The organism is Flavobacterium sp. NPDC079362 (assembly GCF_050267765.1).
Classification (GTDB): Bacteria; Bacteroidota; Bacteroidia; order Flavobacteriales; family Flavobacteriaceae; genus Flavobacterium; species Flavobacterium azizsancarii.
Window position 1 is genome coordinate 1 of sequence record NZ_JBNNFM010000040.1, and the last position, 40,889, is coordinate 40,889.

General features: G+C 33.8%; 36 protein-coding genes. 9 read left to right on the forward strand and 27 right to left on the reverse strand.

The features are described 5' to 3' along the window. Positions 1 to 129: 129 nt before the first annotated feature. The 3 genes from ACQKCJ_RS21720 to ACQKCJ_RS21730 all read right to left on the reverse strand — a co-directional run bounded on the left by ACQKCJ_RS21720 (position 130) and on the right by ACQKCJ_RS21730 (position 4,237). Entirely contained in the window at positions 130 to 1,152 is a 1,023-nt protein-coding gene (locus tag ACQKCJ_RS21720) for an LLM class flavin-dependent oxidoreductase (RefSeq protein WP_271337307.1), read from the reverse strand. Between the two features lie 58 nt (positions 1,153 to 1,210). Next, positions 1,211 to 2,098, reverse strand: a complete 888-nt coding sequence (locus tag ACQKCJ_RS21725; protein ID WP_271337308.1) for an AraC family transcriptional regulator — start codon at positions 2,096 to 2,098, stop codon at positions 1,211 to 1,213. 201 nt (positions 2,099 to 2,299) lie between these two features. Then, complete coding sequence (locus ACQKCJ_RS21730) at positions 2,300 to 4,237, reverse strand: oleate hydratase (RefSeq protein ID WP_427402904.1); 1,938 nt, start codon at positions 4,235 to 4,237, stop codon at positions 2,300 to 2,302. A gap of 362 nt (positions 4,238 to 4,599) precedes the next feature. Here ACQKCJ_RS21730 and ACQKCJ_RS21735 point away from each other — a divergent pair, with 362 nt between their 5' ends. Further along, positions 4,600 to 5,376, forward strand: a complete 777-nt coding sequence (locus ACQKCJ_RS21735; protein WP_427402905.1) for a ThuA domain-containing protein — start codon at positions 4,600 to 4,602, stop codon at positions 5,374 to 5,376. Between the two features lie 50 nt (positions 5,377 to 5,426). Here the strand turns inward: ACQKCJ_RS21735 and ACQKCJ_RS21740 are convergent, their stop codons facing one another. After that, positions 5,427 to 6,677, reverse strand: coding sequence for a sensor histidine kinase (locus ACQKCJ_RS21740; protein ID WP_427402906.1), 1,251 nt, complete (start codon positions 6,675 to 6,677; stop codon positions 5,427 to 5,429). A gap of 299 nt (positions 6,678 to 6,976) precedes the next feature. Here ACQKCJ_RS21740 and ACQKCJ_RS21745 point away from each other — a divergent pair, with 299 nt between their 5' ends. After that, the gene (locus ACQKCJ_RS21745) at positions 6,977 to 7,708 is read left to right on the forward strand and encodes a tyrosine-protein phosphatase (protein WP_427402907.1); all 732 of its coding nucleotides are present in this window, start codon (positions 6,977 to 6,979) and stop codon (positions 7,706 to 7,708) included. A 206-nt stretch (positions 7,709 to 7,914) separates the two neighbouring features. Here ACQKCJ_RS21745 and ACQKCJ_RS21750 read toward each other — a convergent pair whose 3' ends face one another. From ACQKCJ_RS21750 to ACQKCJ_RS21845, 20 genes are all read right to left on the reverse strand, one after another. Beyond that, on the reverse strand, positions 7,915 to 9,639 hold the full coding sequence (locus ACQKCJ_RS21750; protein ID WP_427402908.1) for a phospho-sugar mutase: 1,725 nt from the start codon (positions 9,637 to 9,639) through the stop codon (positions 7,915 to 7,917). A gap of 15 nt (positions 9,640 to 9,654) precedes the next feature. Continuing rightward, the gene (locus ACQKCJ_RS21755) at positions 9,655 to 12,018 is read right to left on the reverse strand and encodes a GumC family protein (RefSeq protein ID WP_427402909.1); all 2,364 of its coding nucleotides are present in this window, start codon (positions 12,016 to 12,018) and stop codon (positions 9,655 to 9,657) included. 7 nt (positions 12,019 to 12,025) lie between these two features. Further along, positions 12,026 to 12,790, reverse strand: a complete 765-nt coding sequence (locus tag ACQKCJ_RS21760; protein WP_271337315.1) for a polysaccharide biosynthesis/export family protein — start codon at positions 12,788 to 12,790, stop codon at positions 12,026 to 12,028. Positions 12,791 to 12,885: 95 nt separating this feature from the next. Continuing rightward, positions 12,886 to 13,074, reverse strand: coding sequence for a hypothetical protein (locus tag ACQKCJ_RS21765; RefSeq protein ID WP_271337316.1), 189 nt, complete (start codon positions 13,072 to 13,074; stop codon positions 12,886 to 12,888). 16 nt (positions 13,075 to 13,090) lie between these two features. Then, on the reverse strand, positions 13,091 to 14,491 hold the full coding sequence (locus ACQKCJ_RS21770; protein ID WP_271337317.1) for an exopolysaccharide biosynthesis polyprenyl glycosylphosphotransferase: 1,401 nt from the start codon (positions 14,489 to 14,491) through the stop codon (positions 13,091 to 13,093). After that, positions 14,484 to 14,921, reverse strand: a complete 438-nt coding sequence (locus tag ACQKCJ_RS21775) for a VanZ family protein (protein ID WP_271337318.1) — start codon at positions 14,919 to 14,921, stop codon at positions 14,484 to 14,486. The genes ACQKCJ_RS21770 and ACQKCJ_RS21775 overlap by 8 nt, the downstream gene beginning before the upstream one ends. Before the next feature lie 26 nt (positions 14,922 to 14,947). Then, the gene (locus tag ACQKCJ_RS21780; protein ID WP_427402910.1) at positions 14,948 to 15,691 is read right to left on the reverse strand and encodes a glycosyltransferase family 2 protein; all 744 of its coding nucleotides are present in this window, start codon (positions 15,689 to 15,691) and stop codon (positions 14,948 to 14,950) included. Positions 15,692 to 15,767: 76 nt separating this feature from the next. Continuing rightward, positions 15,768 to 16,733: an NAD-dependent epimerase/dehydratase family protein gene (locus ACQKCJ_RS21785; RefSeq protein ID WP_427402911.1), complete on the reverse strand. Its 966-nt coding sequence runs from the start codon at positions 16,731 to 16,733 to the stop codon at positions 15,768 to 15,770. Positions 16,734 to 16,743: 10 nt separating this feature from the next. Next, a complete protein-coding gene (locus ACQKCJ_RS21790; RefSeq protein ID WP_427402912.1) occupies positions 16,744 to 17,289 on the reverse strand; it encodes a WcaF family extracellular polysaccharide biosynthesis acetyltransferase in 546 nt (181 codons plus the stop codon). Next, a complete protein-coding gene (locus ACQKCJ_RS21795; RefSeq protein WP_427402913.1) occupies positions 17,290 to 18,462 on the reverse strand; it encodes a glycosyltransferase in 1,173 nt (390 codons plus the stop codon). It lies immediately after the preceding gene. A gap of 96 nt (positions 18,463 to 18,558) precedes the next feature. Then, complete coding sequence (locus ACQKCJ_RS21800) at positions 18,559 to 19,719, reverse strand: glycosyltransferase (protein WP_427402914.1); 1,161 nt, start codon at positions 19,717 to 19,719, stop codon at positions 18,559 to 18,561. Positions 19,720 to 20,008: 289 nt separating this feature from the next. Continuing rightward, the gene (locus ACQKCJ_RS21805; protein WP_427402915.1) at positions 20,009 to 21,607 is read right to left on the reverse strand and encodes a hypothetical protein; all 1,599 of its coding nucleotides are present in this window, start codon (positions 21,605 to 21,607) and stop codon (positions 20,009 to 20,011) included. Continuing rightward, a complete protein-coding gene (locus tag ACQKCJ_RS21810; protein ID WP_427402916.1) occupies positions 21,600 to 22,640 on the reverse strand; it encodes a CgeB family protein in 1,041 nt (346 codons plus the stop codon). The genes ACQKCJ_RS21805 and ACQKCJ_RS21810 overlap by 8 nt, the downstream gene beginning before the upstream one ends. A 53-nt stretch (positions 22,641 to 22,693) precedes the next feature. Continuing rightward, the gene (locus ACQKCJ_RS21815; protein ID WP_427402917.1) at positions 22,694 to 23,614 is read right to left on the reverse strand and encodes a polysaccharide pyruvyl transferase family protein; all 921 of its coding nucleotides are present in this window, start codon (positions 23,612 to 23,614) and stop codon (positions 22,694 to 22,696) included. Between the two features lie 36 nt (positions 23,615 to 23,650). After that, positions 23,651 to 25,018, reverse strand: a complete 1,368-nt coding sequence (locus ACQKCJ_RS21820; RefSeq protein ID WP_427402918.1) for a lipopolysaccharide biosynthesis protein — start codon at positions 25,016 to 25,018, stop codon at positions 23,651 to 23,653. A gap of 351 nt (positions 25,019 to 25,369) precedes the next feature. Further along, the gene (locus ACQKCJ_RS21825) at positions 25,370 to 25,729 is read right to left on the reverse strand and encodes a hypothetical protein (protein ID WP_271337328.1); all 360 of its coding nucleotides are present in this window, start codon (positions 25,727 to 25,729) and stop codon (positions 25,370 to 25,372) included. A 129-nt stretch (positions 25,730 to 25,858) separates the two neighbouring features. After that, positions 25,859 to 26,815 (reverse strand): GDP-L-fucose synthase family protein, encoded by a 957-nt coding sequence (locus ACQKCJ_RS21830; RefSeq protein WP_427402919.1) that lies wholly within the window; start codon positions 26,813 to 26,815, stop codon positions 25,859 to 25,861. 2 nt (positions 26,816 to 26,817) lie between these two features. Then, positions 26,818 to 27,933 carry a GDP-mannose 4,6-dehydratase gene (gmd, locus tag ACQKCJ_RS21835; RefSeq protein WP_427402920.1) on the reverse strand — a complete coding sequence of 372 codons (1,116 nt, stop codon included), beginning with the start codon at positions 27,931 to 27,933 and terminating at the stop codon, positions 26,818 to 26,820. A gap of 105 nt (positions 27,934 to 28,038) precedes the next feature. Further along, positions 28,039 to 29,043, reverse strand: coding sequence for a mannose-1-phosphate guanylyltransferase (locus ACQKCJ_RS21840; RefSeq protein WP_427402921.1), 1,005 nt, complete (start codon positions 29,041 to 29,043; stop codon positions 28,039 to 28,041). Further along, positions 29,040 to 29,468: an adenylyltransferase/cytidyltransferase family protein gene (locus ACQKCJ_RS21845; protein ID WP_271337332.1), complete on the reverse strand. Its 429-nt coding sequence runs from the start codon at positions 29,466 to 29,468 to the stop codon at positions 29,040 to 29,042. The genes ACQKCJ_RS21840 and ACQKCJ_RS21845 overlap by 4 nt, the downstream gene beginning before the upstream one ends. A gap of 532 nt (positions 29,469 to 30,000) precedes the next feature. On the opposite strand from ACQKCJ_RS21845, the gene ACQKCJ_RS21850 reads away from it, so the two are divergent. The 3 genes from ACQKCJ_RS21850 to ACQKCJ_RS21860 all read left to right on the forward strand — a co-directional run bounded on the left by ACQKCJ_RS21850 (position 30,001) and on the right by ACQKCJ_RS21860 (position 32,661). After that, positions 30,001 to 31,398 (forward strand): UDP-glucose 6-dehydrogenase, encoded by a 1,398-nt coding sequence (locus tag ACQKCJ_RS21850; protein WP_427402922.1) that lies wholly within the window; start codon positions 30,001 to 30,003, stop codon positions 31,396 to 31,398. 249 nt (positions 31,399 to 31,647) lie between these two features. Next, entirely contained in the window at positions 31,648 to 32,118 is a 471-nt protein-coding gene (locus ACQKCJ_RS21855) for a UpxY family transcription antiterminator (protein ID WP_271337334.1), read from the forward strand. Between the two features lie 27 nt (positions 32,119 to 32,145). Beyond that, positions 32,146 to 32,661: a phosphoheptose isomerase gene (locus tag ACQKCJ_RS21860; RefSeq protein ID WP_271337335.1), complete on the forward strand. Its 516-nt coding sequence runs from the start codon at positions 32,146 to 32,148 to the stop codon at positions 32,659 to 32,661. Between the two features lie 116 nt (positions 32,662 to 32,777). Here the strand turns inward: ACQKCJ_RS21860 and ACQKCJ_RS21865 are convergent, their stop codons facing one another. Further along, on the reverse strand, positions 32,778 to 33,878 hold the full coding sequence (locus ACQKCJ_RS21865) for a helix-turn-helix domain-containing protein (protein WP_427402923.1): 1,101 nt from the start codon (positions 33,876 to 33,878) through the stop codon (positions 32,778 to 32,780). 522 nt (positions 33,879 to 34,400) lie between these two features. Here ACQKCJ_RS21865 and ACQKCJ_RS21870 point away from each other — a divergent pair. Next, a complete protein-coding gene (locus ACQKCJ_RS21870; RefSeq protein WP_271337337.1) occupies positions 34,401 to 34,652 on the forward strand; it encodes a helix-turn-helix transcriptional regulator in 252 nt (83 codons plus the stop codon). A 193-nt stretch (positions 34,653 to 34,845) separates the two neighbouring features. On the opposite strand, the gene ACQKCJ_RS21875 is transcribed toward ACQKCJ_RS21870, so the two are convergent. Next, a complete protein-coding gene (locus ACQKCJ_RS21875) occupies positions 34,846 to 35,775 on the reverse strand; it encodes a helix-turn-helix domain-containing protein (RefSeq protein WP_271337338.1) in 930 nt (309 codons plus the stop codon). A gap of 634 nt (positions 35,776 to 36,409) precedes the next feature. On the opposite strand from ACQKCJ_RS21875, the gene ACQKCJ_RS21880 reads away from it, so the two are divergent. Beyond that, positions 36,410 to 36,610, forward strand: coding sequence for a helix-turn-helix domain-containing protein (locus ACQKCJ_RS21880; protein WP_427402924.1), 201 nt, complete (start codon positions 36,410 to 36,412; stop codon positions 36,608 to 36,610). Between the two features lie 482 nt (positions 36,611 to 37,092). Beyond that, positions 37,093 to 38,121: a hypothetical protein gene (locus ACQKCJ_RS21885; protein ID WP_427402925.1), complete on the forward strand. Its 1,029-nt coding sequence runs from the start codon at positions 37,093 to 37,095 to the stop codon at positions 38,119 to 38,121. 469 nt (positions 38,122 to 38,590) lie between these two features. Here the strand turns inward: ACQKCJ_RS21885 and ACQKCJ_RS21890 are convergent, their stop codons facing one another. Further along, entirely contained in the window at positions 38,591 to 38,764 is a 174-nt protein-coding gene (locus tag ACQKCJ_RS21890) for a hypothetical protein (protein ID WP_271337341.1), read from the reverse strand. A 310-nt stretch (positions 38,765 to 39,074) separates the two neighbouring features. Here ACQKCJ_RS21890 and ACQKCJ_RS21895 point away from each other — a divergent pair, with 310 nt between their 5' ends. Beyond that, the gene (locus ACQKCJ_RS21895) at positions 39,075 to 40,796 is read left to right on the forward strand and encodes a tetratricopeptide repeat protein (RefSeq protein WP_271337342.1); all 1,722 of its coding nucleotides are present in this window, start codon (positions 39,075 to 39,077) and stop codon (positions 40,794 to 40,796) included. Positions 40,797 to 40,889: the final 93 nt, after the last annotated feature.

Here is a 40,889-nt window from a genome sequence, read left to right on the forward strand (position 1 = left end):
TTTTAGCCCAAATTTACATTTTTCAAGAAACACTCTGTAAATCTACTAGTATAATAAAAGAAAGAGGTCGTCTTTTCAGACAACCTCTTTTTTTAATGTCATGGCTTTAAGTATTTATTTTGAAAAAAATTAACGCCAGCCCAACTCTGGTGCAATATATTTTAGTATGGTCGATAGTATATGAACATTGTACTCAACGCCTAATGTGTTGGGTATTGTAAGCAACAATGTATCCGCTTCCTGAATAGCTTCATCCTGAGCCAGCTCAGCAATTAGTTTATCCGGCTCAGCTGCATAACTCTTTCCGAAGATTGCGCGTTTATCACTTTCTATATTACCAAAACTATCAGACCCTTTTCCTTGATTTCCAAAGTAGTATTTGTCCTGATCGTTGACAAGTGCAAAAATCGAACGGCTTACTGAAACTCGAGGTTCATGTTTATGTCCTGCTTTTTTCCAGGCTTCTTTATATATCCTGATCTGTTCTGCTTGTTGAATATGGAAAGGTTTCCCGTTTTCGTCATACTTTAGGGTAGAACTTTGCAGGTGCATCCCGTTTTCGGCAGCCCAGATAGCCGTAGCATTAGATGCGGCTCCCCACCAGATACGATCTCTTAATCCTTCTGAGTGCGGTTCAAGACGCAATAAACCGGGCGGATTGGGAAACATTGGATTAGGATTTGGCTGTGCAAATCCTACACCGTTAAGTTTGTCTAAAAACTCTAAAGCTTTTTTTCGCCCCATATCGGCATCTGTTTCGCCTTCATCAGGTTGGTAACCAAAAGCACGCCATCCATCAACAACCTGCTCCGGTGATCCCCTGCTAATTCCTAATTGCAAACGTCCTCCTGAAATTAAGTCAGCAGCACCGGCATCCTCAACCATATACAGAGGGTTTTCATACCGCATATCGATAACGCCTGTACCAATTTCTATTTTACTTGTCTTAGCGCCGATAGCCGAAAGTAAAGGAAAAGGTGATGCTAATTGTTTTGCAAAATGATGTACCCTGAAATAAGCACCATCCACACCAATTTCTTCTGCGGCAACAGCTAAATCTATAGACTGAAGCAGTGTATCACTTGCCGTACGGGCTTTATAGGAAGGATGATCTGCCCAATGCCCAAACGATAAAAATCCTATTTTCTTCATAGATAGCATGATTATTATTTACTAATTCAAATATACGCATCATTATTGAGTTTTGTAACTAGTGCGACAGATTTTGCAGTCGTCGGTAATCTGTAGGCGAGATAGAAGAATGTTTCTTGAAAAAGCGTCCAAAGGCAGAAACGGAGTTAAAACGCAATCGATAAGCAATATCACTGATATTAATTGCAGGATTACCTAGTAAAACGACTGCTTCTTTTAGCAAATGGGCATCAATAATTTGATGAGGCGTTTTATCAACAGCCTTTTTTACAATATGAATAAGGTATTTATTTGAGATATGCAGTTTTTGTGCATAATAATTTACGCCTTTATGCTGGCTAATATTATTCATAACGAGATCAAGAAACTGAAAATAAATTTCCTTTGGATTGTTTAAAACCAAAACGTTATCCTCTTTTTCCTCAGGTAAAAATTCAGCTGTTTCTAATAGCAGGTTGAATATTATAGTCCTGATGATTTCATCCTTGAATTTGAGCGTTGCTTTAATTTTGTTTTCAAGATATTTCATCAGCTTAAACAGCCTTTTAGCTTCTTGTTCCCTGAGGCACATTATCTCATATGACTTATCCTTAAAAAAAGTAAGTCTTTCGATGATAAACGGATCTGATAAATTTTTAAGAAGAAACTCTTTTTCAAAAAAGAGCAATTTCATTCGAAAGTCTTCACTATTATTTTGAAAAGCAATAATGGTTGCCGGTCTCGCAAGTAATAAACTAAATTGACGAATATAATGCTGTTGCCCGTCAATTACAATCGTAATATCACCTTCGAGACAAAGACATAATGAGTAATAATCCATCCGAAAAGGTTTCTGAGGATATTCTAATTGCTTTTTACCGGAAGAGACATAATAAGGCAAACAGTTGTCGACCTCAAAGTAAGCCAGTGTGTCGCTTATTTTATCGTAAAGTTTATCTTCCTGCATAAATGTTGCTTCAAATTGTTTTGGAAAACTAATTTTAGCATAAAAATAAGCAATTATGGGTTATGACGCTCTATAAATTACCATCAATTTTAAATCAGATTACAGTTTAAATAATATAAAAATGACACCAAAACAAAGAGTTGAGGTGTCATTTTTTTTAGAATATTATCCTGTAAAAAGTAGATGGGTCCTGTTTAGATTTTAGTCTCTAATTCCACCTATCCAATGTTTCAATTTATTAAGTTGTTCTGTAAAGAAAGACTCATGATCCTGCGAATCTTCGTTTTCGACAAGCAGATGTTCGTAGTACGTTCCTTTTAGAAATTTTCTTAAAAGCCCCTCTCCTACTATTGGCTCATAATCGTTTAGTGATTGTGCTGCTTTAAGTAAGTGGCGAATATCATATTGTAACGGATTAATATCGGGTACCTGTTTGTTTAAATTCAACAACTCATAAACCGCTATTCTGGCAGTTCGTACTGAACTTTCCATCGTAAATACAATATCATTATTGGTTTCTACAAATTGTCCCACTAAACCTAGATTTTTACAGCCTTCAGGAACAACTTGCGGACGATCGCCTTTTGCTCTTGGCATAAACATAGAAGTGATATAGGGCATAAAGGAACTGCGGACGATTGTATTTTCTACAATATTATCGAGTTGGTCAATAATCCCTAAATGATGTGCCAATTCTGCCAAAAGCTCATTACCTGTACATTCCGGCATTGTTTTTTTGACATAATCACCTTCTTTATCCATAAAAAGGGCATAAATCCAAATCACTAAAATATCATCCGGCTGATCCGGGAAATGTGGTTGTCTGTTACAGGTAAAGCTCATTAACCAGTTTGAATCACTAATCGTAACAATTCCTCCTGTTGCAGTCTTGCCTGAGTAAGGATCGTTTACACATAACTCTTTTACTTTCTCTGTAAAAGCTGAAGGTTTGCAGGTAAGTGTAGCAGATTCCCAGGAAGATTTTTCGATATTGCCACAGAATTTTTCAGGTTTTCCAAAAACAGGTGATTTAGCAGCCAGGTTTTTCCACAGTTTCCATCCGGCACTTTGTCCGCTATTATTTTTATCTAATTTAATAGCCGGTGCAGTTACATTATCACCATAAAAAGTATCCTCCGTCATTGAGCCTGTTGTAGCAATTACGTAATTTTCTTTGCCTACAGGAATTCTTTCTTCTTTACCGTCTCTTTCTATAATGATAGCTTCGACAACTTTGCCATTGACATCACTATGAATATCTAAATCTTTTACGAGCGTATTAAGGTCAATTTGTACCCCTTTGCTTTGTAAAAACTTTCTAAGAGGCGTAACAAATGTATCGTATTGATTGTATTTAGGGAAAACCAGACACGAAAGGTCTTTCATTCCATCTATAGCATGTAGGAAACGGTGCATATATAATTTACATTCTAATAAACTGTGCCAGTTTTCGAAGGCAAACATCGTACGCCAGAAAAACCAAAAGTTACTTTCAAGAAAAGATTTGCTAAAATAGTCTTCGATAGTAATATCATCAAGATCTTCTTTCTTTTTAAGCAAAAGCTTAATGATAGCAAGCTGATCTTTTTTATCCAGTCCAAATTTACTAAAATCCTTAATCTCACCTTTCTTATGAATTAGTCTGGCTTTTGAGTAATTAGGATCATTATCATTTACCAGACGATATTCGTCTAATACGCTATAAGGAGCCGGCAGTTCCAGAGCGGGAATATCCTGAAATATATCCCAAAGATTTTCATATGTCATATCCATCTCACGGCCACCACGAATAATGTAACCATCGGTCGTATTTCCGGCACCGTCCAGGGATCCGCCATCAACGTGCAGCTGATCCAGAAAAATAATATTCTCGCCCGGAACATGAGCGTCACGAATAAAATAATAGGCTGCAGCCATTCCTGCGATACCACTGCCTACAATATAAATTTTGCTGTCTTTGTACGATTTTGTTGGAATCGCTTTATTGCGCTGATAATTCCCTATTTGATCTGAAAAAGGCATTGTTTTTTCAGGTGTATTAATTTGAATCTCTTTACTGGAGTCAGGTTGATGGTTCACATTTCCATACTCTTTTGAAGCCTTTAATATTTTTTCGAATTTTGAAGTGGTAGAACTCATAACTAATCTATTTTTTGATTTACTCAAAGTTAAGAGTACCTGTAGGATAATCTGCATCCCTAAATTCATTATTGCTATCCCTAAATTCCGTTTTTCTTGCGCGTATAAATAACTGTAACTTCAGAGTATGTGTGTTTTGAAGAAGCGAAATGCCATATTCCTAACTTAAAAAAACTACCCGATAAATGTTGATTTGGCTAAAGCCTTATTATTCCAATTATTAAATACCTCGAACTAAAGCAGGAGGCTGGTCAATACTAAAAACTTGACAACTTTAGGCAATTGTTTTTATCGTAATAACTATTTACTTTTCGTAATTTGCCCTTATAAAAAATTGCAGTTATTCTAATAGAAGATAATACATGAAAAACATATTTATAGTAGTCAATTTAGTACTGGTGGGTTTTTTATTTCAAACGTCTTGTATGGCTCAGACATCAAAAAAGTCAAGATTCAAAGCCTTGGTTTTGTATGAGAACGGCGGACATCATTTGCCTTTTACAACCGCTGCGAAACCGTGGCTCAATAAACTGGCAATTGACAGCAGTTTTACCATTGATTATATCGAGAATACTAAAACAATTAATGAGGCTCTTTTAAAAAAATATCAGGTTTTTATACAATTAGATTACCCGCCATATACCTGGAGCGAGGAATCTATGAAGGCTTTTCAGAAATATATGAATGATGGTAAAGGCGGATGGATTGGGCTGCACCACGCGACTTTACTTGGTGAGTTTGACGGATATCCAATGTGGCAATGGTTCTCTGATTTTATGGGCGGGATACAATTTAAGGATTACATTCCGGCTTTTGCCAATGCCAAAGTAAATATTGAAGACACGTCGCATCCTATAATGAAAGGTGTTCCTGCCAGTTTTTTTGTAAAAAAGGAAGAATGGTATACTTATAATAAAAGTCCCAGACAAAATGTTCATGTAATGGCTTCAGTAGATGAAGCTACTTATGAACCTGCTTCAGAAATAAAAATGGGCGATCATCCCGTGATTTGGACCAATCCTCATTTTGCTGCCCGAAATGTATATATTTTTATGGGGCATGCTCCGGAGTTATTCGATAATGAAGCATATACTACATTACTTAGAAACTCTATTTTTTGGGCAGCGCAAAAAAAATAAAATATCCTGTCTTCCGGCTTGGGTATTTGGTTTGAAATTATACTGTCTTTTTAATTTCTAAATGCTTCTAGTGGTACCGAAAATTTAAAGGTACTTCCCTTTCCCGGTTCACTTTCTGCCCAGATTTTACCGTGATGTCTGTTTATAAGTTCACTGCAAAGCAGTAATCCCATTCCGTTTCCCATTTCGTTGTCCGTGTCTCGTTGAATCACTTTTCCGTTAATCTTAAATAATTTTTCTTTTATCAGGTCCGGGATTCCAATGCCGTTATCTGTAATTGATATTTCTGCGTTCTGCTGTTTCCTTTGTACCCTGACTGCGATTTTACCATTTGTATCCGTAAATTTAATCGCATTGTTCAATAAGTTACGTACAATGGTATCAATCATTTTTTTGTCTGCCTCGACTTCTATTTGTTCAGTTGATTCGAACAAAAGATCAATGTTTTTGTTGAGTGCTGCATTCTGATTGAGTTCTATATTTTCATTAATCAATTTGTTCAGTGTGATTTTTTCAGGACTGTATTCCATCATTCCTGTTTGTGCCCCGGACCAGCCTAAGAGATTGTCCAGTAATTTATACGTGTTTTCGTTTGACTGATGCAGTACTTTTGCAATTTCCCTGATTTCTCCGTGGTTACCTTCTTTAATATCTTCAATCAATAGTTTCGAAAGCGCTACTGATGATCCCAATGGTCCTCTTAAATCATGGGCGATTATAGAAAAAAATATATTTTTATCGTCTAACAGCTTCTGAATTTTAAGATCTTGTTTCTTCTTTATCAATAATAAAAATCCAATCGTACCTGTGAAAGCCAACAAAAACGAGCTTATATTGTACAAACCCTCTAATGTGGGATTGAAAAAAAATACATTTTTAGGATTAAAAAAGATATAAAGTATGCGTATCAATAGCAGAATTTCAAATCCGGCGTAACAAAGCGGATAAAAATTTCGGGAAAAATTATGCTTGTTTTGATTGAAATGACTGATTGTTATCGGTAAATAAACAGCAAATATTCCCATTAAAATAATTAGGATGCGCGTATTAATTGTAGCTTCAAGTAGTACTGCAACATTGAATATAACGGATGCAATACTGGTTATCGCTATTTGTAATTGATAACTTTTCTTTGGTTTTACATTCCAAAATGACAACATTGCAGTCGTTTCGTAACAACAGGCTATAAAAATGATTGTAACGGCAATATTGACTGAAATAAAATCTGAGATAACGTTCCTTAAAAGAATCAGCACCCAGCCTACAGTTAATAATAATTTTGAAATGCCTAAACCGTTCAAAATTTTCCTGCTCTTACTTGTCTCATACGAAAATGAATAACTGAAAATAAGGATACTTATAAATAAATTTCCAAAAAAATATAATATATAAATGCTATTTGAATCTAATGGTAAAAGTTGGAACATTATAGGTTTGAGATATTAAAAGAACGGATAATTTCAGGCTGTAAATGTCACTATACAAACAGGAAAATAATTAATCAGGAAAGATTTAAATGTCCTGATTAAGACTTTATTGTCCTTGATTGGCAATTGTTTTAAGGCGGTGCCTAAATAATTTTGAAGCAAAAATCAATTTTATGTTTTCAATATTCAAATCAAAATTTTATCTAAAAGAAATACTACCTGATGGCTATATTGATATTCATAACCACATATTGGCAGGAATTGATGATGGTGCCAAAACACCGGAAGAAACAAATTATCTGATAGCGCAAATGAAAGCGTTAAATATTAAGGCCGCTTTTGCTACACCGCACACTTTTAACGGGCTCTGGAATAATACTTCTGAAAGTATAAGACAGGCTTACGAAATAGCGCTAAAAAACGATGACAATAGAATGTTTTTAAAAGGGTATGCAAGCGAATATATGCTGGACAATACTTTAATAGAAAAAAGCAGGGAAGAAAAATTGCTGGGATTATCGAAGAATTTTATTCTGATAGAATTCAATTTGTTTAATAATCCTTTGAACCTGTATGAAATGCTGTTTGAGTTAAAAACAAAAAATTATAAAGTCATTATAGCGCATCCTGAACGGTATCTTTATTTTCATAATTCTATTGGTAAATATCAGAAACTAAAAGAATACGGCGTCTTTTTTCAATTGAACTTATTATCGCTAACGGGGTATTATGGCAAAAGCATTCAAAGACAGGCAATAGAATTGTTTAAAAATGATTTATATGATTTTACGGGATCAGACATTCATAGTGCAACTGAAATTACTCAATTTAAAACCGTACCTCTTCAGATTCCGGACAAAAAGAAAATGGATCGTTTACTGGAAAACAATACAATTTTTCTCTAGCTCCTACAGCAAAATATAAAAGTCTTAATAGTCCTGAAAAATTAATAAAAAAGCCGGAATACAAAAAAAGCTGTTCGATCGAACAGCTTTTTACTAACAATAATTAAATCGCATTTCAATTTTGACCAACAATCTGCAACTTTAAATATCAAACTAACTCTTGAATTAATAAATTTGTTGAGCTTTTTTTAGAATCAGTTTGTTTTTTATAATTGCATTGAAGTACTGATATTTTTTATTCTTTCATTCAGTATGTCTTCAATGCCCTTAAAATTTTCTATTGTATCTAATTCTTCATTTACGCTGATGTAGAATTTAATTTTTGGTTCAGTTCCGCTTGGTCTGGCGCAAATTACAGAACCATCTTCTGTATAATAAATCAGGACATCGGCTTTGGGCATGTTTATAATTTCTGATTCGTTGTTCAGTAAATTAAGTGATAACGATGATTTATAATCCTCAAGCTTCACTACTTTTTGATTGTTAATCTCCCTTAAAGGATTTTCTCTTAAATTCACCATCATCGCATTAATTTCAGCCAATCCGTCGATTCCTTTTTTTGTAATAGAGATCAAATGTTCTTTATAAAAACCAAAATCTACATAATGCTGCAATAAGGCCTGGTAAACAGAACTATTATTTGCTTTAGCCTGGGCAGCCACTTCGCAAATTAATAAACTTGCTGCAACTGCGTCTTTATCGCGAACGCTGTCTCCTACCATATACCCAAAGCTCTCTTCTCCTCCGCCAATAAATTCGAGTTCAGGAAAATCTTTGATCATCTTGGCAATCCATTTAAAACCTGTCAAACCACTTTTGTATGCAACGTCATAAGCGTTTGCCAGTTTCATAATCATAGGAGTCGAAACAATAGTGGAGCCAATAAATTGTTTGCCGTTTATTTTTCCTGCTTTTTTCCATTGTTCCAACAAAAAGGCAGTCATTAAAATCATGGATTGATTTCCGTTTAGTAAAACCATTTTTCCTTGATTATCACGAACCGCTACTCCTAAACGATCACAATCAGGATCGGTGCCAATAACAATGTCGGCGTTGGTTTTTTCTGCTAATGCCAAAGCCATTGTTAAGGCTTCTGGTTCTTCCGGATTTGGAGATTTTACTGTGGGGAAATCTCCATTTGGTACTCTTTGCTCTTCGACAATATGTACGTTTTTATATCCCGCCAACGCTAATGTATCGGGTACAACCGTAATCGAAGTCCCGTGCAATGACGTAAAAACAATATTCAGATCATCTTTGGCCTCTTTAGAGATATTAAAACTCGCATTTTGAACCGATGATTTCACAAAAGCTTGATCAATTTCAGTATCGATATATTCAATTAAATCTTCATTCGCTTCAAACTTAATTTGGTCGTATTTTAAATCTTCAATAGCTTTAATAATTTCAGCATCCTGAGGAGGGACAATTTGACCGCCATCTTCCCAATACACTTTATACCCATTGTATTCCGGCGGATTGTGAGATGCTGTTAGTACAATCCCACATTGACAGTTGAGGTATTTTAAAGCAAAAGACAATTCTGGTGTAGGTCTAAGACTCGAAAATAAATAGACCTGAATGCCATTTGCTGAGAAAACATCAGCGACGGTTTTTGCCAGTGTATCACTATTATGGCGGCAATCATAGGCGATAACTGCTTTAAGTTTTTGATCCGGAAATACCTTATACAAATAATTCGACAATCCCTGAGTACTTTTTCCTAACGTATATTTGTTGATACGATTGTTTCCAACTCCCATTACGCCGCGCATTCCGCCTGTACCAAATTCAAGATTTTTATAAAAACTTTCTTTTAATTCTTTCGGAGATGAAGCCATCATTTCACTTACTTTATCCTGTGTTTCTTTATCAAAAACAGGCGTTAACCATTCTTGTGCTTCTTTTAAAATACCTATTGCTAAATTCATTTGGATTACGTTCAATTATTTATTTCTTTTCCATTTTTGAAACCATGATTTCTTCACTACTTCTTTTCCGTAACCATAGCCATAACCGTAGTTGTATCCGTAACCATAACTTGAAGTAAAATCAATATCATTGAGTACATATCCCATATTAATGATTTTTTTATCCTTGAATAGTTTTTTAGAATACGAAATCAGGTTCTTTTCTGTTACAGCGGAACGCAGTACAAATAAGCTCGTATCAGCATACTTAGAAATCATAAGGGTATCACTAACCAATAAGGTTGGCGGTGTATCGAATATAATAATGTCATACTCTTCTTTTACTTCATTAATAAACTTTTCAAAACGCTGATTGGATAATAACAGGGTTGGATTTGGAGGTATAATTCCGGATAAGAAAAGATCAAATGGAAATTCCTTGTCGTCGTTACTGTGCAATAAGTCTCTCCATTGCAGTGTACCATCGTGCAAATAATTACTAAATCCTTTGGTGTCTTTACTTACATTATCCAAATGCCTGTGCAATTGCGGATTTCTAAAATCGGCGCCTATAACAATGACCTTTTTGTCAAGATGTGAATAGGCAGTAGCCAAATTATAAGAAACGAAAGTTTTTCCTTCTCCCTTTATAGAAGAAGTCACAAATATTACTTTGCCTTTCTGATCTTCAGTATAAGGGGTAATAAAATTAGTATTGTGCGCTAAAGTTCGAAAGGCTTCTAAATTTTGAATATAAGAATCCTTGTCTTCTTTTAGCGACGGCAGCTCTACTAAAATAGGTACATTTCCTGCTATATTTTCAACATCTGTTGCCGTGTATATTTTATTATCTAATTTAAAAATGATAAATAAAATTGTAAACGGAATGACCATTCCTAAAAATAAAGCGATCAGAACAATCTTGCTTCTTTGAGGAGAAACCGGATAAATATCTGTTATAGCATAATCTATAATTTTAGTATTGGCTACGGTAACGGCTAAATTGATAGAGGCTTCTTCTCGTTTTTGAAGCAACAACAGGTACAAACTTTCTTTTAGGTTTTGCTGACGTTCGATACTTCGCAATACTTTTTCTTTTTCAGGAATGGAGGCAAAACTACCATCAGCTGCTTTTTGGGCTGATTCGCTCTGAACGAGGGTTGTTTTTAATTGTTGCCTGAACCCTTTTACAGAATTGATAATATTGTTTTTTAAACTTACCAGTGTGCTTACCAAAAGCTGAATAGAAGGATTGTTGCTTCCTGCACTGGTCTGCAGTTTCTGATAAGATAAAACGGCTGTATTATAATCTGCTACTAATTGATTGATCGTAGGATTTTGTATGCCTATATCTGCCGGTAAAAGCTCAAATGCTTTCTGGGATTCGATACTTTTTTTAAGCAAATCTGCTAATAACAATTGAGATTCTATATCAAATGAGGCTTGTTCTTTTGCTGTTTTCTGTACAATACTTGAACCGGCGTCTTCCTGAATAAAACTCAGATTATTGCTTCTTTTGTATTCTTTTTTAGAACTTTCTATAGAATCCAGTTCTTTTCTTAAGTAGACAAATCGATCGTCGACAAAATTAATTGTTCGGCGCGAAACCTCTTGTTTATCCGTAATACCATCGGCCTCAAAAACATGAATCAAGTTATTGATAATCGCTTCTGACTGAGGACCATTAGTTCCTTCTAATGAGATAGAAAGAATGTCACTGTCTTTTCCCTCGGCATCGACTTCAAATGCATTACTAAGTTCCAGTGCAGTTTTATTAAGTGGTTTTAGCACCACATTATAGCTCAGGTCTATACTTTTTGTAATTATTGCTCCTAAAGCAGGTTTTATATTTATAGGTAAATTAGGGATTTTTTTGGTTGAAGTATATCCTTTTATATCAAACTTTTGTCCGGATAAAACATCTAAAATAGTATATCCCGTTGGGGTTACTTTGATGGTATATTGTATGGCGTCTTTTAGCTTTGTTATATTATCATTGTAGCTGACAACAAACGGCGCATTGAATATTTGTTTGGATTTTACGGTAGAATTATAATAATATTCTACATTCAGTTTTAAATTTTTAACCACTTGTTCTGATAAGTGAACGGATTTGAACAAAGCGATTTCATTTTCTAAATTAATGTTTGATTTATTAAATAATTTCGTCACATCTAATGTAAAATTCGAACTTTCCTTATCCAGCAATAATTTTACTTTTGCTTCTGATCTGTAGATAACGTCAGCATATCTCAAATACGCGAAAACGGTAAAAAGTGCTATTAAAATCGTGATTAAAAACCAGGGCCAATACCTTAAATATCTATTCATCATTTGTTTTAACTGAATAGAATTTTCTTCTTCCATTGAGTCAAAATATTCATTTTTATCTGTGTGCATAAGCTTTTTATCTGGTTAATAATATAATAGAACTTAATATCAAAGACGCAATTGTAAGTACGGTTCCTGTACTGCCTATATATCCTGCTGTCTTTACTTTTGCGTCATTCGGGTTCACAACTAATACATCATTCTGGCGAATCTGATATTGCGGATTATTCATCCAGTCTGCAGTTGTCAAATCAACATTCATCATTATTCTCTTACCACCCGACTCCCTAATCAATAAAATATCATTTCGCCTGGCACTTATTGTTAAATCTCCTGCATATCCTAAAGCTTGCGGAACAGAGAGTGATTGCTCTAAAAAGGTATAAGTACCCGGTGATTTTACTTCGCCCAGAACTGTTACTTTAGCATTCAGAATTCGAATCGCAACAGTAGGATTTACTAAATGTCCTCCCTTTTCGAGTTCTAGTTTTATTTTTGTTTCTAAATCAGTTACAGATAATCCTGCTGTGCTTACAGATCCTAAAATAGGCAATACCACTGTTTCGTCAGGAGTAATCAGGTATCCCTGAACTTTTAGCAGGTCTAATGTAGAATTGGTTGCTGTGTTTCCTGTTTGTATGTTATACGGTAAAGCAGTTTCAGGTACAAGAGCACCAATTCGAATGCTCAAAATATCATTTGGCTGTACTAAAACACTCTTTACAGAGGTCGCAACCGAAGCGTAATTATTAGCGTCCTGAAAATAGATAATATCTTTTCTCGTGGCACAGGAAGAAAACAGAATAACGATAAGAAATAAAATGTGGGGTAAACGATTCATATTTTAAATTATGGGGTTAAAAAAGACAGAACTAGTATCGCGGTTTCACAATACTTAGATAAGCATAGAATCAATTGATTAGAATAAACTAATCTCTAATTGGATTCTAACTGGAATTTTTGTTTCGCTTTCATGTTATCATTCAATTTAGACAATCGATGCAGCTGTTTTTTCTGCACTTTGTCTTTTACATAAAAGCGATATAATTCTTTGCCAATAAAGAAACCGGCAATAGAAACGCCGGAAATAAAACCGGCTAAATAAGAGGTAATGGTAATATTCATAACATTTTTTTTAAGTTTAAAAAGCATTTTCATCCCCTTTCAGGGTTACAATCACGGTTAATACACAAATCTTAATGTCTTTTATGAGGCTCCAATTTTGCAAATAATCGATATCAGCCTTTACTCTTCGCTGCATATCTGAGACCTTTTTGGTTTCGCCTCTATAACCTGAAACCTGGGCCAAACCGGTAATTCCGGGTTTTACAAAATGGCGCACCATAAAATTGTTAATCTGTTCGTTGTAGTCCTGTGTATGCTTGAGCATATGAGGACGAGGTCCTACTACACTCATGTTTCCTAATAAAACATTAAAAAACTGAGGCAGTTCATCAATACTAGTCCGTCTAATAAATTTTCCTATGGGAGTAACTCTTGCGTCTTCTTTTTGTGCCTGCAAACTATCACTTTGAGTATTGACAGTCATGCTTCTGAATTTGTAACACCAAAAAGCTTCATTCTTTTTTCCTGTTCGAAGCTGCTTGAATAAAACGGGGCCTTTGCTTTGCTTTTTGATTATGATCGCCATTAACGGATACAGCCACGACAATATAAAAACCAGTACTGAGAAACTAAAAACGATATCGAATATACGTTTGACTAATCGATTGTATGCGTTTTGCAAGGGTTCGTGTCGGGGACGTATAACATGAAAGTTTTCGAAATTAGAACTGCTAAAAGAGGACTTTGAAATCGTAGACAGATCAGGAACAAATTTCAATCGCAGACAATATCTGTCTGCCAATTCAAAATAGCTGTTCAGGTCATTTATAAATTGTGGTTTTACTACAATATACAACTCCTGAATACCGTTTCCTGAAGCTCGCAGAATAGCATTTGAAAGCGCTTCTCCAAAAGTTGATTTATCTGTAAAACTCTCTTCGTTGATGTCATTGATAATTCCGGGAAAATCATAAAAATAAGCGTTGCTCTCCAGTTTTGAGGCTAATTGTATACTTGTGGTATTAAACCCCCAAATGGCTACTATAAAAGGCTTTTTTATGAACTTTTTAATGTTATTTAAAACCAGCGTAAAAATAATTCTTGACACTAAAAGATAAAGAAGTAAATAGCTGAATTGTAATAAATTGGCACCTATTGCCAATCGATACTCACTGGCGCCCTGAAAAACAAGAAGATAAACCTGCCATAAGATACACTGACTTAGAAATACACGCCAGCTGTTGCGATAAAAAGTAGTCAGGCTAAAAATAGTATCGAGCCGGTACAAATTAAAATACAACGCTGCTAATAACCAGCCCACTATAGCAAAAAGATAGCTGTTTTCAACAACAAAAAGATTCCACTGTACAGAAGCTTCTTCTGTAAAATTGAAAAAGAGAAAGATCCCTCCGATTATCGCAAAAAAATCAGATAGGATACTGCAAAAAATAAAAGTAAATTTATGTCTGTTACGCATTTTTACTAAATAATAAGTTGATTTTTTGAATTAAATGATACACGAAGCAACCCAAAATACCTCCTGAAATTCCAAAGAAAACATCCATGAAATCAGGTTGGCGCGTTGCTATAAAAAATTGCCCACCCTCTGCCAGACAAACCACCAGAGTAATTATTATTAAGGTTTTCAATCGAAAAGGAGATCTGTTTACAGAACCGGAAACAGTAGAAAGTCTTTGCCATACTTCTAATAAAAAGCCCAGGACTACAAAAGGAACCGCTGTTCGCAAATTATAGTACTCATTGCTCCATTTCCTGATCCAGAGCGGTAAATACGTTTCGGTTTCCAAGCCCGGATTATGAATCCATGAGTAATAAAAAATACTACCAATACATCCCAGCAAAAAAATAATAATGGTACTTTTTTTCCATCCATTTTTTGTTTTCATTCTATGTTAATCGGGTAATTGAAAAATTAGTTGATATACTGTTTAAGGGCTAATAATTTCTTTAGAAAAACAGCTCTGAATGCTGATAAACCATGATGTTTATAGATTCTATAATCTTCATGCAATACCTCGAAAGCTCTTTTATAAGAAGTGCTTAATCCGCCCATTCTCATTTTTACAACATAAGTTCTGAGGTAGTCTAATTTGATCTTGTTTACAAACAAATAGCGAAGCAGAAATTCTGTATCTGAAGCTATTTTAAAGTTTAGATCGTAGCTTCCTAATTTATCGATCACAGATTTCCTGAAATACACCGTTGGGTGCAAAGGCAGCCAGCCTGTTTTTAGTTTTTCAAAATCGTACTCTCCTCCTATCCTGTTACGGACCACTTTTTCCTCAGCATCGTTACTAACGTATATACCGTCTCCATAAACTCCTTCAATTTGTGCATTACTCTCAAAAGCATCTACAATTTTATTCACCACAACAGTATCATAAAACTCATCATCAGAGTGCATTAAGCCTATAATATCTCCTGTAGCCATTTTCAAACCTTTATTGATAGCGTCATACATACCTTTATCCGGTTCTGAAATATATTGACTGATTTTATCCGAATATGCCTGAATAATACCTTTTGTACCATCAGTCGAATTTCCGTCGATTAGGATGTACTCGATATTAGTATAGTTCTGATTCAGAACACTTTCTATACATTGGGCAATAGTTTTTTTTCTATTGTAGCAAATCGTGATTATAGAAACTTTCATAAATTATATTATTATTAATGTGTTGGTTGCTATTAGTATAGCACATGATCAGAAATAAATTAAGCAATAAAAACAGTTACAGACTATTACTCTCAACCATCCAGTCTACTGTTATCTTAGTGCCTTTACTTCTGGATACTGGCAAATGAGGAGCTAACTTTTTAATCTCAGATAAGTCAAAAAAATTATCTGTTGTCATGTTTTTCAATCGAAAGCTGGTCATGGGAAATTTAATCCTGATTAATTTCAGGCAATCACCAAACAAAGCGGTCATTACAAAAACGGAATAGGGCACATTATGGATTTTTATACTTTTAGTAGCCGCAATTTCATCTGCCCAGGACGTAATATCATACGGTTCATAATCGCCTAGATAAAATATTTTCTGGTCTACTTGATCTTTCTCTGAAGTAATAATTGACAGTAATTGATAAATAAAATTATCGATATAACCATATGTTTTTTTGCACGCTTTACTGCCCATATGAAAGTACTTTCCGGAAAGCACTATTTTAAAAAACAGATTGTAAGGCTCGTCAAAATAACGACCCCAAATAGAAGTTGGCCTTACAATAGTCCAGGTATATTCAGGATTCCAGTTGGTTATGGTTTTCTCCGTCAGCACTTTACTTTCTCCGTAAATCGTATGAGGGGCAAAATCATTAAAGTCCTGAGGTACATATCCCGGTCGGCAAACATACATAGACGAAGCAAAGATTACTTTTTTTAGATTTTTTAATTTATCTAAAACATAAAGCAGGTTTTCTACACCACCAATATTAGCATCATAATCTTCTAATGTTTTACCGTTTAGATCTGTTCTGGCTCCTAAATGAATTACATACGCCGGATCATAGGAAAGTATGACACTTTCTAACTCTTCCCTATTGCATAAATTTACCTTTTGATAAATCTTATTATGTTCCTTCAGCTTAGGTTCTTTACTATCAATACTTACTACCTGATGATTATCGTTCAGTAATTTAGTAATCAAATTCGTCCCTATAAATCCTGATCCTCCGGTAATTAAAAATTTGGCCATTTTTATATTTTTATATTCTGTCTTTTATCGCAATAGCAGGGGTTCCTACACAAATTTTACCACCAGGCATACTTTTTAATACTGAACTTCGGGCGGCAATTATAGATCCTTTGCCTATGGTTACGCCCGGAGCAACATAAACATCGTTGGTAAGCCAGCATTCGTCTTCGATGACTACCGGTTCTGAAAAAATATCAAAAGAAACTTTATCATATTCGTGTCCTCCTGTATTGATATAGACTTTATGTGCTAAGGCAACATGACTTCCTATTTTTATTTTGCCTAGACTGTACAAAACATTATCCTCGCCTATCCAACTATAATCTCCAATCTCAATATTCCACGGATACGTAACCTTAACAGTAGCTCTTAGTAATACCCCTTTTCCTATTTTTGCGCCAAACATCCGAAGAAGAAAACGGCGCCATCCGTAAAAAAACTGAGGAGATAATGCAAACAATGTTCCTTGTACAATCCACCATAATTGTACTGTAATTTTAGATTTTCCGCGAAATGTTTTGGGTACTGAAAATTCTTTTAAATCCTGATAAATCATTTAAATAAGTGATTTTAAAACTTGGTTTAATCTTTGGGCAGTGCTTTTTACATCAAAATATTTTTGATAGAGTAAAAATGCATTTTTGCCCATTTCTGTTTTTTCGTTTTTGCTCAATGCTTCCCATTTTTTTAAGACTCCAAGAACACCGTTAAAGGTATCGGCACTCACAAATCCGCCACCGCCATCTTCGATCTCTCTGTAAATATTAACCTTATCCGTTATTAAAACTGCTTTTTCGCAAGCCAGTGCTTCGACAATTGCAATACCAAAATTCTCCTGATGGCTTGGTAGTAAATACGCCTGACAATTGTAGAAAGCGCCCCATTTTTCATCTCCCTGCAACATTCCCGAGAAATGAATTTTCGGATTATTGGCTGCCATTTTTATCATTTCCTGTGCGTAGGCAGACTCATTTGGTCCTGCAATTACTAATTCCGGAAGAGCGGGATTATTTATAGAAAGTTGGTTGTAAGCCTGAATTAACAAATCGACTCCTTTTTTTTCGTGAATTCTGCTCAGAAAAAGCCAATATTCCTTTTGTAATAATCCAGGGCATTTTTTATAAAAAGCAGTACTAAATTCTGGCTTTCTAACTGGTGGCGCCTGAATTCCGTAGCTCACATTAATAGCCTTTTTAGGGTTATATCCTTCAAAAGTTGTTGCTGCCAGCTGTAATTCTTCCTGACAGGTATAAAAAATGGCATCTGCCTGATTAATACATTTTTTTTCTATAAAAAACCAAACCAACTCGTTGCGTAATGCCTTCCATTTTCTGTCGGCCGCTGTCTGAAAATAAGGGTCTAGCATACCATGCGGCATAATAATCACTTTTGGAGCTTTTTTGTAAGACTTCTTTAAAGTATTAATCGCCTTGTAAACCATTAAATTATAATGCTGCCAAAGTCCATGAACCATTACAACATCGTAACCTAAAGCATTTTTTATGAGCCAATCGTACAACAAGGGCTGATATTGATAAGACGTTTTCCCTTTTCCTATTTTATGAATAATAAAATCATCTTTTGTGGTGTATTCTTCCTCTGCATCATCCAAACATACTACTTCGACCTCTGTGCCTAATTGCTTAATAAAAGGATTTACATTACGTATTCCCTGACACGGACCTCCACTTTTTGGGTTCATGGAGGTGATAACTCTGAGTACTTTCATTTCTGGTTTATGGTTGTTTGGTTTATATCAATACTATAAATTTTACACACCTTAATTATCTTTAATAAAGCATTTTATAAACATTTATATATTGTATTACTTTAATATATTCTGATATTGTTTTTCTAATTCATTCAAAAACAAATCAGTATCAAATTTCTTAATCGATTCTAATCCTGTGGCAATACATTCCTGTCTTTCGGCATCCGAAAGATTTACTATTCTGGTAATTTGACTGGAGGCTTTTGCACTCCATTCTTCAGCTAAAACCCACTCAAAAGGGCGTCTCTCGACTAGAAAAAAATCAGCAAAACCCAGAATCTCTGTCATTGGCGCTCTGTTGGTGGTAATTACCGGACAGCCGCATGCCATTGCTTCTGCTATTGGCCAGCCAAAGCCTTCGTCTAGAGACGGAAACAACAAGCAAGTTGCTCCGGAATATGCCGCATTAATATATTGATCCTCGAGCCCTGTTACGAAATGAATGTCTTTTTTGTACAAAGATTTTTCATATGCTACTTTTAGCTTGTCCACAGGTTTTGCGCCTACCAATAAAAGTGGTAAAACGACATCTGTAGTGGCTCTCCAGGCATCGTAAATTTCAATTACGCCTATCCTGTTTTTATAAAACTGATTGCCGCCAACGTGCAGAACATAGCCTGCAGATAAATCAATATTCAAAAAATTATCCAGAGAATTACGGGATGAATGAGCGTTTAAGACTTTAAACTCTCTGTTTAAACCATTATAACAAACTACTGATGATGTAATATTGCCTTCGTGGAGTTCATGCAGATCTTCCTGAGTTTTTTTTGATATGGATATAAAGTGTTTTCCTTTAGAAAATCCTTTCCTGATAAAATCCTGATAGATTTTTCCGGTTCCACTAGTAGGATTTTCCGGAACATTTCCTAAAGCTGAATTCAGTGCCAAAAAATCATGGCAATGAATAATATGCGGCTTTGTTTTTACTAATGGTACCCATGGACCTAAAGCCTGATCTGCAAAGACAAAAATTGTGTCCTTAGAACATTTCTTTAATCTCGATTTTACCTTTAAAGGAAAAACAAGATACTGATCGATATAACCCAACCATTTTTTAATGGGAGAAAATGGTAATTTATAAAAGAAAGGCTCCGGTTTCCAGGTTAGCACTTCGTAGCCTTTTTGCTGCATACCATCTGCTAGCATTTTTGCATATCTGGGCATACTTTGTGATCCGACAAAAGCAGGATGGGTAAATAACACTATTTTCATGATGATATTGTCTATAGCTTTATTTAGTTGTAAATAGCTATTTTTATATGGGTTAAAACCAATTTCTTAAAGCAAAGATTTAATGAGTTATTATGGAGTACTTTTAATGCTTTGATTATTTACTACGGCTTTTCATTTTATTCTGAGCATACAAGTTTTACTTAAACAAATAGAGATTTCTTCGCATGGTAACTTTGTATATTTTATCTGAGTGAAACGCTTTTTCCGTTCAGCAACAGCTATGTCTTTATGTGTTTAAACCAATTGCATTGCGCAAATATTTGATCACTTAAAACGGTCTCTGATATAATTCTCCTTTTCTTTTTTTTGGTATTTGTATCAGTTTAATCAAGAAAACCAATATCCAAAAAGTAAAACATTGCTGCCAAAATCCTCGTAATATATATGCCAGCGGAACAATGCAACTAATAGAATTCCGGAAAATGCCCAGGAAACCAAATATATTTATTAGCCCGAGTGTAGAGAATAATATTGCACCATTTTTGAATAACACGAGGCTATCCATCAAGGTAAAGGAGGCAAATAATAACACAAACACAATTGGGAAACACCAATAACCAAATGTTGCTAAGCCATCTCCTACCAGACTTGTAACGCGGAATCCGCCTAACGCAGAAGGCGTATGTGTACCGGTAAAATAAAGTTTATCGCCCGGAGAATATTGCAGTTCTTCTTTATCAACAACAATTCCCAACGCGGATAAAAATGGAAGCGGATAAATAGCCAATGTCTTTTCGAAAAAACTCTTTTGCATTTTCTTATTGTTATATCCAATCTTATTCGCATAATATAAGGTCTGATCGACAACCCTTGCATTCCCATATCTGTTAATCATGAAATTATTCAAATAGGTTTCGTCCCAGCCCCTGCTATAGCTAAAAACATTGTCCTGTACTTCTATCGAGGTATTTCTAAGCTTATTCATCAGCTTGTCATTTTGCATGGTCTCAATTGTGTTGTCCAGAAGTTCGCTCCGACTAACGTCATTACGAATTTTTCTATTGGCAAGCATCGCTAAGGAAACATCAGATAAAAATCCTAATCCAAAAAATATAAAAAAGACGATTGTTCCAATTTTCCAGGGCGAAAGAAGGCTAAAAATAGAAATATTATCCTTTAAGAGGTAAAGTATAAACAATAACAGCATCGTAAAGATGGGATAAATCATCTGCTGACGGCTGTTTGCGGCAAAACTCAGTACAAACGTTAACGAAGCATAAATCACCACAAGATTACTGCGGAGTTTATTGTATGGAAGTCCCGATAATGTGGGGAAAAACATAATTATAGGAGCATATTGCAGGTATACTAATCCTTCGAGAAACTTGTTTCCCGCGTCTCCATATTGTACTTCGTTGACCACAGCAAGACTTTTTATCCTTGCCAATAAGCCTATTAATCCCAAAATCCATAATGTAGAAGGTTCTGTTTCGAAAAAATTAAGTTTGTATAAAGTACGCTGTATGATATTATTAGTCCTTCTCTTTTTATACACTACTGCATAAAACGCTAATGAAGCAACCATAAAAATCAATGTCTGATAAAAGAAAGTTTCATAAGGATTCTGAAAACCATATGTTATGGGTTTTGACTCTATCAATGTTGCCGGCAAAGGAATAAAGCTTGCCAGAAAAATAGACGAAAATGCCAAAAAAGAAAATGGATGTTCGAGTATGATTCTCTTTTTAAAGAAAAAATTACGAAAGATAAGCCAGACTATTACTGTCATAACGCAACCCGAAAAATTATGCCATGACGGAAAGAAAAATATTTCGCCAATTACAGAAAGTAATACTATAACATCAATATATTTACTCACTGATTTCAAAGCAGTTCCTTTCCTTCGTGTTTCTGTGTTATCACTCATTATTTACTACAATTTTCAACATTGTTTTTATTGATTCTTCGTTAGAATATCCAGAAGTTTTACACCTCAGTATTCCACCTTCGACTATGCGTTTGCGTTCTTCTTCATTACTCAGATAATAGCGGCATTTTTCTAACAGTTCCTCATCATTAGAGAAAAAAACGGCTTCTTTATTTTCGCTAAACAACTCCAGATGTTCCGTTGTTCTCTCTGCCAGCATAAAACCGCCACAGGCAGGAATTTCCATTGTTCGGGAAGTTTGGGTATCAGAATTCATTTTTCTTAAAAAGCACAGGGATATTTTAAATGCCTGCAATGCCTTAGAATAATCTTCTGAATAAATCCCGGGTGCTATTTCGAGATTTTCAGTTTTATAGTCATTCCATTTTTTATCACCAAAAACCTTAACTTTTATTCCATTCTTTGCTAAATACAAAATACTATCGCAACGCTCCTTTTCCCAGGCGCCAATAAATCCAACATCGCCGCCTAATCGCTGAATTTCATTTTCGCTAAGATTTCGCGGATAATGAAAAGTTTGTTCGTAATGCTTGTTCGTAAATGCTGTTTTTCTGGCACCAAGACGCTGCATGTCCTGAAGAATATAGGATTTGGTTGTAAAGTGTATGTCATAAAGCGGAATACAATTGAGATAATTTTGACTCTGATTGTGTCGCAATGCCATATTATCCGGCGAATAACTAACAATCTTTGCATTGGGCGATAACTTCCTGATATACCTCAATGTTTTGCTGTTTATCGTAACTCCTTTGTCTATCCATACAATGTCATAAGGAGATTTGACAGCCTTACTTATAAACTCTTTTATTTTTTTGTTGGCAGATGAGTTATCCGGTAATCTGATCGGCAGGCCATATTGAAACAACCGATAAGCAATTCGAAACCAGATCGAAATGGGTTTTATACGTGTATTGACCACATCAATTTCGTCTGAAATCTTTTCTAATGCCCAATGACGGTGCAAGCATGTATTCGACAAGCCTGACATGGTTCCTATAGATAATATCTTCACTTTAATTTATGTTTTACAACTACTTACCTATTGATAAAAGAGGAATCAGTTTTTTAATTGCTTCGTGCTTTGTTTTCTTCTATTAAAAATTTTATATCGCGAACAAATTCATCAGTCAAAGCCTTACTTTCTTCTAATGCATCAGGATAAATTACTGCCTGAGAGATATCTTTAGCCAAATCTCCTGAGAACAAAACCGGCGGATATTTATAAAAATCGTACTTCTCTGATCTTGGGGCAAAAAGTACACATTTCTTTTTCATTAAAATGCTCCAATAAACGGCATGGTAACTATTGGTTAAAACAACTTCAGAACTCCCAATAAATTCAATCATTTCCTTTAATGAGGCACTGTTGGTAATTTTATCAAACTGATGTATTTCCTGAGGAAGATGGTGCGGAACATCTTTATGTGCCACTACTCCAATATTTCTTTTGATGGGATAATCTTCGTTTAATTCCGGTAAGGCACAAGTTGCACAAGGCACATAACGGAAATCCTGGTATTCGAAATCACGAACCGCCACCAAATCAAAAGCTTTAAAGTCAACTTTTTTATTGAGGTTCTGTTTTGAATTTGAGTTGAATCCTGCGGACCATACCACTGCTTTTCCTGCAATTTTTGCTGCTTTATTGATGTTGTAATTCCACTCAGCCATAGCGTTTAGCAATCCGCCGCCACCTACAAGTATAACATCATTTTCTTTGATCAATGCAAAATCAACTTTATTGACATCGTGAACGATACATTTGTAATGGTTAAATTCCTGAAGAAAATACTGATAATAACCACAAACCTTATCTCCTGTATTATTGGTAATATAGCGGTGTATAAAATGAATAGTAGGCGTTGCTGTGGCGTAATTGTCGTTTAATGTTTTTGTCGTATATTTTTTTCCGGTTCTCCAAATCTGTAACCTGGTAAATAAATCGTACTTATTTACTAAAAGCCTGTATCTCTTTTTGATTGACATTTTTAAGGGTATTTTAATTCGCTTCTTTTCCTGTAATTAGTTCGCAGTAAAAGTTGCTTTACTTTTTTTTAGAATAAATTTTGCCTGATCCCATAATCCTGCGTACATTTCTTTGAAGCTGATATTAAGGAACTTATTATTGTTCCTGAGTGTATACACAAAAAGAGCAAATTCTGTGAGTACAAGCGCCAAAGGAATCAAATTCATATTGGGTTCTATTTTAAGAAACACATAACACAATACTACTCCGGCAATCTGCGAGAGCAGAAATACGATCGTAAAGCGAACGTGTGTGTTGGTAGAAAGCGGAATCACACTTGACAATCCTGAAAGGCACGAAATCAGGAGTACAAACAACATCCCGATAAAGAAAACCTCATTGAATACTATCGCATGTTTTGTCCACTCGAGATAAATAGTTTTTCCTGTAAACAGCAGTATAACAATACAGAACAAAGTGGCTACAAATGTAATTACCAGTGATTTGTTGTAGATATTCAATATCGTTTTATAGTCTTTTCTGCCGTAAGCTGCACATATTTCAGGATTGATCGATGTCGATAACATATTCATCATCTGACGAAGAAAATTAACCAGCGTTCTTGTTGTAGTAAAAACAACTAAAAAAGCACCACCTAAAAGTATATTAACTACAAATACCATCCCCTGACTGGAAACGGCCTGCCCCAACGGAAAAAACATAAAGGCAAGAGACGGTTTCATAATCGATTTGAAAACTGCTCCGTCAAAATTGCGCAGGTAAAGCCCTGATGCAAATGTTTTACTGGAACTCAAATGCTTGAACAAAATTCCTGCTAAAGAAGGAATCACGTATATGGTAAGCATTAAAATGATATCCATTTTAAAAAAGATCCCGCAAAAAAGTATCACCAACTCGGCCATACGTATCAGGTTATCTGCGACTATGACAACATGGGTTCGCGATGTAGCCCTGAAGATACCGTGATACACTCTGCCGTACATCATGGCAAAAACTTCGCACAAAAGTAAAACAAAGGCAACAGAGGTTTCTTTTTCAGTAAAATGTTCTACACCAAGCATTCCTTTGAAGCCCCAAAGCGCATAGATCAAACCAGATATTAAAATAAACACACCAAATACAGCTAAAACAAATAAGAAAGCATTGGTTTGTAATTTTAAGCAAGTATCGTAATCCTTTTGGTTGTATTTGATTACGAATTCATTGTTGCTTGCCCGGTTGAGCCCCATATCAGTCATCGCAAAAAACGAAGAAAGCGCCGTAATTAAGATCCAATCAGCATATTTATCGATTCCCCAGTACATAATAAATAAAGGAACCATGGCGATCTGGTTCATAAAACTAACCCCCATCCCGAATATACTTGCCGCGAAATTTTTTACTATTGACTCATAGACTGACATAATTGTACATAATTTTAAGATTTTAATAGATGAGAGCTGCTGAAATAAAATGTTCCTATACAGTCAGAAAAGAACAAGCAGACCCAAAGAATACGGTGTACTTACATCTTACTATAAGTACATCAGCTGCAAGCATTAACACGGTTTTAATTATACCCCAAAACAATTAAAAGAAAATTAGATACTACTATTAAGAAGATTGATCTTTTGTGTCAATGATAAGAGATTCCGCAGTCAATGGGTCTTTCATTGTTCTGTCTAATGCTGTAATCAGCTATGGTTATTGTGGTTTTTTGTAATATTGAAACGGGATTTTAAAACTTAATACGGGAGTATTTTTTAGTACATTGATCAATTAACTAAATTAAATGTTTCATCAAAATACACCCGTAAATCATCTCTATATCCCCTTTTTGTTTCGAGACAGTCCAATACTCCGACGTTTTTTATATTCCCAAACTTATTGACGAATTTAGGACAGTGATTGCAAATTAATAACTGAATTCCGTGCGTGTATAACCTTAACAAATCGATCAGGTCATCTTCAGAATAAAACACAAAAACAATCAGCGAAAGCTCTGTGTTTATTTCATTTCCATAAATAATCGCCTTTTTATTGCCCGTGAGAAATTTGATGTCTTTGAATTCATATTTTAAAAATCTCGAAAAATAATGAAAGTCATCAAAAACCAATACTTTACTTTGATCCATATTTTTTAATTTTAAAAATTAATGTTTCATTAAAAATATTTGAAACTATTATTACTACTTCAACTGCTTTTCTAAGATGAAAAAATAAAAATTCAGAATTATTTACTTCCTGACATTTTTGAAATCAGACTAAAAAGAAACTTTTTTTACGTTGTCTACATTGGCCAAAAACCAGTTGTATGTTTCCTCAATTCCTTCTTCTAAGGCGATCTGATTTTTCCATCCTAATTGGTTCATTTTAGAACTATCCATTAGTTTTCTTGGTGTTCCGTCCGGTTTTGTGGTATCCCATATAATTTGCCCTCTGTGTCCCACAATTTGCTGTATTGTCCAGGCCAGTTTTTCAATACTCAAATCCTCACCCGTTCCTACATTGTACAAATAATAAGGAAGTTGATTTTCTAAAGCAAACACAACCGCCTGTGCCATATCATCTACAAAAAGAAACTCCCTCATTGGCGTTCCTGTTCCCCAAAGGGTTACAGCCGAATGATCGTTTTCTTTAGCCTCATGAAATTTGCGTATCATAGCAGGTAAAACGTGAGAACTCGTAAGGTCAAAATTATCATGGATTCCGTAGAGATTCGTTGGCATCAAACTCACGTAATCTTTTCCAAATTGTTTTCGGATAGCTTCACAAGATTTAATCCCTGAAATCTTGGCTAAAGCATACCATTCATTAGTTGGTTCAAGGGAATCTGTCAGTAGATATTCTTCTACCAAAGGCTGCGGTGCCATTTTAGGATAGATACAAGAACTTCCTAAAAAAACAAACTTCTCTATTCCTGCATGTAAGGCAGTATCAATAAGGTTGTTCTGGATCTGCATATTCTCCATAATAAATTGATATGGGTAATCTTTGTTTGCCAGAATCCCTCCTACTTTTGCTGCCGCATCGATAATGGCATCCGGTTTTTCTTTGGCTATAAATGTTCTGACAGCTTCCTGATTGCGCAAGTCTAATTCCTGACTTGACTGACCAATCAGATTCGAATATCCTTTCTTTTCTAATGCTCTCCAAACTGCTGAACCTACCATACCACGATGTCCGGCAATATATATTTTTGCTGTTTTATCTAAACCCATTTTTATTCGTAATAGTTCATTGTTTGATATCCCGCTTCTTCCAGATGATGGTCTTTTTTCATCAGTTTCACATCTGATTCCATCATGTCAGTTACTAAATCCTGTAAATCATATTCCGGAATCCAGCCTAATTTAGTATTCGCTTTGGTTGCATCACCAATTAGCAATTCGACTTCTGTTGGACGGAAATAACGCGGATTTACAGCTAAAACTTCTTTACCTATTTCGATTTGATAATCCGGATTACGGCAAACTGCGACATAAGCCTTTTCGTCTACACCAGTACCTGTAAACGCTAATTCTACCCCAACGTGCGCAAAACTCATTCTGACAAATTCACGAACCGGAGTTGTAGTACCTGTTGCAATAACCCAATCTTCTGCCTCATCAGCCTGAAGAATCATCCACATCATACGCACATAATCCTTGGCGTGTCCCCAGTCTCTTTGAGCATCAAGATTACCCAGATAAAACTTGTCCTGTAATCCTAATGCAATTCTGGAAACCGCACGTGTAATTTTTCTGGTTACAAACGTTTCTCCACGAATAGGAGATTCATGATTGAATAAGATCCCATTGCAGGCATACATTCCGTAAGCTTCTCTGTAGTTTACCGTGATCCAGTATGCATACATTTTTGCAACTGCATACGGGGAACGAGGATAAAAAGGCGTTGTTTCTGACTGAGGAACTTCTTGTACTTTTCCGTATAACTCAGATGTCGAAGCCTGATAAATACGGGTTTTCTTTTCTAATCCCAACAAACGAACTGCGTCTAAAACACGAAGTGTTCCTAAACCATCAGCGTTTCCTGTATATTCCGGAATCTCAAAAGAAACCTGAACATGGCTCATTGCTGCCAGATTATAAATCTCATCGGGCTGAATTTGCTGAATCAAACGAATTAGATTCGTACTATCCGTCATATCGCCATAATGCAGTATAAAACTTTGATTGTTTACGTGCGGATCCTGATATAAATGGTCTATACGATCAGTATTAAATAAAGAACTTCTGCGTTTTACACCATGAACGATGTACCCTTTCTTTAATAAAAACTCACTTAAATAAGCGCCATCCTGACCAGTTACCCCTGTTATTAGTGCTACTTTAGCCATAATTATTTATCTATTATTTTATTTTTATTTTTACTTTTCATCTTCAGTACAGATGAATTTTACCTTTTACTTAATCTAGTCTCATCATCAATTGGGACTAATCTCCTAGATGAGACAAGAACCTGATAATTCCAGTTGCTGATATACCTCTTTAACCCCTTGCGAATGCTTTTTTTGCAAAACCAAAAGTGCGTCAGGAGTATGCACCAGAAGGCAATCTTCTAAACCTACAAAAGCCGTGTGCACATCAGAACCAATCACAATATTTCCGTTCACATCTGCTGAATGTCCGTTTTGCATCAAATAATCATAAACAGCCTCAAAAGATCCCAAATCAGACCATTCGAAATGCGTAGCGACTACTTTTATATTTTTACTTCGTTCCATTACAGCATAGTCAACACTGATAGAAGGAATTTTAAGAGATAATTCATAATTCAGCAAGCCGTCGACATTATCCTGCCAAACCAGTTGGGCACTTTTATAAAGTTCCGGCTCCTGTACTTTTAGTTCTTCTAAAAAGAAACCTGCTTTGAAACAGAATAAACCGCTGTTCCATAAAAATCTTCCGCTTTCTGTAAAAGATATTGCCTTTTCTAAGTTTGGTTTTTCATGAAATGCCAATACTGTATCGCCATCAAATTCAATATACCCATAGCCCGTTTCCGGTCTTAAAGGCTGAATTCCAAAAGTCACCAAAAAGTTATTTTTTGCCAATGCTATTGCCTGATCCAATCCGGCTTTATATTGTTTATCTCCTTCTATGATATGATCAGATGGTGTTACGATCAAAATATCGTCCGGATGTGCATTAAACGCTGCAAAAGCGATTGCTGCTGCTGTATTTCTTGGCGTAGCTTCGATAATATGTGTAAAAGGAATAGCCAGTTTTTTCATGACATTCTCTGTCAAATGACTATTATCTCTGTTGCCAACTACCACAACATCATCTGCTACCGCTGCATTTCGTTCTAAAGTCAATTCAAATAAAGATTTACCTTCAAATAAATCCAAATACTGTTTTGGCTGGTTTTTACGCGACAAAGGCCATAACCTGCTTCCTACTCCTCCCGTTAGAACAACATGTATAATTCTATTCGCTGAACTCATATTTTCTCATTTAATAATTCAATCTGAAAAACCTCTCTGCGCAAATTAGAACTTGAAAAACGATGGTCTCTCGTATTAAAATAAAGCACGATTCCTTTCTCTTCGCAATAGTTTCTGCCTGTAAAATCCCTTTCCTTATATTCATCACCCACAATACGCACATCGATCTGAAAGGCTTTTAATATATCTTCTAAATCCTGTTCTGTGGTATAAGGCACAATTTCATCAACAAACTTACAGGCCTTCAATTGAATGTAACGTTCTACGACTGTCTGTGTGGGTTTGTTTTTTGTAGGTCTGTCAATAGTTGGATCAGTTTGTAATCCAACAATCAAATAATCACAATGTAATTTCGCTTCTTCAAGCATTTTCACATGACCTGCATGCAATAAATCAAAAGCACTAAAGGTTATTCCTGTTTTCATAATAACTAAATATTGGTTTTTGCTGATATAAATGAGTGCAATAAATAAGTCGGGATATAAAAGATTTTTGAACAAAAATTTCAAAATTGAACAAGGGTTCCCCGTGAATAGTTACATTTTACTATCCCTCAAAAAAAAATAACGCTTATTATTTTTATGACTTATTATGTTTGGAAAAAAGCTGGAAAGCGACTACAAAAAAACGACTCCCAACAGGGCAAAAATAAGGCAGACTTAGAAAAATCGAAACTCAATTTGGTGGTTTAAAAGTCTTAATAAGGAATAATTACAATTGAAAAGAACGCGAAAAGCAAGAAAACAGAATTAATTTCACGTACCCATATATTAAACGCAATCAGAACAAAAAAGAAGCTGTTTTTCAGAATTTATTGAGTAAAACAGAATCTTTATTCAGCTAACAATAAGTCATTTATCAGATATAATACACCTTTATATAGTAATGTGTATTTTAAGAAAAGTCAAGTATCAATACATATCAATTTAACACACAAAGAAGAACAGATAAAATACTATGAAAACTAAAATTACCAAAATTTGCTGTATCGGTGCTGGTTATGTTGGCGGGCCAACGATGGCAGTAATTGCTAAAAAATGTCCACACATACAAGTAACGGTTGTTGACTTAAATACAGAACGCATCGCGGCATGGAATGATAAAGATGTAGCAAACATTCCGATTTACGAACCAGGACTTAGTGCAATCGTAGAAGAAGCCAGAGGAAGAAACTTATTTTTTTCTACCGATGTTGAAAAAGCAATAGAAGAAGCCCAGATTATTTTTATCTCTGTAAATACACCAACGAAAACTTACGGAAAAGGAAAAGGAAAAGCAGCTGACTTAAAATATATTGAACTTTGCGCCAGACAAATTGCAAAAATTTCGAAAGATGATAAAATTGTAGTAGAGAAATCAACTTTGCCGGTACGAACAGCGGAGGCAATCAAGAGTATTCTGGACAACACCGGAAACGGCGTACAATTTCAGATTTTATCTAATCCTGAATTTCTGGCAGAAGGAACTGCTGTAACTGATTTATTGAATCCGGACAGAATCCTGATTGGCGGCGAAACTACTCCGGAAGGACAAGAAGCGATACAGGCATTGGTTGATATTTATAGCAATTGGGTTCCTGAAGAAAAAATACTGACTACAAATGTATGGTCATCAGAATTGTCTAAGTTAACTGCTAATGCTTTCCTGGCACAGCGAATTTCTTCGATAAACGCTTTGTCTGAACTTTGCGAAAAAACCGGTGCTGATGTAAATGAAGTGGCAAAAGCAATTGGAATGGATAGTAGAATTGGACCTAAATTTCTAAAAGCATCTGTGGGATTTGGAGGTTCTTGTTTTCAAAAAGACATTTTAAATTTAGTTTATATCGCAAAATCATACGGACTGGATGAAGTGGCTGATTATTGGGAACAGGTTATTATTATGAATGATTATCAGAAAAAAAGATTTTCGACCAAAATAACGCAGACCTTATATAATACGGTTGCTGATAAAAAAATAACGTTTTTTGGCTGGGCTTTCAAAAAAGATACCAATGATACCAGAGAATCGGCTGCTATTTATGTCGCAGATGACCTAATTGCAGAACAAGCTAAAATTGCCGTTTATGATCCTAAGGTAAGCAGGGAAAAAATACTGGCAGATCTAGATTACTTAAAAACCAGATCGCAGGAAGAAAATACAGCAAGTTTAGTTTCTTACGAGAATCCATATGAGGCTTGTCAGGAATCGCATGCTATTGCAGTTTTGACAGAATGGGATGAATTTACGACGTATGACTGGCAAAAAATATTTGACTCGATGCTAAAACCTGCTTTTGTATTTGATGGCAGAAATATTTTGAACAAAACGGATCTGGAATCTATTGGGTTCATTTATCAGGCAATTGGTTCCTAGTATTTTATAGCAAAAAAAAGTTGGGTGTAATTTGTAAAAACACAGAACATAGCTGTTGATGACTAAAAAAAGGCGTTTCATTTAGTTATAATACACAAAGTTACTATATGAAGAAATGTATTTCTTTCAAGGTTCTTTTTTACGCATAAAATCTATGTTTCTATGTGTTTTATTATTATTTAAATTACATCCAAGGAGTTGGGAAAAGACTAAAAATCATCTTGTAAAATTCATAAACAATATATAATAATGAACTGGTACGTTGTATATACAAAACCAAAATGGGAGAAAAGAGTGGCTGACCAATTGATGCAATTGGGCGTAAACTGCTATTGTCCTGTTATAAAAACAATAAAGCAATATTCAGACAGAAAGAAAAAGGTCGAAGTGCCTCTTTTTACTAACTATATATTTGTTCAACTGGATGAAAAAGACAGAAATTTAGTTTTTTTGTCCCGTGGTGCTGTCCGTTATTTATATTGGTTAGGAAAACATGCCATTGTAAAAGACAAAGAAATCGACACCATAAAAGAATGGCTTGCTAAAGATGCAGATATTAGTATTACCCAATATAATGTAGGCGAAACCATTAAAGTAAATTCAGGTCCTTTCTTAAATCATGATGCAGTGATCAAGGAAGTAACCAATTCTCACTATGTCCTTATTTTAGAATCTCTGGGTTGTGTATTGAAAATGAAGCACAAACCTGAAGAAAATTAAACGAGGAACTAATAAACAATAAATAAAATGGATTTTAATTTATCTAAAGAAACAGACAAGGAAACAGTATTCATAAAGATTGCTTCGTTTTTGAAAGATCAAAATTTTGAAATAGTACAACAGGATGCGACAAGACCCTGGGGAGGCTTTTTTGTAATTGATGAAAAACAAGCACAAGCATTTGCCTCACAATTTTTTCCACATTTGCAAATGTCAGAAATTCAGATTACCAATAAATTGAGTCCAAAGATTTTGATTGTCGCACCAAATAAACGATTGTCCTGGCAATATCACTTTAGAAGGGCCGAAATCTGGACGATCCTCTCTGGTCCTGTTGGTGTAAAAACCAGTGAGACTGATGAAGAACAAGAACTTCAGATACTTGATGATGGTCAATTTATACAGATGAACAAAGGAGAACGCCACCGCCTGACAGGATTGGATTCCTGGGGAATTGTCGCTGAAATCTGGCAACACACTGATCCGGATAACCCATCTGATGAAGATGACATTGTACGGTTACAGGATGATTTTGGAAGATAGTAAACACTACTTTCATAAAAACAAAAAGCCATAAATCTTTATAAAATAAGATTTATGGCTTTTATCAGTAATACGGTTTAAGTGATTTTATTTCAAATTGAATCTCTACAATAGTATCACTTCACTTTCTTTTTAATATAAACCTGAGGCGAGATTCCTGTAACTTCTTTAAAAGTGGTATAAAACGGACTATAGGACGAGAATCCTACTTTACTTGCCAAAGATTCTATAGTATTTGACTTTAAATAATCTTTTTCTATTAGTTGTAATGCATCATGTATTCGCACTATTTTCTTGAATTCTGTAAAACTTACCTTCGACACGTACTTAAAAACAAATGTTAGATGGCTTTTTGGTATTTTAAGTTTATTGGCAATATCATTGATAGATGCATTTGGGTTTCTAAAAATTTCATATTTAAAAACCAGTTTCTCAATATCGTGAATATAGCTGCTTGTATATTCTGCAATTTTTTTACTCAGGGCCCTGTCCTGAACATTACTTATTTCATCTGAAGAATCCAGTATCCATAAATCTTTTAGAATAAAAGTAGATTTATTATGTTGCTTTATTTTATCGTGCATCACGTTGTAGCCATACAATATTTCAGGCGTAAACAAGATTTTAAAATACAGGATGTTGAGTAATAATGCAGGAAAAAATTTATAGCTGTTTAATTCACTATTATTTGGAGATTTCAAATTCATCGTAATAACCACAATGAGATGAAAAACAATTAAACAGTATAAATAAAAAATAAAAAACGACCACTGTTTTAATATCCTATTCTGTTTGATATTGATAAGATCCGGTTCTCTATTCCATATTTTGTTTTTCAGGAAACTATACGAAATCGTATTATAATAAATAATGTAAGCTTCAAACATAATAGAAAAAAACAACTTAATCCAAAACGGCGGAATCATTACAATAAGAAACCGCTTTGCAGCTAAATTCAATAGTACTAAAAATATGGGAAGAATAAAATGCGTCAGCTCCTTATAGTTGAATTTTTTACTGTCCTTATCTATATTGACAAAATACAAATACATTGCCGGAATAATAACAATTAGAAAAGGATAATATGGGTAATGTCCTTTTTGAGATAAGCGCAAAATATCAAAACCATCCAGACCTATGAATAAAAAATTTAAGGCTAAAAGCTTAAAAGAAAGCAATAAATAAATATTTAATAATTTATTGTATTTAAACTGCATTATTATAATTATAAAACAGATTAAACCAAGTAATCCTGAAAATAGATAAAAAAGGTTAATCAGCATTTTTTAGTATCGTTTTTTTGAATGAAATTTGATTTTTTTTTAAATGTAACAAAATTTATTACCGTTAAAATGTAATAATTTTTATGAGCCGAAAATTTGATTTTTTTTTTTATAAATACAAAATAAAAAATTACATTTTTAACAATATATCTATAATTCTGGTAATCAAATATTAGTTTGTTTTTTTGTAATAAACGTACTATTTATTCATTCGGATTTTATGAAATATATTTTCTTATTAGCAAAAAGTACACCGATTATTCTGTTTTTTTTTACATAGATCTCCTTATAATTGATTTTGTAATAAAAACCTTTTTTTTATGTATTTGGTCCTTACTAAGTGTTAAAATGTCCTTTTTAAGGAATTAAAGTTACAGTTGCAACGAAAAAAAAAAAACGAAATATCTACTTTTGGAACTAATGTAGCTAAAGTAAGTTAATTACAAGTTTTATAAGATGAATCATGCTGTGTACAAGAATATAAAAAAAATAAGAGAATTAAAAAACCTAACCCGCGACCATGTTGCCGATGAGCTTAAAATGAGCACTAGTGGTTATGGAAAAATTGAACGTGGAGAAGTCGATTTGACTGTATCCAAATTAGAAAAAATTGCAGAAGTACTTGATGTGTCAATTGAGTTTATATTTAGATTTGATGTTTCACTTTTCTTTGAAAATAGAACGAATAGAAAAAAAGACCTTTTTTAAAGAACTATCTGCAAGTTATTTCCCCCAATCTAATACTTAATATATAGTATATAGAATATAAAAACACGCATACGCTCAAGAGCTATCATATCATGTAGAAAAAACAAGTATTTACAGAAAACTCAATTTTTATAATTTAGAAAAACAGAATTACCTGATAACAAAAGTTCTTTAAAAAGAAAAAAAACTCTTTTTATTCGCTTTCGTTTTGGCTAATTTTAGCTCTCAATAAGTTATGATAGTCTAAAGGCGTATTGCCTGTGTGTTTTTTAAAACTCCTGTAGAAAGGATCATAAGAAGCAAATCCTACTTCCTTGCTTAAATAATTAAGCGTGTTCGTTTGTAAATAATTATTTTTTATCAGAATAGTCGCATAATGTATTTTTATCATTTTTTTGAACTCTACAAAGGAGACGCTCGAATGGTATTTGAATATATAATTTAGATGGCTTTTTGGGATTTTTAATTCACTTGATAAATTTTCAATTTTTATATCTGATCGAAAAAAAAAGTTATCGTTATGAATAAGCAGCTCAATTTGAGCAATATAAGTTGACAGACTTGGATCTATTTTTCTTTTCAAAAGCTGGTCCTGAATGCCGGTTGGGTTAGTTTTATCTGAAAGAATCCAAATGGTGCGGAATTTTAAAGGATTATTCTCCACTTCATTGATTTTACTTTTCAGGTGTGTATAACCGTAGAATATCTCAGGACAGCATACTATTTTACAACACATTATCAATAACATTATACAGCTTACAGGCTGGTATATTGAATCTGTTTCTTTTAGATCCTTGAACCAATACAGTATTAGTGGGGCAAAAGTTATAATCATGATTTCCAGATAAATAAATCTTGTCCATTTAGACAACAATGTATTTTTCAACGAATTAGAGTTTTCCTGTTTTTTATCCCATATACTTCTGTATAAAATGACAGAACAGAGATAAATATAAGTCAATATAAAGGCACTAAAGAAATAGTAAATAATATCACTAAGGCAAAAATGCGGGAACTTGTTTTGAAGGGTGTTTTTAAATACTAAAACCAGAAAATAAACTAATGGAAAAATACTATGCAATACAATTTTATTCGTCCCTACTTTACTTTTCTTGTTAGACAAGTTTTTAAAATAGAGATAAATTATAGGTAATATCAGAACCGAAACACTTGATTCAAAATAAAAATTAGTAAGGATTGCCTTTTTAAAAAAAAGAAGATTTAATCCCATTCCCAATTGAGTGAAAGAGATTAACATCATAAATAAAACAAAATAGATATTTATGGCTTGGTTGGATTTATAATTTTTAAGTATGATTGATGAAACCGTTGTTCCAAATATTCCAGCAATAAATAAAAGAAGAATCAGATGGATTTCCACAAAAAAGAGTAATTAGATGATGGTGTAAATTTAAAAAATATATATTTAAACATAAATCTACAGCTCGTTAATATTTTGATAATATAATGACTTTTCAATCTAATTAATTCCTTAAAAATGGACAAATAAAATACTGAAAATCAATTGTTTGTTTTTTACGATCATTATTTTTTTTTTCATAACTTTAAAACCTGATTTTTATCATTTCAATTAACAGTTTTTAATTTTAGAAAACATGCTAAAAATTTAAAAATTTTAATTTAAAACAAAGTACTTAATCTGAGTGTTTTTTGATACTATTTTTAATAAATAGATTTGCTCTAAATTGTTTTAAACAATAATTTAAGTATTAATTTTTTAATTCATTTAAGTAATTATGGTTGGTCTAAAAATTAAGGAAATTAGAGAACGCAATAACTTAAGCAGAGAGTATGTTGCCATTCAAATGGAGATGTCTTTAAGTCAATACAGCAAAATTGAAACAGAAAATGTAGATTTAAAATTATCTAAACTTGATAAATTAGTAAAAATTATTGGCGCAAAAAAAAGTGAACTTTTTACTTTGGATTATAAATAGAATCTCTTGTTTATCATTTAAATTATTACCTTCAAATTATCTCTAAAAAAACCTCAAAAAAATAAAGCAAATGTATCTGTATTTAAACTTTTACACGGGTAAGTTTAAGTAAAAGATCAAATCGTCTTTGCATTATTAGTGCTGATAAATTAAGCACTTGTAAAGTAAAAGGCAACAATTTATCCTTTATCTCAAAAAAAAACCTTCAATATCTAACGACTTTGGAGGTTTTTTATTTTTGGTTATCATTAAAAATGCATTAACACATCATTTTTTATACAATTCGATGAAACATTAGTTGAAATAGGTGTACGAAATTGTTCTTATTTCAATTTCAAAAAAGTTGTAAATTGTAGTAAAAATATTTCTTATATTCGCTCAAAGAAATGTCTGTTTATTAGACGTCAACTTAAAAAACGTTGATTTAATCTCATTTTATGGCTTGTATAGACGAGTTGTATTTCATTTTATAATTTCAATCTATGAATCCAAGTTTTAAGAAGGAAACCAAGTGGGGAAATTTTGGTGGTAATATTAATATCTATCAAAATCTGGTCGAATCAGATATTGAAAAACTAATTCAGGAGAAAGAAATACATTCGTTACAGTTCTATACTTTTGAAAATCCCTCAACAGAAACTTGGGAAACTTTAAATAAATTTTACAAGAAATACCCTCAAATCGGATTGACGTTATTATGGCATGCTATCATTGACCTTGAATTTCTAAGTAAAATTCCAAATGTTAGAAATTTTAGTGTAAAATCATATCTAACAAAAGACTTTAAGCCAATTGAAACCCTGGAGCTTACTAAACTTCATTTAGGCGAAACAAAATCAATTGCAATTAATATCGATTTCATCAAAAATTTTAAGGATTTAGAAATTCTTAATATAGATGGGATGAAAAAGGGAATTGAAAACATTCAGTATTTGACAAAAATTACTTCACTGAATTTAAGGGGGATTAAACTTAAAAATTTAAATTGGATTAGCAGTTTAAAAGAATTGAAACTCTTGAAGCTAATGTTTGGCAGTTATCAATCATTAGAATCTTTAGCAGAATTAAGGAATTTAGAGTATCTAGGTGTTAGCAGAGTGCGACAAATAGACAATTATGATTTTCTGGAAGGACTTAGTAGTTTAAAATTTTTACACTTTGAAGGTTTATCAACTATGCATTCTTTACCAAGTCTTGCAGGAGTGAAAAATTTAAAAAAATTACAAATTGATAATTTATCAAAGCTGGAAAATATAAAGGAAATTGAAAATCTTGAAAATCTCGAGGAACTGTTATTTATATTTCCTGAAAATTTTAAAGCATTGGATCGAAATTTATTATTAGACCAACTATTTGATATCGCATTAAAATTACCCAACTTAAAAATGACGAATCTTTTGTTTTGGAAAGAACATAAAAAATATAACGTTTTACTTGAAAAAGGCGTCAAAGCTTATGAACATTCAAAAAGTAACTATCAGCAAAATACTCAGGGCGGCTGGGTGTTATAAAAAAACAATCCAAAAGCATGTTTAATTAGATCGAATCTCTAATTATTTTTTTCGTATTTTTAGGTTAAACAACCAAACAAGTAAGATTTACTTGTCTGGTTAATCACTTAGGATAACAGATACTTTGGATTTCTGGACGCATGTAACACGCAGGAATGCATTAGAAATAAATCTAGACGGTTATCAGTATGCTTTTAGAACCAGAATGATTCATTCATTTTCAAGAATAATGATCAAAAAAAAACATCCTGCCTGGAATAAAGAAATTTGGGGCGAACCGATTAATTTTGCTGATATGGTGGCGACGAGCATCGGCTGACGCTGTCAATACTACTAATTTAGTGGCTTATTCCTGATTTGAAAAAACTATATTTCCCGAATCTACCATATTGGTCAATCGCAGCGAATTGCCTGAGAATACGGATTTAACTGAAAGCTTAAACTCGTATTATTAACCACCTTGATTGATCTATTCACTGGTAATCCAACACCAGATGAAAGCGGCATTGAAACCTGAACTGATTCCCATATGTACATAATCCTGTGCATTTACGCAATTGAAAGAACATAGTCGTAACCAAAGAGAAAGTAGTTTTATCAATTTGTCTTTTCCGTAAGAATCCAAAATTAGACTACTTACCATTTTTATTTGAAAAACCGGGGTGGACATTAGGGTGGACATTTAAAACGTTATCCAAAAAAAACAATACCTATAAACAACTAAAAACCAATTACATAAAATCTTAATTAAATTGAAACAAAAATTAAGTTATAACAATTTCATATATCTGTACTCAGATCTATTATAGAAAACAGGTAGAAATCTATAATTTTCAATAAATAATTTTACTTTCGTAGTTCTTATTTAGCTCTTTCTTAGAAAATTTAGAATAAAACTATTTTTAAAAAATACTAATATTATTACCTTTAGCCCTACTTTAACTCTCCTTCAAATGCAAAAATCTTTGGGTCTGTTGCGCTTCTTTTTTGTTATTTGTCTTCATCTAGTTTTTACATTATCTGTTGAGGCCAATAATGCTGCCGAACCTTTAAATAAAATTATTCGATCTTATCGCAACTGTGATTTAGACTGTTTAGAATTAAAATTCACAGATTTTAAACATAAGTACCCTAACGAAAATCCGGAAGTCTTAGAAGTGCTTTACCTCGCCTTGAGCGCTGAGAAACAATCTTTGCAAATTGATCATAAAAATAATAAAAGCGAGATTTTATATCGAAAAGCTGTAACACTCGCAAAAAAATTAAAGCGTGAAGACTTAATCATTTGGACTGAAACTCACTTTGGTTTTTATTATTACAAATACAATAATCCTATTCAGGCATTGCCCTATTTCCTGGAGACTTTTCAAAAAATAGAAAATGAATCTAAAGGTGATTTGCTCGAAGCCGAAATTGTACTAAAAAAAAATGCCTATTATTTTGGCTCTATTGAAGATTATAAAGTAGAAGAAATATACCTTAAAGAGGCCTTAAAATTCTCTACTCCAAATTCTGAAAATTACACGGAGATACTCAATAATTTAGGAATGTCTTATCTAAAACAAAACCAAGCTGATAAGGCAGAGCAATACTTTATACAGACCCGCGATCTAGCATTACAGAATAAACAAGAAGTTCGTTATGCCAAAGCTTTAGGAGAATTGTCCAAAATTTATGTACTTCGAAATGATTTCTCAATGGCGCAAAGGCTTTTACTGGAAGATATTGCCCTCTCAAAACAAAACAATAGCGATCGAAATACCATGTATGCCCAAATTCAATTGGGTAAACTGTATGTATCACAAAAAGATCCTGACAATGCAGATAGTGTACTAAAAGAAGCAAGAAATTACGTGAGAACCAAAGCTCATCTTGCAAGTTTTGAATATGAAATAACAGAATTATTACTTGCGATTGCCCTACATAAAAAAGACTTAATAAGCGAACTACACTTTCGCAGATCCTTAGACTCTCTGAATAAAGTAGTTGCCTTAACTGATGGAGACCCTGCTATCGACAGATTGAATTTACAGGCACAAAAGGAGCGAATTAAATCACAATTAGAAATTGAGCAAACCAAATTGGAGAAAGCCTCACTATTACAATGGACCTGGATTACTATAAGTGTTTTATTACTCATCATATTGATTCTAATTTATGTCGTATACAATCGAAAGTTAAAACTTCAGGGAATTGCCTTTGAGAAAAATATTTTATCTGCTCAGTTGGCTAAAATTCAATCAGAGAAAAAACTCCATGAAACTCATGCCTCCTTAAGCTCTTATAAAATTTATTTGTCTGAAAAAAATGACCAGCTAACAAAGTTAGAACGAGAAATAAAGAAACTCAAAAATCTTTCAAAACCAGCTTCTTCACGGGTAAAAGAAAAAAACCTGCAAGAACTTTTGGAATCTCATTTAATGACTCAGGAAAATTGGCTGCGTTTTAAAGCTATTTTTATTGAAGAACAGCCTGATTATTACCACTACTTAATCGAGAAGTTCCCTAATCTGACAGAAGCCAATTTACGAATCATACTATTGCAAAAAATTGGGTTGAAAAATCTGGAAACAGCACAAATACTGGGTATTACTCTGGAGGCCGTAAAAAAAGCCAAACAGCGATTGAAAAAACGGTATGAATTAAACTATACTGATGTTTTTAACGAGCAATAAGAGGCTGTCCGAAAAGTAATTTCGGGCAGTTTTTTTTTGTTTTACACATTGATTTTTCTTATATTTAAGTACTAAAATCAATGATTATGCAGC

Bases quoted from the DNA above. Each gene is read 5' to 3' on its own strand.
- ACQKCJ_RS21805 (WP_427402915.1), bottom strand. From the start codon at position 21,607: ATGAGTGATAACACAGAAACACGAAGGAAAGGAACTGCTTTGAAATCA.
- ACQKCJ_RS21840 (WP_427402921.1), bottom strand. From the start codon at position 29,043: ATGAGTTCAGCGAATAGAATTATACATGTTGTTCTAACGGGAGGAGTA.
- ACQKCJ_RS21770 (WP_271337317.1), bottom strand. From the start codon at position 14,491: ATGCGTAACAGACATAAATTTACTTTTATTTTTTGCAGTATCCTATCT.
- ACQKCJ_RS21870 (WP_271337337.1), top strand. From the start codon at position 34,401: ATGAATCATGCTGTGTACAAGAATATAAAAAAAATAAGAGAATTAAAA.
- ACQKCJ_RS21895 (WP_271337342.1), top strand. From the start codon at position 39,075: ATGCAAAAATCTTTGGGTCTGTTGCGCTTCTTTTTTGTTATTTGTCTT.
- ACQKCJ_RS21815 (WP_427402917.1), bottom strand. From the start codon at position 23,614: ATGTCAATCAAAAAGAGATACAGGCTTTTAGTAAATAAGTACGATTTA.
- ACQKCJ_RS21780 (WP_427402910.1), bottom strand. From the start codon at position 15,691: ATGAAAGTTTCTATAATCACGATTTGCTACAATAGAAAAAAAACTATT.
- ACQKCJ_RS21850 (WP_427402922.1), top strand. From the start codon at position 30,001: ATGAAAACTAAAATTACCAAAATTTGCTGTATCGGTGCTGGTTATGTT.
- ACQKCJ_RS21890 (WP_271337341.1), bottom strand. From the start codon at position 38,764: ATGGTAAGTAGTCTAATTTTGGATTCTTACGGAAAAGACAAATTGATA.
- ACQKCJ_RS21750 (WP_427402908.1), bottom strand. From the start codon at position 9,639: ATGAATTTAGCAATAGGTATTTTAAAAGAAGCACAAGAATGGTTAACG.
- ACQKCJ_RS21775 (WP_271337318.1), bottom strand. From the start codon at position 14,921: ATGAAAACAAAAAATGGATGGAAAAAAAGTACCATTATTATTTTTTTG.
- ACQKCJ_RS21745 (WP_427402907.1), top strand. From the start codon at position 6,977: ATGTTTTCAATATTCAAATCAAAATTTTATCTAAAAGAAATACTACCT.
- ACQKCJ_RS21800 (WP_427402914.1), bottom strand. From the start codon at position 19,719: ATGAAAATAGTGTTATTTACCCATCCTGCTTTTGTCGGATCACAAAGT.
- ACQKCJ_RS21755 (WP_427402909.1), bottom strand. From the start codon at position 12,018: ATGCACACAGATAAAAATGAATATTTTGACTCAATGGAAGAAGAAAAT.
- gmd (WP_427402920.1), bottom strand. From the start codon at position 27,933: ATGGCTAAAGTAGCACTAATAACAGGGGTAACTGGTCAGGATGGCGCT.
- ACQKCJ_RS21795 (WP_427402913.1), bottom strand. From the start codon at position 18,462: ATGAAAGTACTCAGAGTTATCACCTCCATGAACCCAAAAAGTGGAGGT.
- ACQKCJ_RS21725 (WP_271337308.1), bottom strand. From the start codon at position 2,098: ATGCAGGAAGATAAACTTTACGATAAAATAAGCGACACACTGGCTTAC.
- ACQKCJ_RS21855 (WP_271337334.1), top strand. From the start codon at position 31,648: ATGAACTGGTACGTTGTATATACAAAACCAAAATGGGAGAAAAGAGTG.
- ACQKCJ_RS21865 (WP_427402923.1), bottom strand. From the start codon at position 33,878: ATGCAGTTTAAATACAATAAATTATTAAATATTTATTTATTGCTTTCT.
- ACQKCJ_RS21885 (WP_427402925.1), top strand. From the start codon at position 37,093: ATGAATCCAAGTTTTAAGAAGGAAACCAAGTGGGGAAATTTTGGTGGT.
- ACQKCJ_RS21845 (WP_271337332.1), bottom strand. From the start codon at position 29,468: ATGAAAACAGGAATAACCTTTAGTGCTTTTGATTTATTGCATGCAGGT.
- ACQKCJ_RS21860 (WP_271337335.1), top strand. From the start codon at position 32,146: ATGGATTTTAATTTATCTAAAGAAACAGACAAGGAAACAGTATTCATA.
- ACQKCJ_RS21830 (WP_427402919.1), bottom strand. From the start codon at position 26,815: ATGGGTTTAGATAAAACAGCAAAAATATATATTGCCGGACATCGTGGT.
- ACQKCJ_RS21820 (WP_427402918.1), bottom strand. From the start codon at position 25,018: ATGTCAGTCTATGAGTCAATAGTAAAAAATTTCGCGGCAAGTATATTC.
- ACQKCJ_RS21730 (WP_427402904.1), bottom strand. From the start codon at position 4,237: ATGAGTTCTACCACTTCAAAATTCGAAAAAATATTAAAGGCTTCAAAA.
- ACQKCJ_RS21720 (WP_271337307.1), bottom strand. From the start codon at position 1,152: ATGAAGAAAATAGGATTTTTATCGTTTGGGCATTGGGCAGATCATCCT.
- ACQKCJ_RS21785 (WP_427402911.1), bottom strand. From the start codon at position 16,733: ATGGCCAAATTTTTAATTACCGGAGGATCAGGATTTATAGGGACGAAT.
- ACQKCJ_RS21880 (WP_427402924.1), top strand. From the start codon at position 36,410: ATGGTTGGTCTAAAAATTAAGGAAATTAGAGAACGCAATAACTTAAGC.
- ACQKCJ_RS21790 (WP_427402912.1), bottom strand. From the start codon at position 17,289: ATGATTTATCAGGATTTAAAAGAATTTTCAGTACCCAAAACATTTCGC.
- ACQKCJ_RS21825 (WP_271337328.1), bottom strand. From the start codon at position 25,729: ATGGATCAAAGTAAAGTATTGGTTTTTGATGACTTTCATTATTTTTCG.
- ACQKCJ_RS21735 (WP_427402905.1), top strand. From the start codon at position 4,600: ATGAAAAACATATTTATAGTAGTCAATTTAGTACTGGTGGGTTTTTTA.
- ACQKCJ_RS21765 (WP_271337316.1), bottom strand. From the start codon at position 13,074: ATGAATATTACCATTACCTCTTATTTAGCCGGTTTTATTTCCGGCGTT.
- ACQKCJ_RS21760 (WP_271337315.1), bottom strand. From the start codon at position 12,790: ATGAATCGTTTACCCCACATTTTATTTCTTATCGTTATTCTGTTTTCT.